Source organism: Mycobacterium sp. NGS17, from assembly GCF_059813205.1.
In genome coordinates this window covers 1-53,895 of the sequence record NZ_JCALED010000001.1, presented here as the reverse complement: position 1 = coordinate 53,895, position 53,895 = coordinate 1, and the positions used below count along the sequence as shown (strand labels likewise).

Annotated in this window: 59 protein-coding genes and 1 pseudogene (1 of these 60 only partly in view); 44 read left to right on the top strand and 16 right to left on the bottom strand. The window is 67.6% G+C overall.

The window, feature by feature from the left end:
* The 3 genes in view from AC5Y7E_RS00300 to AC5Y7E_RS00290 are tightly spaced (at most 45 nt apart) and all read left to right on the top strand, a layout consistent with a single transcriptional unit that may run on beyond the window.
* Positions 1-1,111: the 3' portion of a fatty acid desaturase family protein gene (locus AC5Y7E_RS00300; protein ID WP_499947097.1), read on the top strand. Its footprint begins 5 nt before the window's first position; only the last 1,111 of its 1,116 coding nucleotides appear in the window; the start codon falls outside the window, past its left edge; the stop codon is at positions 1,109-1,111.
* A 45-nt stretch (positions 1,112-1,156) separates the two neighbouring features.
* Complete coding sequence (locus tag AC5Y7E_RS00295; RefSeq protein ID WP_499917573.1) at positions 1,157-1,681, top strand: SRPBCC family protein; 525 nt, start codon at positions 1,157-1,159, stop codon at positions 1,679-1,681.
* Complete coding sequence (locus AC5Y7E_RS00290; RefSeq protein WP_499947096.1) at positions 1,681-2,730, top strand: LLM class flavin-dependent oxidoreductase; 1,050 nt, start codon at positions 1,681-1,683, stop codon at positions 2,728-2,730. The genes AC5Y7E_RS00295 and AC5Y7E_RS00290 overlap by 1 nt, the downstream gene beginning before the upstream one ends.
* On the opposite strand, the gene AC5Y7E_RS00285 is transcribed toward AC5Y7E_RS00290, so the two are convergent.
* Both AC5Y7E_RS00285 and AC5Y7E_RS00280 read right to left on the bottom strand, forming a co-directional pair.
* Complete coding sequence (locus tag AC5Y7E_RS00285) at positions 2,727-3,830, bottom strand: DUF1214 domain-containing protein (protein ID WP_499947095.1); 1,104 nt, start codon at positions 3,828-3,830, stop codon at positions 2,727-2,729. The genes AC5Y7E_RS00290 and AC5Y7E_RS00285 overlap by 4 nt on opposite strands.
* Positions 3,827-4,402 (bottom strand): TetR/AcrR family transcriptional regulator, encoded by a 576-nt coding sequence (locus AC5Y7E_RS00280; protein ID WP_499947094.1) that lies wholly within the window; start codon positions 4,400-4,402, stop codon positions 3,827-3,829. Before AC5Y7E_RS00280 ends, AC5Y7E_RS00285 begins: the two co-directional genes overlap by 4 nt.
* A gap of 28 nt (positions 4,403-4,430) precedes the next feature.
* Here AC5Y7E_RS00280 and AC5Y7E_RS00275 point away from each other — a divergent pair, with 28 nt between their 5' ends.
* Together AC5Y7E_RS00275 and AC5Y7E_RS00270 are read left to right on the top strand one after the other, a co-directional pair.
* Positions 4,431-5,660, top strand: a complete 1,230-nt coding sequence (locus AC5Y7E_RS00275; RefSeq protein ID WP_499947093.1) for a sulfotransferase family protein — start codon at positions 4,431-4,433, stop codon at positions 5,658-5,660.
* 29 nt (positions 5,661-5,689) lie between these two features.
* Entirely contained in the window at positions 5,690-6,580 is an 891-nt protein-coding gene (locus AC5Y7E_RS00270) for an alpha/beta fold hydrolase (RefSeq protein WP_499947092.1), read from the top strand.
* 74 nt (positions 6,581-6,654) lie between these two features.
* Here AC5Y7E_RS00270 and AC5Y7E_RS00265 read toward each other — a convergent pair whose 3' ends face one another.
* The gene (locus AC5Y7E_RS00265; RefSeq protein ID WP_067834587.1) at positions 6,655-6,867 is read right to left on the bottom strand and encodes a TOBE domain-containing protein; all 213 of its coding nucleotides are present in this window, start codon (positions 6,865-6,867) and stop codon (positions 6,655-6,657) included.
* A 106-nt stretch (positions 6,868-6,973) separates the two neighbouring features.
* Entirely contained in the window at positions 6,974-7,591 is a 618-nt protein-coding gene (locus AC5Y7E_RS00260; protein WP_499947506.1) for a TetR/AcrR family transcriptional regulator, read from the bottom strand.
* Between the two features lie 144 nt (positions 7,592-7,735).
* On the opposite strand from AC5Y7E_RS00260, the gene AC5Y7E_RS00255 reads away from it, so the two are divergent.
* Complete coding sequence (locus AC5Y7E_RS00255) at positions 7,736-9,055, top strand: cytochrome P450 (RefSeq protein ID WP_499917579.1); 1,320 nt, start codon at positions 7,736-7,738, stop codon at positions 9,053-9,055.
* Positions 9,056-9,092: 37 nt separating this feature from the next.
* Here the strand turns inward: AC5Y7E_RS00255 and msrA are convergent, their stop codons facing one another.
* Positions 9,093-9,605 carry a peptide-methionine (S)-S-oxide reductase MsrA gene (gene msrA / locus AC5Y7E_RS00250; protein WP_499917580.1) on the bottom strand — a complete coding sequence of 171 codons (513 nt, stop codon included), beginning with the start codon at positions 9,603-9,605 and terminating at the stop codon, positions 9,093-9,095.
* Positions 9,606-9,693: 88 nt separating this feature from the next.
* Between msrA and AC5Y7E_RS00245 the strand changes: the two genes are divergently transcribed.
* The 4 genes from AC5Y7E_RS00245 to AC5Y7E_RS00230 all read left to right on the top strand — a co-directional run bounded on the left by AC5Y7E_RS00245 (position 9,694) and on the right by AC5Y7E_RS00230 (position 12,552).
* Positions 9,694-10,200 carry a nuclear transport factor 2 family protein gene (locus AC5Y7E_RS00245; RefSeq protein WP_499917581.1) on the top strand — a complete coding sequence of 169 codons (507 nt, stop codon included), beginning with the start codon at positions 9,694-9,696 and terminating at the stop codon, positions 10,198-10,200.
* Complete coding sequence (locus AC5Y7E_RS00240; RefSeq protein WP_499947091.1) at positions 10,197-11,216, top strand: NAD-dependent epimerase/dehydratase family protein; 1,020 nt, start codon at positions 10,197-10,199, stop codon at positions 11,214-11,216. The genes AC5Y7E_RS00245 and AC5Y7E_RS00240 overlap by 4 nt, the downstream gene beginning before the upstream one ends.
* A 112-nt stretch (positions 11,217-11,328) precedes the next feature.
* Entirely contained in the window at positions 11,329-12,141 is an 813-nt protein-coding gene (locus tag AC5Y7E_RS00235; RefSeq protein WP_499947505.1) for a class I SAM-dependent methyltransferase, read from the top strand.
* Positions 12,142-12,171: 30 nt separating this feature from the next.
* On the top strand, positions 12,172-12,552 hold the full coding sequence (locus tag AC5Y7E_RS00230; RefSeq protein ID WP_499947090.1) for a DUF427 domain-containing protein: 381 nt from the start codon (positions 12,172-12,174) through the stop codon (positions 12,550-12,552).
* Here AC5Y7E_RS00230 and AC5Y7E_RS00225 read toward each other — a convergent pair.
* Positions 12,546-12,947, bottom strand: coding sequence for a nuclear transport factor 2 family protein (locus AC5Y7E_RS00225; RefSeq protein ID WP_499917584.1), 402 nt, complete (start codon positions 12,945-12,947; stop codon positions 12,546-12,548). The two genes, AC5Y7E_RS00230 and AC5Y7E_RS00225, sit on opposite strands and share 7 nt — an antisense overlap.
* A 60-nt stretch (positions 12,948-13,007) precedes the next feature.
* On the opposite strand from AC5Y7E_RS00225, the gene AC5Y7E_RS00220 reads away from it, so the two are divergent.
* The 9 genes from AC5Y7E_RS00220 to AC5Y7E_RS00180 all read left to right on the top strand — a co-directional run bounded on the left by AC5Y7E_RS00220 (position 13,008) and on the right by AC5Y7E_RS00180 (position 22,477).
* Positions 13,008-13,919 carry a DNA-3-methyladenine glycosylase family protein gene (locus AC5Y7E_RS00220; RefSeq protein ID WP_499947089.1) on the top strand — a complete coding sequence of 304 codons (912 nt, stop codon included), beginning with the start codon at positions 13,008-13,010 and terminating at the stop codon, positions 13,917-13,919.
* Between the two features lie 87 nt (positions 13,920-14,006).
* Positions 14,007-14,555 (top strand): Dps family protein, encoded by a 549-nt coding sequence (locus AC5Y7E_RS00215; protein ID WP_499947088.1) that lies wholly within the window; start codon positions 14,007-14,009, stop codon positions 14,553-14,555.
* Between the two features lie 135 nt (positions 14,556-14,690).
* Positions 14,691-15,671 carry a pirin family protein gene (locus tag AC5Y7E_RS00210; protein WP_499947087.1) on the top strand — a complete coding sequence of 327 codons (981 nt, stop codon included), beginning with the start codon at positions 14,691-14,693 and terminating at the stop codon, positions 15,669-15,671.
* A gap of 2 nt (positions 15,672-15,673) precedes the next feature.
* A complete protein-coding gene (locus AC5Y7E_RS00205; RefSeq protein ID WP_499917588.1) occupies positions 15,674-16,309 on the top strand; it encodes a TetR/AcrR family transcriptional regulator in 636 nt (211 codons plus the stop codon).
* A 75-nt stretch (positions 16,310-16,384) separates the two neighbouring features.
* On the top strand, positions 16,385-17,326 hold the full coding sequence (locus tag AC5Y7E_RS00200) for a class I SAM-dependent methyltransferase (RefSeq protein WP_499947086.1): 942 nt from the start codon (positions 16,385-16,387) through the stop codon (positions 17,324-17,326).
* Positions 17,327-17,352: 26 nt separating this feature from the next.
* Complete coding sequence (locus AC5Y7E_RS00195) at positions 17,353-18,294, top strand: class I SAM-dependent methyltransferase (RefSeq protein ID WP_499917590.1); 942 nt, start codon at positions 17,353-17,355, stop codon at positions 18,292-18,294.
* Between the two features lie 112 nt (positions 18,295-18,406).
* Complete coding sequence (locus AC5Y7E_RS00190) at positions 18,407-19,966, top strand: LCP family protein (RefSeq protein ID WP_499947085.1); 1,560 nt, start codon at positions 18,407-18,409, stop codon at positions 19,964-19,966.
* 161 nt (positions 19,967-20,127) lie between these two features.
* Positions 20,128-21,552 carry an aldehyde dehydrogenase family protein gene (locus AC5Y7E_RS00185; RefSeq protein ID WP_499947084.1) on the top strand — a complete coding sequence of 475 codons (1,425 nt, stop codon included), beginning with the start codon at positions 20,128-20,130 and terminating at the stop codon, positions 21,550-21,552.
* Between the two features lie 61 nt (positions 21,553-21,613).
* Positions 21,614-22,477 carry an SDR family oxidoreductase gene (locus tag AC5Y7E_RS00180; protein ID WP_499917593.1) on the top strand — a complete coding sequence of 288 codons (864 nt, stop codon included), beginning with the start codon at positions 21,614-21,616 and terminating at the stop codon, positions 22,475-22,477.
* A 15-nt stretch (positions 22,478-22,492) separates the two neighbouring features.
* Here AC5Y7E_RS00180 and AC5Y7E_RS00175 read toward each other — a convergent pair whose 3' ends face one another.
* The gene (locus AC5Y7E_RS00175) at positions 22,493-23,317 is read right to left on the bottom strand and encodes a tyrosine-protein phosphatase (protein ID WP_499917594.1); all 825 of its coding nucleotides are present in this window, start codon (positions 23,315-23,317) and stop codon (positions 22,493-22,495) included.
* Entirely contained in the window at positions 23,314-24,531 is a 1,218-nt protein-coding gene (locus AC5Y7E_RS00170; RefSeq protein ID WP_499917692.1) for an acyl-CoA dehydrogenase family protein, read from the bottom strand. Before AC5Y7E_RS00170 ends, AC5Y7E_RS00175 begins: the two co-directional genes overlap by 4 nt.
* A gap of 89 nt (positions 24,532-24,620) precedes the next feature.
* Between AC5Y7E_RS00170 and AC5Y7E_RS00165 the strand changes: the two genes are divergently transcribed.
* From AC5Y7E_RS00165 to AC5Y7E_RS00150, 4 genes are all read left to right on the top strand, one after another.
* Complete coding sequence (locus AC5Y7E_RS00165) at positions 24,621-25,082, top strand: nuclear transport factor 2 family protein (RefSeq protein WP_499917595.1); 462 nt, start codon at positions 24,621-24,623, stop codon at positions 25,080-25,082.
* A gap of 272 nt (positions 25,083-25,354) precedes the next feature.
* Positions 25,355-26,455: a Re/Si-specific NAD(P)(+) transhydrogenase subunit alpha gene (locus AC5Y7E_RS00160; protein ID WP_499917596.1), complete on the top strand. Its 1,101-nt coding sequence runs from the start codon at positions 25,355-25,357 to the stop codon at positions 26,453-26,455.
* Positions 26,456-26,785 (top strand): NAD(P) transhydrogenase subunit alpha part 2, encoded by a 330-nt coding sequence (locus AC5Y7E_RS00155; protein WP_007769289.1) that lies wholly within the window; start codon positions 26,456-26,458, stop codon positions 26,783-26,785.
* Positions 26,782-28,206, top strand: a complete 1,425-nt coding sequence (locus tag AC5Y7E_RS00150; protein ID WP_499917597.1) for an NAD(P)(+) transhydrogenase (Re/Si-specific) subunit beta — start codon at positions 26,782-26,784, stop codon at positions 28,204-28,206. Before AC5Y7E_RS00155 ends, AC5Y7E_RS00150 begins: the two co-directional genes overlap by 4 nt.
* Before the next feature lie 27 nt (positions 28,207-28,233).
* On the opposite strand, the gene AC5Y7E_RS00145 is transcribed toward AC5Y7E_RS00150, so the two are convergent.
* Positions 28,234-28,359 (bottom strand): hypothetical protein, encoded by a 126-nt coding sequence (locus tag AC5Y7E_RS00145; protein WP_499917598.1) that lies wholly within the window; start codon positions 28,357-28,359, stop codon positions 28,234-28,236.
* Positions 28,360-28,517: 158 nt separating this feature from the next.
* Here AC5Y7E_RS00145 and AC5Y7E_RS00140 point away from each other — a divergent pair, with 158 nt between their 5' ends.
* Entirely contained in the window at positions 28,518-29,153 is a 636-nt protein-coding gene (locus AC5Y7E_RS00140; RefSeq protein WP_064950964.1) for a TetR/AcrR family transcriptional regulator, read from the top strand.
* Here AC5Y7E_RS00140 and AC5Y7E_RS00135 read toward each other — a convergent pair.
* Entirely contained in the window at positions 29,150-30,040 is an 891-nt protein-coding gene (locus AC5Y7E_RS00135) for an alpha/beta hydrolase (RefSeq protein WP_499917599.1), read from the bottom strand. The two genes, AC5Y7E_RS00140 and AC5Y7E_RS00135, sit on opposite strands and share 4 nt — an antisense overlap.
* A 110-nt stretch (positions 30,041-30,150) precedes the next feature.
* Here AC5Y7E_RS00135 and AC5Y7E_RS00130 point away from each other — a divergent pair, with 110 nt between their 5' ends.
* From AC5Y7E_RS00130 to AC5Y7E_RS00120, 3 genes are all read left to right on the top strand, one after another.
* The gene (locus tag AC5Y7E_RS00130; protein ID WP_499917600.1) at positions 30,151-31,251 is read left to right on the top strand and encodes an NAD(P)H-dependent amine dehydrogenase family protein; all 1,101 of its coding nucleotides are present in this window, start codon (positions 30,151-30,153) and stop codon (positions 31,249-31,251) included.
* Between the two features lie 17 nt (positions 31,252-31,268).
* Entirely contained in the window at positions 31,269-32,009 is a 741-nt protein-coding gene (locus AC5Y7E_RS00125) for a glucose 1-dehydrogenase (RefSeq protein WP_499917601.1), read from the top strand.
* A gap of 96 nt (positions 32,010-32,105) precedes the next feature.
* Complete coding sequence (locus AC5Y7E_RS00120; RefSeq protein WP_499947083.1) at positions 32,106-33,446, top strand: FAD-binding oxidoreductase; 1,341 nt, start codon at positions 32,106-32,108, stop codon at positions 33,444-33,446.
* Here the strand turns inward: AC5Y7E_RS00120 and AC5Y7E_RS00115 are convergent.
* From AC5Y7E_RS00115 to AC5Y7E_RS00105, 3 genes are read right to left on the bottom strand one after another with little or no spacing between them, the layout of a single operon-like run.
* Entirely contained in the window at positions 33,443-33,988 is a 546-nt protein-coding gene (locus tag AC5Y7E_RS00115) for a TetR/AcrR family transcriptional regulator (RefSeq protein ID WP_499917603.1), read from the bottom strand. The two genes, AC5Y7E_RS00120 and AC5Y7E_RS00115, sit on opposite strands and share 4 nt — an antisense overlap.
* Positions 33,989-34,040: 52 nt before the next feature.
* Complete coding sequence (locus AC5Y7E_RS00110; RefSeq protein WP_499917604.1) at positions 34,041-34,874, bottom strand: thioesterase family protein; 834 nt, start codon at positions 34,872-34,874, stop codon at positions 34,041-34,043.
* Between the two features lie 14 nt (positions 34,875-34,888).
* The gene (locus AC5Y7E_RS00105) at positions 34,889-35,707 is read right to left on the bottom strand and encodes an SMP-30/gluconolactonase/LRE family protein (protein WP_499917605.1); all 819 of its coding nucleotides are present in this window, start codon (positions 35,705-35,707) and stop codon (positions 34,889-34,891) included.
* A gap of 287 nt (positions 35,708-35,994) precedes the next feature.
* Here AC5Y7E_RS00105 and AC5Y7E_RS00100 point away from each other — a divergent pair, with 287 nt between their 5' ends.
* From AC5Y7E_RS00100 to AC5Y7E_RS00090, 3 genes are read left to right on the top strand one after another with little or no spacing between them, the layout of a single operon-like run.
* The gene (locus AC5Y7E_RS00100) at positions 35,995-36,885 is read left to right on the top strand and encodes an acyl-CoA thioesterase (protein WP_499917606.1); all 891 of its coding nucleotides are present in this window, start codon (positions 35,995-35,997) and stop codon (positions 36,883-36,885) included.
* A gap of 4 nt (positions 36,886-36,889) precedes the next feature.
* On the top strand, positions 36,890-37,810 hold the full coding sequence (locus tag AC5Y7E_RS00095; RefSeq protein WP_499917607.1) for an LLM class F420-dependent oxidoreductase: 921 nt from the start codon (positions 36,890-36,892) through the stop codon (positions 37,808-37,810).
* 13 nt (positions 37,811-37,823) lie between these two features.
* Positions 37,824-39,005 carry an acyl-CoA dehydrogenase family protein gene (locus AC5Y7E_RS00090; protein ID WP_499917608.1) on the top strand — a complete coding sequence of 394 codons (1,182 nt, stop codon included), beginning with the start codon at positions 37,824-37,826 and terminating at the stop codon, positions 39,003-39,005.
* Here the strand turns inward: AC5Y7E_RS00090 and AC5Y7E_RS00085 are convergent.
* Positions 38,989-39,675: a DUF427 domain-containing protein gene (locus tag AC5Y7E_RS00085; protein WP_499917609.1), complete on the bottom strand. Its 687-nt coding sequence runs from the start codon at positions 39,673-39,675 to the stop codon at positions 38,989-38,991. The genes AC5Y7E_RS00090 and AC5Y7E_RS00085 overlap by 17 nt on opposite strands.
* A 126-nt stretch (positions 39,676-39,801) precedes the next feature.
* Here AC5Y7E_RS00085 and AC5Y7E_RS00080 point away from each other — a divergent pair, with 126 nt between their 5' ends.
* The 8 genes from AC5Y7E_RS00080 (at position 39,802) to AC5Y7E_RS00045 (ending at position 47,111) form a co-directional block, all read left to right on the top strand.
* Positions 39,802-40,971: a CaiB/BaiF CoA transferase family protein gene (locus AC5Y7E_RS00080; RefSeq protein WP_499917610.1), complete on the top strand. Its 1,170-nt coding sequence runs from the start codon at positions 39,802-39,804 to the stop codon at positions 40,969-40,971.
* A 138-nt stretch (positions 40,972-41,109) separates the two neighbouring features.
* Positions 41,110-41,673: a hypothetical protein gene (locus AC5Y7E_RS00075; protein ID WP_499917611.1), complete on the top strand. Its 564-nt coding sequence runs from the start codon at positions 41,110-41,112 to the stop codon at positions 41,671-41,673.
* A gap of 4 nt (positions 41,674-41,677) precedes the next feature.
* Positions 41,678-42,382, top strand: coding sequence for an NIPSNAP family protein (locus tag AC5Y7E_RS00070; RefSeq protein WP_499917612.1), 705 nt, complete (start codon positions 41,678-41,680; stop codon positions 42,380-42,382).
* A 23-nt stretch (positions 42,383-42,405) separates the two neighbouring features.
* Positions 42,406-43,620, top strand: coding sequence for a cytochrome P450 (locus tag AC5Y7E_RS00065; RefSeq protein ID WP_499917693.1), 1,215 nt, complete (start codon positions 42,406-42,408; stop codon positions 43,618-43,620).
* Between the two features lies 1 nt (position 43,621).
* Positions 43,622-44,596, top strand: coding sequence for a zinc-binding dehydrogenase (locus tag AC5Y7E_RS00060; protein WP_499917613.1), 975 nt, complete (start codon positions 43,622-43,624; stop codon positions 44,594-44,596).
* Complete coding sequence (locus tag AC5Y7E_RS00055; protein WP_499917614.1) at positions 44,593-45,345, top strand: HpcH/HpaI aldolase family protein; 753 nt, start codon at positions 44,593-44,595, stop codon at positions 45,343-45,345. Before AC5Y7E_RS00060 ends, AC5Y7E_RS00055 begins: the two co-directional genes overlap by 4 nt.
* A gap of 70 nt (positions 45,346-45,415) precedes the next feature.
* Positions 45,416-46,144: an SDR family NAD(P)-dependent oxidoreductase gene (locus tag AC5Y7E_RS00050; RefSeq protein WP_499917615.1), complete on the top strand. Its 729-nt coding sequence runs from the start codon at positions 45,416-45,418 to the stop codon at positions 46,142-46,144.
* A gap of 28 nt (positions 46,145-46,172) precedes the next feature.
* Positions 46,173-47,111, top strand: coding sequence for an alpha/beta hydrolase (locus AC5Y7E_RS00045; RefSeq protein WP_499917616.1), 939 nt, complete (start codon positions 46,173-46,175; stop codon positions 47,109-47,111).
* On the opposite strand, the gene AC5Y7E_RS00040 is transcribed toward AC5Y7E_RS00045, so the two are convergent.
* A complete protein-coding gene (locus tag AC5Y7E_RS00040; protein ID WP_499917617.1) occupies positions 47,108-48,232 on the bottom strand; it encodes an alcohol dehydrogenase catalytic domain-containing protein in 1,125 nt (374 codons plus the stop codon). The two genes, AC5Y7E_RS00045 and AC5Y7E_RS00040, sit on opposite strands and share 4 nt — an antisense overlap.
* 14 nt (positions 48,233-48,246) lie before the next feature.
* Here AC5Y7E_RS00040 and AC5Y7E_RS00035 point away from each other — a divergent pair, with 14 nt between their 5' ends.
* Both AC5Y7E_RS00035 and AC5Y7E_RS00030 read left to right on the top strand, forming a co-directional pair.
* Positions 48,247-48,732 carry an acyl-CoA thioesterase gene (locus AC5Y7E_RS00035; protein ID WP_499917618.1) on the top strand — a complete coding sequence of 162 codons (486 nt, stop codon included), beginning with the start codon at positions 48,247-48,249 and terminating at the stop codon, positions 48,730-48,732.
* 83 nt (positions 48,733-48,815) lie between these two features.
* The gene (locus tag AC5Y7E_RS00030) at positions 48,816-49,256 is read left to right on the top strand and encodes an SRPBCC family protein (RefSeq protein ID WP_499917619.1); all 441 of its coding nucleotides are present in this window, start codon (positions 48,816-48,818) and stop codon (positions 49,254-49,256) included.
* On the opposite strand, the gene AC5Y7E_RS00025 is transcribed toward AC5Y7E_RS00030, so the two are convergent.
* The gene (locus tag AC5Y7E_RS00025; protein WP_499917620.1) at positions 49,253-49,933 is read right to left on the bottom strand and encodes a GntR family transcriptional regulator; all 681 of its coding nucleotides are present in this window, start codon (positions 49,931-49,933) and stop codon (positions 49,253-49,255) included. The genes AC5Y7E_RS00030 and AC5Y7E_RS00025 overlap by 4 nt on opposite strands.
* Positions 49,934-50,116: 183 nt before the next feature.
* On the opposite strand from AC5Y7E_RS00025, the gene fadD5 reads away from it, so the two are divergent.
* The 4 genes and pseudogenes from fadD5 to AC5Y7E_RS00005 form a co-directional block, all read left to right on the top strand.
* Positions 50,117-51,712 (top strand): fatty-acid--CoA ligase FadD5, encoded by a 1,596-nt coding sequence (gene fadD5 / locus AC5Y7E_RS00020; RefSeq protein ID WP_499917621.1) that lies wholly within the window; start codon positions 50,117-50,119, stop codon positions 51,710-51,712.
* A 293-nt stretch (positions 51,713-52,005) separates the two neighbouring features.
* Complete coding sequence (locus AC5Y7E_RS00015) at positions 52,006-52,821, top strand: MlaE family ABC transporter permease (protein ID WP_499917622.1); 816 nt, start codon at positions 52,006-52,008, stop codon at positions 52,819-52,821.
* A gap of 1 nt (position 52,822) precedes the next feature.
* On the top strand, positions 52,823-53,692 hold the full coding sequence (locus AC5Y7E_RS00010; protein ID WP_499917623.1) for an MlaE family ABC transporter permease: 870 nt from the start codon (positions 52,823-52,825) through the stop codon (positions 53,690-53,692).
* Between the two features lie 5 nt (positions 53,693-53,697).
* A pseudogene (locus tag AC5Y7E_RS00005) lies at positions 53,698-53,895 on the top strand (MCE-family protein MCE1A); the annotation flags it as partial.

Genomic DNA, 53,895 nt, shown 5'->3' with positions numbered 1-53,895 from the left:
GAACGAAAAGATCACCCTGACCCGCGAACAGGCCGACGCGTTCGGCCGTGAACTCGACGCCATCAAGGAACGCGTGATGGCCGAACTCGGCGAAGAGGACGCCGACTACATCCGTCGCGTCATCAAGGCGCAGCGCGCGCTGGAAGTCGGCGGCCGAGCGCTGCTGTTCGCCGGGTTCCTGCCGCCGGCATGGCTGGCGGGCACCGCGATGCTGGGCCTGTCGAAGATCCTGGACAACATGGAGATCGGCCACAACATCATGCATGGCCAGTACGACTGGATGCGCGACCCGGCGATCTCCGGCCGCACCTTCGAATGGGACACGGCATGCCCGGCCGATCAATGGCGGCACTCGCACAACTACATGCACCACACCCACACCAACATCGTGGGGATGGACCGCGACATCGGCTACGGAATTCTGCGGATGAGCGAAGACCAGCCGTGGCAGCCCTACTTCCTCGGCAACCCCGTCTATGCGTTCCTGCTGATGGTGCTGTTCCAGTACGGCGTCGCGCTGCACGAGCTGGAAACCGAGCGCATTCGCTCCGGCGAGATCCGGCTCGAGGACAAGAGGGAAGTCCTGCGGGCCATCTGGAAGAAGACCCGACGGCAGACCCTCAAGGACTACGTCGCCTTCCCGCTGCTGGCCGGACCCGTCGCTCCGTTCGTCTTCACCGGTAACCTCACCGCCAACCTGATGCGCAACGTGTGGTCGTACATGATCATCTTCTGCGGCCACTTCCCGGACGGGACGCAGGAGTTCACCGTCGAAGAAACCAAGGACGAGTCGCGCGGCATGTGGTACTTCCGCCAGGTCCTCGGCTCGGCAAACCTTACCGGCGGCAGGCTCTTTCACCTGCTGTCCGGCAACCTGTCACACCAGATCGAGCACCACCTGTTCCCCGACATGCCGGCCCGCCGGTACTCCGAGATCGCGCGAGAGGTGCAGGAGATCTGCGAACGCTACGGCATCCCGTACAACCGCGGCCCGCTGCTGCGCCAATTCGGCACCGTCGTCCGCAAGATCGTCCGGCTGACCTTCCCCGACTCGTGGACGCAGCAGTCCGGCGCCGAGAAGTCCCCCGAGCGCGAGCCCGTCGCCGCGTAAATCCGCGCGGTCCGGCCCATTGCCTCGCGACGGGACAGGGGGACAATGAGGTCCGTGGAATGGACCGGCGCGCGCTATGCGGATACCCCGACAGTGGAAGCCTCGACGTGGATCGACGCCGACCCGGCGCGGGTCTGGAGCCTGATCTCCGATATCGCGCTGATGCCGACCTTCAGTGACGAGCTGAAGGCCGTGGAATGGGCCGAGGGATCGGATGGCCCGCGGGTCGGCGCTCGCTTCGTCGGCCATAACGAGCATGACGCCTTTGGGCAGTGGAGCAGCACCTCGCAGATCGTCGCCTGCGACCAGCCGCACGAGTTCGCCTGGGCCGTGGGCCAACCCGACGACCCTGCGGCGATGTGGCGATTCCGGCTCGCCCCCCGCGACGGCGGCACCCTGCTGAACTACTGGATGCAGATGGGGCCGGGCCGCTCGGGCCTGTCGGTGGCCCTCGAGGCGATGCCCGACAAGGAACAGAAGATCGTGTTCGTGCGGCTGCGCGAATTCGAGGGCGCGATCGGAAAAACGCTGGCGGCCATCAAACGGCTCGCCGAGCGCGGAGTGCATTGATGCGGACGGCCACCACGGTCGAGCTGTCCGGCTCAGGCAGCGAGGTCGCCGAGGTCACTGCGCTGGTCGTCGAGGCGGAGAAGCTGGGGCTGGATGTCTGCTGGGTGGCCGAGGCGTGGGGCGCGGATGCGCCGTCGGCGCTGGGCTACCTGGCGGCGCGCACCGAGCGGATCGTGCTGGGTTCCGGCGTGCTTCAAGTCGGCACGCGATCGCCGGTCATGGTCGCCCAGACCGCGATCACGCTGTCCAACCTGTCGAACGGGCGGTTTCTGCTCGGTCTGGGCGCCTCGGGCCCGCAGGTCATCGAGGGCTTGCACGGCGTCTCGTTCAGCCGACCGCTGGCACGCATGTCCGACACGATCGACATCGTGCGGCAGGCGTTCGCCGGCGGGAAGATCTCCTACGCCGGAGAGGCGCTGGAGATTCCGCGGCCCGGCGGTGAGGCGGTGCCGATGCGCTTGTCGACCCGCGCCGAGCACGCCATTCCGGTGTACCTGGCCGCGCTGTCACCGGCGATGCTGCGGTTGACCGGACGCGTCGCCGACGGCTGGCTGGGCACCAGCTTCGTTCCCGAAGGGGCCGGCGACGCCTACTTCGCCCACCTCGACGAGGGGCTGGCGTCCGCGAACCGCACCCGCGCCGATATCGACATCTGCCAGGGCGCCGAAGTCGCTTTCGCCGCAGACGAAGACGAGTTGCGGGGCATGGTCGCGGGCCGAAAAAGCGAGCTGGCCTTCAGCCTCGGCGGCATGGGGTCGTCGAGCACCAACTTCTACAACCGGGCCTACAGCCGGCAGGGTTGGGCAGACGTCGCCGCCGAGGTGCGCGAGCGCTGGCAGAGCGGCGACCGGGACGGGGCGGCCACCCTGGTGACCGACGAGATGGTGCTGGCCACCACGCTCATCGGGACCGAGGAGATGGTCTCCGCACGCCTTAAGGTGTGGCGCGATGCCGGGGTCGACACCGTGCGGCTGTATCCCGCGGGCGAGACGCTGGACGCCAAGCTGGAGACGTTGGGCCGGGCGATCGAACTGGTCCGCGAAACCTAGCTCACGTCGGTGGGGGCGTCGATCGCCTTGACGAGTTTCACCTCGGGCCGCTGCGGCACGCCGTCGGCAAGGAACCACCGAAATGCCAGGTTCCCGCGCGGATACCCCAGCGTGGTAAGCGAATTCGGATGTGACGTCGTGTCGTGAGACAACACGACCGTCACGGAGCCGTCGCTGTTGGCGACGGCGCTGTGGCCGTTGAGGGAGCAGCGGGCATCCTTCGCGCCGAAGGTTGCCATGAACTGATTCCACACCACCAGGTTCCAGAACCTGCATGACGGCGGCCGGTGCGTGATGACCAGCGCCTCGTCTGCGTCGAGCACGAAACTGCCGTAGGCGTAGCAGGCGTCGCGCGCCGACCAGCCGAAGTTGGCATCGGGCACCTGGTAGGGATCGGCGAATGCGTTGGCGGCATGGGCGGTTTCGTGCCCCAATGCGTGCTCCTGATCGACGCGGTTCCCGACGGCCAGCGGCACGATGGCGAACATCGTCCGCAGCCAGGCCGTGGCGGCGCGCAGACTCGCCGCGGTCTCGGCGTCACCGTGCCTGATCGGGTCGGGATCGTCGAGCGCCTCGATGTGCCAGGTCACCGGGCGGCCGGTCAGGGGATCGGCCTGATAGTCGCGCGTCATCAACACGGCCGCATCGGGGGTGGCGGGAAAATCAAAGGTGAAGTTGCCGTCGGCGTCGATATCGAGATCGGTGTCGCGGACGATCGCGACCACCCGATCGGACCAGGCGCCGGGTGATGGCTCGTTGTAAGCCGTCACCGAGAAGTACACGCTGTCACCCTTGTTCCCGCTGATCCGGTACCTGCGGGCGGGATCGACCGGGCAGATGAAGTAGTAGGCGTCGGTGTTGTCCCCGCCCCAGCGGCGGTCGCGGCGGAAGGGAGTGTTCACCGCGACGAACTGCGGCCGACCCGGTTCGGGGAACAAGTAGGTGTCCAGCGCGACGCCAAGGGTGGCGGCGAGCATGCGATAGCCGTCGGCCACGTGCCGGTCGTCGGTGACGGCACGGTCACCCTCGAGGAACGAGTGGTCCAGTTCGCCAAGCGTTTTCAGCAGTTCCTGCCACGCGTGCGTCGACTGTTGCGTCATGCGCCGATTCCTTTCAGGAGCAACTTGGTGGTGCGATCGACCCACGCATCGTCGAGTTCGCCGGCGTGGGTGAGGAGGGAGACCAGCGCGATGCCGGCGATGGTCTCGGCCAGTTCGGCGGCGGTCACGTCGGGCCGCACCTCACCGCGCGCCGCGGCGGCCGCGAGCCAGTCGGCGAGGCCACCGCCGATGACGTCGGCGAACCGCTCCAGCAGCGCCGAATGCAGCGTCGGATCCGCGGCCATCTCGCCGATCAGGCCGGGCAGCGCCGCCCGGGCGGCCGGGGTGCTCAGGAAAGCCATTGTGCGGCGGACCATTTCGCGCAGACCATCGCGAACCCGCCCGCTGTCGGGTATGGCGGTGCCGGCGCCGATCGGGAACACCGCCTCGTGCACCAGGTGTGCCTTGCTGGGCCAGCGGCGATAGATGGCCGGCTTGCTGGTGCCCGCGCGCTCGGCGATGGCGGAGACCAATAGGCCGGGATAGCCGGTTTCGGCCAGCAGCTCGACCGTCGCGCGGAGCACCGCGGCGTCGATCCGGGGATCACGGGGTCTGCCAAAATCCACAACCATTACGAAACTCAGAGTAACATAAGTCGCCGTGAACGTTCGGCTTGACGATCTCGCCTCGCCCCGGTTCAGCCCCGAGGGCCAACAGATTCTGGACATGATGGCCTCGATGGCGCCGGAGTGCCCCTTGGACGCCGGCGCGCTGCACGCCAAGGCCAGCGCCGACACCGGTCTGCATGATTTCGGCCCGACCGATTACCGCGAGCGCCTCGAGGTCTACCTCGCCGCGCTGCGCGAGATCGACGGCCTGCACGACGCCGGGGTGGTGAACTTCTACGGGCAACTGTTGCAGGTGCTCAAGAACCGGCTGCTGTTGGCCGAACTGCTGCGGCGCCATCCCGAGATCAACGGGATCGACCTGCGCTCGCCGGTGGTGATTGCCGGGCTGCCCCGTACCGGCACCACGCACCTGCACAACATGCTCGCCGCGCCGCCGACCTTTCGCACCATGCCGTACTGGGAGAGCAACGAGCCGTTCCCGATGCCGAATGAGGTTGGCATCGAACCGGATCCGCGGCGGACCCGGATGGATGTCGCGGTCGGGGTGATCAACATGGTGATGCCGCATTTCGCGCTCATGCACGAGATGACCACCGACCACGTCCACGAAGAGATCCAGTTGTTGGCCAACGACGTGTCGACGATGCTGCTGGAGACGCTCGCCGAGGTGCCCCGCTGGCGCGACTACTACCAGGCGCACGACCAGACGCCGCACTACCGATACCTGGCGACCCAACTCCGGGCGATGCAGTATCTGCGCGGCGGGCGGCGCTGGCTGCTCAAGTCGCCCCAGCATCTCGAGCAGGTGCCCGTGCTGGATCGGGTGTTTCCCGACAGCATCGTGGTGTTCACCCACCGCGATCCCGTGCCGGTGGCGCTGTCGATGATCGCGATGATCACCTACTCCGCCCGCATGCATCGCTCGCCGGTGCCGGTGGAGCAGATCGCCAACTACTGGATCGATCGCCTCGATCAGATGCTCACCGCGCTCATCCGCGACCGCGACGCCGTCGGGCCGGACCGCTCGATCGACGTCCGGTTCGACGACTTCATGGCCGACGAACTCGGCGTGGCTCAACGGGTATACGCCCTGGCGGGCGAACCGTTCACCGACGAGGCACGCGCGGCCATCGACGACTACCTGACGGGCCACCGGCGCGGACGACTGGGCAATGTCGAGACGTCGTACGAGATGTTCGGGCTGGACGAGGGAACCCTGCGCGAGCGCTTCGCGCCGTATGTCGAGCGATTTCTGGCCTAAGCCTTTCCGAGCCACTACGTTCTCAACTCATGGTCGCTATGCCGGCGCTGGACGGTGTCGAACACAGATACGTCGATCTGGGAGATGGCGTGACGATTCACGTCGCGGACGCCGGTCCGGCGAGCGGGCCGGCGGTGATGCTGGTACACGGCTTCCCGCAGAACTGGTGGGAATGGCACGAGCTGATCGGGCCGCTGGCCGCCGACGGCTACCGGGTGTTGTGTCCGGACCTGCGCGGCTCGGGCTGGAGTTCGGCGCCGCGCTCCAGCTACACCAAGGACGAGATGGCCGACGATCTGGCCGGGGTGCTGGATCGGTTGGGCGTCGCGACGGTCAAGCTGGTGGCCCACGACTGGGGTGGGCCGGTCGCGTTCATCATGATGCTGCGTCATCCGGAAAGGGTGACCGGGTTTTTCGGGGTGAATACCGTTGCGCCGTGGGTGAAGCCGGGTCTGGCGACGCTGCGTAACATCTGGCGGTTCTGGTATCAGATCCCGATCATGCTGCCGGTCGTCGGGCCGCGGGTGATCAGCGATCCCAACTCCCGGTTCGTCCGGATGCTCGGGTCATGGGTCGGCGGTGGTTTCACCCTGCCCGACGATGACATCCGCCTGTACCTCGAATGCATGCAACAGCCCGGCCACGCCGAGGCCGGCTCACGCTGGTATCGCAGCTTCCAGACCAAAGAGATGCGGAAATGGATGCGCGGCGAATACAACCACGCCCGCGTCGACGTCCCGGTTTGCTGGCTGACGGGCACCAATGATCCGGTGATCACGCCCGACCTCACCGACGGATATGCCGATCGGATCAACGATTTCGAGGTCGAACTGGTCGACGGCGTGGGCCACTGGATCGTCGACCAAAGGCCCGACCTCGTCCTGGACCGGGTTCGCACATTTCTGCGCCACGAAACTTAAACTGCAGCGCCGGTTTTCGGCGTGTCGTGTGCGTGACGTAAGTGTCGTGGCGCGCCGAGTGTACGCGCGGGATGCTAGTCGACGCCGATGGTGACTTCAGTCGACTTGATGAACACGGTGGCCGGCTGTCCGACCTTGAGTCCGAGGTCGGTGGCGGCGTCCTTGGTGACCGACGACGTGACAACCTGATCGCCGCCGTCCAGCGTGACCTTCACAACGGCCATCACGGTGCCGAGTTCGACCTCGGTGATGGTTCCCCTGAGCTGGTTTCGGGTCGAGAGCCGCATCGCAGGATCCTCCATGTCGGGACGGGTGGGGTCTGCGCTGAGCTTAGCCCCGCCGGGCCGGCGCCAGAATGGCTTGCCACGCATTCCTTTACGGGAACGTACGGACCTAATGCCGCGGGCCGAGCAGGGCTACGGACGCATCGACGGCGGGTTCCACGATTCCTCGGACCGGCTTTCCGTCCTCGACCGCAAGTGCGGTCAGCTCCCGCAGGCCGCCCAGCAGTATCACGGCCAATGGCGCGGTCAGCGGAGGCAGCTTTGCACGCCGGAACCCCGGACTGGCGCTGAGGTCGATCAACAGGCTGGTCAGCAACTGCAGCCCGCGCCGCTGGACCGGTCGCGCGGCGGCCCCCAGCGAGGGCAATTCACGGATCCAGCTCAACGTGATGGCGGGGCGCGCCTCGATGTATCCGACATACGCCTCGACCGCATCGCGGATCTGCACATGCCAATCGGCCTCGGGATCGACCGACGCCGTGATTTTCGCGCCGAGTTTCTCGATGTCGACGGCCAGTAACTCGAGGAAGCACTCTTCCTTCCCGGCGAAGTGGTCGTAGAACGTGCGCTTGGACGTGCGAGCGTGGCGGACCACATCTGCGACCGTGCTCGCGCGGTAGCCGCGCTCGGTGATCGACGTGGCCAGACCGTCGAGCAGTCGTTGCCGAAACGGATCCGGCCCGGCGGGTGCGTCGCCTGCGACCGCGTCGGCGGCAGTCGCTGTCACCGTTGGTGTCACGCGGGTGCCCCCTTTCGGTGGATGCGGCACCTTGTCAGGCCTGGTACATCAGAGTACCGTACAAGGAACGCGCTGCGGTACATCGCCGTACCAGCCCCGTCGCCGGGGCAGATGTTGGGAGACGCCATCGTCATGAGCCACCAAGTCGCCGCCCCGCCGGCCGCCGTCAACCTGCCTCCGGCGGTCCGGATCCCCAAGGTGCTTCAGGGCCTTGGGTTTTCGATGTCGCGGCGCTGGATGATCCAACGGCTGGCGCGCCGCCACGGCGATGTATTCACGCTCAACCTGCCGATGTACGGGCGGGTCATCGCCGTCGGCGACCCGCAGTTGGCCAAGCAGATCTTCACGACGAGCCCCGACGAGCTCGGCAACATCCAGCCCAATCTGGGCAGGCTGTTCGGCACCGGTTCGGTCTTCGCGCTCGAGGGCGACGAACATCGCCGACGGCGCCGGCTGCTGGCGCCGCCGTTCCACGGCAAGAGCATGAAGAAGTACGAAAGCATCATCGAAGAAGAGACGCTGCGCGAAATCGCCGACTGGCCACAAGGCAGCCCATTTCCCACGCTGCCGCCGATGATGCGGATCACGCTGAACGCCATTCTGCGCGCGGTTTTCGGAGCGGAAGGCGCCGAGCTCGACGAGCTGCGCCGGCTCATTCCGCCGTGGGTCACCCTGGGATCGCGACTCGCGTCGGTGCCGATGCCCAAACGCCAATTCGGCAGGTACAGCCCGTGGGGACGGCTGGCCGAATGGCGCCGCCGGTACGACAAGGTCATCGACAAGCTGATCGACGACGAGCGGGCCGACTCGCACTTCGCCGAGCGGACCGACGTCCTGGCGATGCTGCTGCGCACCACCTACGAAGACGGTTCGGCCATGTCACGCAAGGACATTGGCGACGAGCTGCTCACCTTGCTGGCGGCCGGACACGAAACCACCGCATCCACGCTGGGCTGGGCGTTCGAACGGATAAGCCGGCACCCCGACCTGCTGAAGGCGCTCGTCGAAGAGGCCGACAACGGCGGCAGCGAGCTGCGTCAGGCCACGATTTTGGAGGTGCAGCGAGCCAGGACGGTGATCGACCTCGCCGGTCGCCACGTCTATCCCGAGACCTTCCAGCTTGGCGAATGGGTGATTCCGCGTGGCGATTCGATCATCGTCGGAATCGGGCAGATTCACAGCAACCCCGACGTGTTCCCCGATCCGGACCGTTTCGACCCGCACCGCTTCCTCGGGACCAAGCCGTCGGCCTTGTCGTGGATCCCATTCGGTGGCGGGACGCGCCGCTGTGTGGGGGCGGCGTTTGCGAACATGGAGATGGACGTGGTGCTTCGAACGGTGTTGCGCCGCTTGACTGTTGAGACGACAGATGCGCCCGACGAAGGCTGGCACTGCCGCGGGGTCGCGTTCACCCCGAAGGCCGGCGGCCGAATTGTGGTGCGCCGGCGCTGATCTCGGCGCGGGCAGTGCGGCCGGGAGCCCAGCGTCGCTACTTCTCCGCGGTCGCCCGGCGCGGCAGCTTCCAGCCCGGGCGGATGAAGTGGCAGGTGTATCCGTTGGGATAGTGCTGCAGGTAGTCCTGGTGCTCGGGCTCGGCTTCCCAGAAGTCGCCGGCGGGGCTGACCTCGGTCACCACCTTGCCGGGCCACAGCCCCGACGCCTCGACGTCGGCGATGGTGTCCAGCGCGATCCGCTTCTGGTCCTCGTCGAGATAGAAGATGGCCGAGCGGTAACTGGTGCCCCGGTCGTTGCCCTGCCGGTCTTTCGTTGTCGGATCGTGGATCTGGAAGAAGAACTCCAGCATCGTGCGGTAGTCGGTGACCGCCGGGTCGTACACGATCTCGATGGCTTCGGCGTGCGTGCCGTGGTTGCGGTAGGTCGCATTCGGGACGTCGCCGCCGGTGTAACCGACCCGGGTCGAAACCACGCCCGGCTGCTTGCGGATCAGTTCCTGCATCCCCCAGAAGCAGCCGCCGGCGAGAATCGCTTTCTGGTTGGTCATCCTTCGTCCTCCATAACCGGCCAGCCCTCGGATAGGAACAAAAGCCAGGCTACACTCCGCCGATGAGCTGCAACGGTGCCGCGAAATCATGAGCATGCCCGAGTTCTCCCGTAGCGAACTGGCCGCCGCCTTCGAGAAATTCGAAGCGACCGTCGATGCGGCGGCGCGATCACACGACTGGGATGCCTGGGTCCAGCACTACACACCCGACGTCGTGTACATCGAACACGCGGCGGGCACCATGCACGGCCGCGACGAGGTTCGTGAGTGGATCAGCCGAACGATGGGCAGCTTTCCAGGCAGCCACATGGTCGCGTTCCCGTCGCTGTGGTCGGTGATCGACGAACCCACGGGGCGCATCATCATGGAACTCGACAACCCGATGCGCGATCCCGGGGACGGGACGGTCATCGGCGCGACGAACATCTCGATCATCACCTACGCCGGCGATGGCCTGTGGCGCCAGCAGGAAGACATCTACAACCCGCTGCGCTTCGTGCAGGCCACGTTGAAGTGGTGCCGCAAGGCACACGAGCTCGGCACCCTCGACGAGGCCGGCGCGCAATTCATGGAGCAATACGGAGGCGCCCGATGAGCACCAAGCCCAAACTCGTCATCGGCGCCAACGGTTTTCTGGGTTCACACGTCACGCGCCAGCTGGTCGCCGACGGCCACGAGGTGCGGGCCATGGTGCGCGAGGGCGCCAACACCCGGTCCATCGACGACCTCGAGCTCACCCGGCTCCACGGCGACGTCTTCGACACCGCCGTGCTGCGGGAGGCGATGCAGGGTGTCGACGACGTCTATTACTGCGTCGTGGACACCCGCGCCTGGCTGCGCGACACCTCGCCGCTGTTTCGCACCAACGTCGAAGGGCTGCGCAGCGTCCTCGAGGTGGCCGTCACGCAACCCGAACTGCGCCGGTTCGTCTTCACCAGCACCTACGCGACCGTCGGGCGGCGGCGCGGGCACGTCGCGACCGAAGAGGACATCATCGACACCCGGGGGGTATCGGACTACGTCCGGTCCCGGGTCCAGGCCGAGAACCTGTTGCTGCGCTACGTGGCCGATTTCGGGCTGCCCGCGGTGGCGATGTGCGTGTCGACGACATACGGCAGCGGTGACTGGGGCCGCACCCCGCACGGCGCGTTCATCGCCGGCGCGGTCTTCGGCAAGCTGCCCTTCACGATGGCGGGCATCCAGCTGGAAGCCGTCGGCGTCACCGACGCCGCCCGGGCCATGATCCTGGCCTCCGAACACGGGCGCATCGGCGAGCGGTACCTGATCTCGGAGCGGATGATCGCGCTGACAGAGGTGGTCCGCATCGCGGCCGACGAGGCCGGCATGCGCGCGCCGCGTCGCTCCATCTCCGTCCCGATGCTGTACGCGCTCGGCGCGCTGGGCGACCTGCGGGCCCGCTTCACCGGAAAGGACGCCGAGCTGAGCCTCGCGTCGGTGCGCATGATGCGTGCCGAGGCGCCCGTCGACCACAGCAAGGCCGTCCGCGAATTGGGCTGGCAGCCGCGCCCGGTCGAGGAATCCATCCGCGAGGCGGCCCGGTTCTGGGCGGCGATGCGAAATGCCAAGAGCCGGAGCACGACTCCCGGCTGAACACCACGCCGGCCGCTGTTCAGGACGCGGCGCGGCTCCGAAAGTGGGACTAGCCTCGGGCGCTGTGACTACCGCGCGAGTGCCTGTCGATCTCACCGGCGCGCCCCAGACCATGTTGGCGACGTTCTACGCGAAGGCGCTCGATGCCGACTTCGAAAAACCGATCCTGGGCGATCGCTACGCGAAGGAGATCGTCGAGCGCATCGACTACGACTGGAAGAAAACCACCATCACACCGCGGCGGGCACCGTCGGTCACCACCCGGTCGGCGCACTTCGATGAGTGGACACGCAAATTCCTTGCCGCGCACCCGCGTTCGATCGTGCTGCACGTAGGCTGCGGGCTCGACAGCCGGTTTTTCCGCCTGGGGCCGGGCCCGGACGTCGAATGGTACGACGTGGATTACCCCGAGGTCGTGGCCCTGCGCACCCAGCTCTATCCCGGCCGCGATCACTATCGCGTCATTGCCGCCTCGGTCACCGACCCGGGATGGCTGGCTGAAATTCCCGCCGACCGTCCCGCCCTGCTGATCGGGGAGGGGCTGACGATGTACCTCACCCGGCAGGACGGCACCGCGCTGCTGCACCGGGTGGTCGACCGGTTCGGTTCGGGCGAGCTGCAATTCGACGCGTTCAATTGGCTCGGGATCAAGTCGCAGTGGCTCAACACCGTGGTGCGACGGTCGGGGTCGACGCTGCGCTGGGCGATCAACGGGCCCGACGACATCGTCGATAGCGTGCCAGGGGTGCGGCTGCTGGCCTGGGAACGGTGGTTCGAGTCGTACACCTTCGCGCAGTTGCCCCGCTCATCGCGAGCCTTGGGCAAGACCATGTCGCTGTTTCCCGCGCTGGCGAACATGGCGCAATACCACCGCTACGCATTTGGTCCGGCCGGACGGGAAGAGCTGCCCACGGACGCGCGTTGAACCCCGATAGCCGTCTAAGGAGGAACCACCATGGCCCACCCGGAAATCAAAGAACCCAACGCGGGGCACCCGATCACCATCGAGCCGACCAACGGACGGGTTCAGGTGCGCGTCAACGGTGAGCTGGTCGCCGACACCACCGCGGCACTGGAATTACGCGAAGCCACTTTGCCTGCCGTGCAATACATTCCGATCGCCGACGTGGTGCAGGATCGGCTCACCCGGACCGACACCACCACTTATTGCCCCTTCAAGGGCGACGCGAGCTACTACAGCGTGACCACCTCGGCCGGTGAGACGGTCGACGACGTGATTTGGACGTACGAGCAGCCGTATCCGGCGGTCGCGGCGATCGCCGGACATGTGGCGTTCTACCCCACCAAGGCCGACATCACCGTCTTGGCTCAGTAGGGGATCCACCCGGGAAGGGCGGTCGCGACCGCGCGCGTGTCGCTGTACAGACGCATGGAGACGATCAGCCCGTCGCGGGTGTCGAAGATGCATACGAACGGGCTGTCGAACTCGAGGCCGTCGGAGGTGGTGCCGGTGGCCTGCGCCTCCACCACCACCGTCTCTCCCTCGTTGACGCAGCGCACCAGGTCGATGATCAGCTCGAGGTCTTTCTTGCGTTCCTCGATCGCCCGCCGAAACGTGGCCTTGTCACAGGAAGTGCGCGTGTAGAGGGTCCAGTACGTGAAGTCGTCGCTGAGCAGCGCGAAACCCTCGTCCAGATCGCCGTCATCGCTGACCGTCTGCAAGAACATCCAAGCCAGTTCGCCCTGCGGGTCATCGAACGGCGTCATCACAACGCAATATTGACTTGGACCGCAGCGAACGGTCAATCAGGGCAGTCGGAGAATCATCACGTGAACAGCACGCGCACGGTCGTGTTTCCGGGGCCCGTCAGCTTCGGACACACGTTGGCGCCCCTGCGCCGCGGTCGCGGTGATCCGTGCTTCCGATCTCCCGGCGACGGCTCGATCTGGCGCACCAGCTTGCTGCCCAGCGGATCCGTCACGGCCCGGATCACTCGCGTCGCGCCCAATGCCGCGCAGGGCGAGGCGTGGGGGAGTGGGGCGCGGGAATTCGTCGAAATGCTGCCCGCCCTGCTGGGTCTCGATGACGACGACTCGGACTTCGTGCCGAAACATCCGACGGTAGCGGCTGCGCACCAACGGGTTCCGCACTTGCGCCTGGGCCGCACCGGGCTGGTGCTGGAGGCCCTGATTCCTGCGATCATCGAGCAGCGGGTGCCGGGCGCCGATGCGTTTCGCTCGTGGCGGGTGCTGGTGACCAAGTACGGCACACCCGCGCCGGGACCGGCGCCGGCGGGGATGCGCGTCATGCCACCGGCGCAAGTATGGCGGCACATCCCGTCTTGGGAGTTTCATCGCGCCAACGTCGACCCGCGGCGGGCGCAGACCGTGGTGGCCTGCGCGCGCCGGGCTCCCTCGCTGGAACGGTTGGTGTCGCGGCCGGCGGTGCAGGCGCGTGAGGCGTTGATGTCGCTGCCGGGGGTGGGGGAGTGGACCGCCGCCGAGACCGCACAACGCGCCTTCGGCGACGCCGACGCCGTTTCGGTGGGCGACTACCACATTCCCAAAATGATCGGCTGGACCTTGCTGGGCCGGCCCGTCGACGACGCCGGCATGCTCGAGCTGCTCGCGCCGATGCGACCCCACCGCCAGCGGGTGGTCCGGCTGCTCGAAGCCAGTGGACTGGCGTACGAACCCCGCCGCGGCCCGCGGCTGCCGGTGCAGCAAATCCACTCGCTTTGATCCGTAGCGTTTTTCAGCGCGGCCATCGGGTACCCACCAGTGCAAGTAGCTGTGTGCGAACCATGGAAGGAAGCTAGGAAATAAGCGATGACTCAGTTCACAATTCCGGGATTGACCGATAAGCAGGCGGCGCGCCTCACCGAACTGCTGCAGAAGCAACTGAGCACCTACAACGATCTTCATCTGACGCTGAAGCACATTCACTGGAACGTGGTTGGCCCGAACTTCATCGGCGTGCACGAGATGATCGACCCGCAGGTGGATGCGGTGCGTGGGTTTGCCGACGATGTCGCCGAACGCATTGCGGCCCTTGGCGCTTCGCCGCGGGGGACGCCCGGTGCCATCATCAAGGATCGGTCGTGGGACGACTACTCGGTCGGTCGAGACACGGTACAGGCGCATCTGGCCGCGCTGGACCTCGTCTACACCGGTGTCATCGAGGACATTCGGCAATACATCGACGAGACGGACGAACTCGACCAGGTGACCCAGGATCTGCTGATCGGTCAGGCCGGGCAGTTGGAGAAGTTCCAATGGTTCGTCCGGGCGCACCTGGAAAGCGCCGGCGGGGAGCTGGCGCACCAGGGTAAGAGCACCGAGAAGGATGCCGCAAGCAGCGCCCGTGGCAAATCCTGAAAATAAGCCCAGACTTCACACATTCGCCCCGGCGCTTCGGCGCCGGGGCGAAGTGCATGCGCCCGAGCGCACCTCCTCCGGAATAAGTGGACCCTAGTCCGGTTATATAGGGCATCCACGATATGAGGAGGCCAGATGCCCGCAGTCACGGCTAACACGCTGACGTTGCCACGAGTCAGCGGTCCCGGCCCCGCCGACACCGGGCGGCCGGTTCGATCGATCACCACCGGCCCACGCGGCTACGAGGGCGAGGGCTTTCCGGTCGTGCGCGCGTTCGCGGGGGTCAGCAGCGCGGCGCTCGACCCGTTCGTGCACATGGACCAGATGGGCGAGGTCGAATACCAGCCGGGGGAGCCACGGGGTACCGACTGGCATCCGCACCGCGGCTTCGAAACCGTGACCTACATGCTCGACGGGAAGTTCGCGCACCAGGACTCCCACGGCGGTGGCGGCCTGATCGCCGACGGCGCGACGCAGTGGATGACGGCAGGCTCGGGCATCCTGCACATCGAGACGCCACCCGCCGAGCTGGTAGACAGCGGGGGCCTCTTCCACGGCGTCCAGCTCTGGGTGAACCTGCCGAAGAAAGACAAGTTCGCACCCCCGCGGTACCAGTCGATCGAAGGCGGCGACGCCGCGTTGCTGGCATCCGACGACGGCGGAGCGCTGATCCGCATCATCGCCGGCGAGATCGACGGCCACCGGGGCCCCGGCGTCACCCACACGCCGATCACCCTCGCGCACGCGACGATCGAGAACGGGGCACGGCTCGACATCCCGTGGCGGCGCGACTTCAACGCCCTGGTCTATGTGCTGTCCGGCAGCGGGTACGTCGGCCCGGTCGCACATCCGATCCACCAGGGGCAGTTAGCGGTCCTGGGACCGGGCGATCGGATCACGGTGGGGGCCCAGCGGGCCGCGGATTCGAGCCGGACGGCCATTGATTTGCTGCTTCTGGGCGGGCAGCCGATTCGCGAGCCGGTATTCCACTACGGGCCTTTCGTAATGAACACTCGCTCGGAATTGATCGAGGCGCTCGAGGACTACCAGGCCGGGAAGTTTGGCAGCATTCCGCCAAATGCGCTAATGCCGCACCACGGCGGTGGCACACTTTAGCAATGCTTCCACGGGGGACTCGCCGGCCGGGGCGTCCGCCCGCCGCGAAGGCCGACGAGACTCGGCAACGAATCATCCAAGCTGCTCGTTTGGTGTTCAGCGAGCGTGGCTACGACGGCGCGACGTTCCAGGCCATCGCCGCGCGCGCCGATCTCACCCGCCCTGCGATCAACCATTACTTCTCGAGCAAACGCGCGCTTTACCGCGAAGTGCTGGTAGACACCAACGAATCCGTCATCGGGGCCGGCATCAAACAGGCTGAACGCGAAACCACCCTGGCGGCTCAGTTGACGGCATTCATCGCCGAAGCGACGAGAGCCAATTCGAAGAACCCGGCCGGATCCGCTTTTTTAGTCACGGGCGTACTGGAATCGCAACGCCATCCGGATTTGGTCGGAAGCGACGATGATTCCGTTCGACTTGCCCGATCTTTTCTCCTGGGCGTCATAAACGACGCGATCGAGCGAGGCGAAATCATCGCCGGCATCGAAGCGTCGGCACTGACCGAGGCGCTGCTGGTGCTGGTCTGCGGGGTCGGTCTCTATGCCGGCTATATCGAGAGCCCCGAGCACCTGTTGGCGCTGGTCGGCGTGATGCGCCAGCTGCTGGAGGGCGCGCTGCAGCAGCCAGAGGCTTAGCGCTGCCCCGCGTTCAGTGAAGTTGCGCACAAAGCGTATAGGCTAACTAACTTATCCCGGTACCATGGCCGGGATATGACTGATCTGGATGCCTCGCCGCCGCCTTCCGTACGGTCTGCCGGCGACAGCTGGACCATTACCGAACTCGTCGGCGCCACCGCGTTGGGCGTCGCCGCGTCGCGCGCGGCGGAAACCGCCGGACCCGATCCGCTGATCCGCGACGACTTCGCGCGACTGTTGGTGGCGTCGGCCGGTCCGGCGTGGGCGCGGCTGGCCGACCCGGACCTCGCCTGGCTCGACGGTGACGAGCACGGACAGCGCTCACATCGGTGCGGCATCGACTACCAGGCCGTGCGCACTCACTTCTTCGACCGGTACTTCGCGGACGCCGCCGGAGCCGGGATCCGGCAGGTGGTGATCCTGGCCGCCGGGCTCGACTCCAGGGCCTACCGGTTGAATTGGCCGGCCGGCACCACGGTCTACGAGATCGACCAGCCCCAGGTGCTGCAATACAAGGCCGACATCCTGCAGCAGCACGGCGCCGTGCCATCCGCTATCCGGCATCCGGTCCCGGTGGACCTCCGTGACGATTGGCCCGCGGCCCTGACCTCGGCCGGGTTCGACCCCACCCGCCCCACCGCGTGGCTGGCCGAAGGGCTGCTCCCGTACCTGCCCAGCGACGCCCAGGACCGGCTCTTCGAGATGGTCACCGCCCTCAGCGCGCCGGACAGCCAGATCGCGATCGAGATGTTCGGCCTGAACTCCCGGAGCAACTCGCAGCGCTGGCTGCGGATGCGCGACCGGCTCGGTTTGGATGTCAATGTCCAGGCGCTGTCCTACCACGAGCCGGACCGATCCGACGCCGCCGTGTGGCTGGCCGACCACGGCTGGCACGTGCACAGCGTGAGCAACCGCGACGAGATGGCCCGGCTGGGCCGTCCGGTACCCGACGACCTGACTGATGAAGCGGTCCGCAGCACGTTGGTGCGGGCGCGTCTCGGCAAGCCCACCGCCTGACCACGGATCCAGCAAGGAGCACCGCCATGAGTTCACTGCGCACCCACGACGACACCTGGGACATCAAGAGCAGCGTCGGCACCACCGCGGTCATGGTGGCCGCCGCCCGGGCGATCGAAACCGAGCAGCCCGACGCGCTCATCCGCGACCCCTACGCCCGGCTGCTCGTCAACAACGCCGGCGCCGAGGTGTTGTGGGAGGCCATGCTCGACCCGGAGGTGGTGGCCAAGATCGAGGCCATCGACGAAGAATCCGCCGCGCGCATGCAGCACATGCGCGGCTACCAGGCGGTCCGGACGCACTTCTTCGACGCATACTTCGCCGACGCCGTCGCCGCCGGGATTCGGCAGGTGGTGATCCTCGCGTCCGGGCTGGACTCGCGGGCGTACCGTCTCGACTGGCCGGCCGGCACCACGGTTTACGAGATCGACCAGCCCGAGGTCCTGGGCTACAAGACCACCACGCTGGCCGAGAGCGGCGCCAAGCCGTCCGCCGATCGCCGCGAGGTGGCGATCGACCTGCGGGAGGACTGGCCGGCCGCGCTGCGCGCCGCCGGCTTCGACCCGGCCCAGCCGACCGCCTGGCTGGCCGAGGGATTGCTGATGTACCTGCCCGCCGAGGCGCAGGACAAGTTGTTCACCCAGATCGGCGAGCTGAGCCCGGCGGGCAGCCGCGTCTCGGCCGAAACCGCACCCATGCACGCCGAGGAGCGGCGCCAGCAGATGCGGGAACGGTTCAAGAAGGTGGCCGAGCAACTCGGCCTGGAGGAGACCGTCGACGTCGGCGAGCTGATGTACCGCGACGAGCACCGCGCGAACCTCGCCGACTGGCTCAACGAAAACGGCTGGCGCGCAACGGCGCAGAACTCGATCGACGAGATGCACCGCCTGGGCCGCGGGGTCCAGAGCTCCGAGGTGGACGAGGACCGGGACGCGTTCTCCGATTTCGTGATCGCCGAGCGGCTCTAAACGGCGCGGCGTCGTTGCGCCTGACAGCGTAGGTCCCTCGCACGTTCACCGTTGGCTCGCGGCTGCGGTTACCGGGAATTCGCCTGGTCATCGGGGACAATGGTCACTCATTATGGGCAGCGGCGGATCCGACCAATCGCAGCGCTGGGTGCTGCGAAAGGCTCGGTTGGTCGCCGCCACCGCTTCGGCGTTCGTGATGGCGATCACCGGCATGGGGTGGACGGGTTATCACACCGCCCTCGGCAAAATCATCATTTCGCACGCCCTGCCGAACGCGGCGAAGACGCTGGACGGCAACCAGAACATTCTGCTGATGGGTCTGGACAGCCGGCTGGACCAGAACGGCAAGCCCCTGCCCCAGGAGATCTACGAGGCTCTGCACGCGGGTGACGAAAGTTCGGGTGGCTACAATGCCAATGTCCTTATCGTCGTGCATATTTCGGACGGCGACGGGCCGGTCACCGCGATATCGATTCCGCGCGACGACTACGCGGAGCTACCGGGCTGCCCCGGGTCGGTCTGCGCCGGAAAGATCAAGCAGGCATACGGGCTGGCCTACCAGCAGTCGCTGAATTCGCAGGCCGCCGGGAGTTCGGGTGGGGCGGGCGCCAACAACTTGACGGCTCGCGAGCAGACCGCCCGCGAGGCCGGCCGCAAGGCTGAAATCGACGCCGTCAAAGACTTTCTGGGCGTCTCGGTCGATCATTTCGTCGAGGTCACACTCGGCGCCTTCTTCCAGATCGCCAAGGCCGTCGAGCCGATCACCGTCTGCCTCAACGCCGATACGCGGGACAGCTATTCGGGCGCCGACTTCCACCAGGGGGTGCAGCGCATCGATGCCGCGGACGCGATGGCCTTCGTGCGGCAGCGGCGCGACGAAAACGACGGATCCTTCACCGATTTCGACCGCACGCGGCGACAGCAGGCGTTCCTGGTGTCGTTGGTCGAGGCGGCCCGTAGGGGCGGTGCGCTGTCCAGCGTGAGCGGGCTGCGCAAACTGCTGCAGGTGGCCCGCGACAACGTCGCCGTCGACGACGGGCTGGACATCATGGAATTCGCCTCCCGCGCATCGCAATTGAGCGAGCGTCCGCTGTCGCTCTACACCCTGCCGATCGCCGGCTTCGGCAAGGACGCCAACGGATCCGACATCAATCAGGTCGATCTTCCGACCATCCGGCGCATCGTCAACGAGCGCTTCATGTCGGATACGCCGGCCGCGCTCGAGGCCGCAGCACCGGACACCCAGCCACCGCCGGCCGAACCCGCGATTCTCGACGTCGTCAACGCCACCTCACGCGACGGGCTCGCGGGCGCCATCGAGGAGGCCTTCACCGGCCGCGGCTTCACCCGCGGTAGCGCCACGACCGCGGCGGTCCCGGCCGACGACAGCATCATCGAATACGGCGCCGGGGCCGATCGGGCCGCGCAGGCCCTGGCCGATCAACTGCACGTGCCGGTGACGGCCAACGACACCGTGGCCGCGGGCACGGTGCGCCTGACCGTGGGAACGCAGTTTCCCGCCGGCGACTACCTCGCCCACCCCGGCGCAACGGCCGACCCGTCGGGGTCCGGGCGGGTGAGTGCCGTCGCCGCCACCGGCACCGGCGACCGGGCCCCGGCGCCGACCGACCTCAGCCAGATGACCGCGGCGAACGTCCCCTGCGTGAAGTGACCGCAGCCGCGATCGCGCCCGCGGGCCTGGGTTCTCAGACGTCCTGACCCGGCGAGACCGGGTTGGCCGGATCCTTCCTACTGCTCTCCCAACCAGATGGTTAGTATCGCGGTTATCACCGATGAGCGGCCGCCGCAGCGGGACTCTGCTCGGGAAGGACAATGATGACCACCGAATCGGTTGCATCGAAGACCTCCGCATCCAATGGGACGGCTCAGCCCGCCGACGTCCCGGCGACGGTCGCCAAACTCCGCAGGACCTTCGCCACCGGGCGTACCCGCGACATCGAATGGCGCAAGCGCCAGCTGCTACAGCTGGCGAAGCTGATGGAAGAGAACGAGGGCGCCATCGCTTCGGCCCTCGCCGAAGACCTGGACCGCAGCCCCTTCGAGGCCTTCATCGCCGACATCGCGACGACCGCCGGCGAGGCGAAGTACGCGGCGAAGAAGGTTCGGCGCTGGACGAAGCGCAAATACCAGTTGCTCGAGGTGCCGCAGCTGCCGGGCCGCGGCTGGATCGAATACGAGCCCTACGGGACGGTGTTGATCATCGGAGCCTGGAACTACCCCTTCTACCTGACGCTGGGTCCGGCGGTCGGCGCGATCGCCGCCGGGAACGCCGTCATCCTCAAGCCCTCGGAGATCGCCGCGGCGTCGGCACACGTGATGGCCGACTTGGTGCCGAAGTATCTCGACAACGACGCCATCGCCGTGGTCGAGGGCGACGGCGCGACGAGCCAGGAGCTCATCGCGCAAGGCCTGGATCGCGTCCTGTTCACCGGCGGCACCGAGATCGGTCGCAAGGTCTACGAGGGCGCGGCCCCGCACCTGACCCCCTGCACCCTGGAACTCGGCGGCAAGAGCCCGGTGATCGTCGCGGCGGACGCCGACGTGGAGGTGGCGGCCAAGCGGATCGCCTGGATGAAACTGCTCAACGCCGGACAGACCTGTGTCGCACCGGATTACGTGTTGGCGGACGCCACGATCCGCGACGAGCTGGTCAACAAGATCGGCGCCGCCATCACCAAGTTCACCGCCGACAAGCCCGACGGCATGCGGATCGTCAACCAGCGGCAGTTCGACCGGATCAGCAGCTACCTGTCCGGTGACGACGGCAAGGTCGTCGTCGGCGGCAAGTGCGACGCGTCGAGCCTGCGCATCCAGCCGGCCGTCGTGGTGGACCCCGATCCGGACGGCCCGCTGATGCAGAACGAGATCTTCGGGCCGGTGCTGCCGGTGGTCACCGTCCAAAACCTGGACGACGCAATCCGTTTCATCAACTCGCGGCCCAAGCCCCTCTCGGCGTACCTGTTCACCAAGACGCGCGAGACTCGCGAGCGGGTGATCAAGGAGGTGCCCGCCGGCGGAATGTTGGTCAACCACCTCGCCTTCCAGGTGTCGACGGCCAAGCTGCCGTTCGGTGGCGTCGGCGCATCGGGAATGGGTGCCTACCACGGCAAGTTCGGTTTCGAGGAATTCAGCCACCGCAAGTCGGTGCTGACCAAGCCGACCCGCCCCGACCTGTCGAGCTTCATCTACCCGCCCTACACCGACCGCGCCATGAAGATGGCCCGCCGGATGTTCTAGGGATCGTTTTCCCGCACGAAATCACTTGCTTGACACAACTTTTCATACGGAGAGGAAACCTATGCCTGGAGTGCAGGATCGCGTCATCATCGTCACCGGAGCCGGTGGAGGACTGGGCCGTGACTACGCCCTGACCCTCGCCAAGGAGGGCGCCAGCGTTGTCGTCAACGACCTCGGCGGCTCGCGCGACGGCACCGGCGCCGGCCACAACATGGCCGACGATGTGGTCAAGGAGATCAAGGACGCCGGCGGGCGGGCGGTCGCCAACTACGACAGCGTCGCCGAGTCCGAGGGCGCCGAGAACATCGTCAAGACCGCGCTCGACGAATTCGGCGCCGTGCACGGCGTGGTCAGCAACGCCGGCATCCTGCGCGACGGCACCTTCCACAAGATGTCCTTCGAGAACTGGGACGCCGTGCTCAAGGTGCACCTCTACGGCGGTTACAACGTCATCCGCGCCGCATGGCCGCACTTCCGTGAGCAGAGCTACGGCCGCGTGGTCGTCGCCACCTCCACCAGCGGGCTGTTCGGCAACTTCGGCCAAACCAACTACGGCGCCGCCAAACTCGGCCTGGTCGGCTTGATCAACAGCCTGGCTCTGGAGGGTGCGAAGTACAACATCCACGCCAACGCGGTCGCCCCGATCGCGGCGACCCGGATGACCGAAGACATCCTTCCCAAGGAGGTTCTCGAGAAGCTGACCCCCGAGTACGTCGCCCCGGTGGTGGCCTATCTGTGCACCGAGGAAAACCCCAACAGCGCATCGGTTTTCGTGGTCGGTGGCGGCAAGGTGCAGCGCGTCGCGCTGTTCCAGAACCAGGGCGTCAACTACGACAAGCCACCGTCGGTGGAGGACATCGCCTCACGGTGGGGCGAGATCACCGATCTGTCCGCGGCGAAGCAGGCCGACTTCAAGCTGGGGTAAGCACCGGCCTGCGACTCAGGCCAGCAGCTCTGCGCGGAGCCGGTCCACCTCGTTTTCGGTGACGCCGGCTTCGCGTAGATACGCCTGCAGCGACCCGAACTCCCGATCGATGGCGTGGCGCGCGGCGTCCAGATACTCCGGACGTACGCCGAGGACCCCGTCGGCCAGCCTCGCCTTGGTGAACGTGACCACCTCTGGGGTCAATTCGACGTCGGACCGTTTCTGGATCATCTCGTAGATGTGGTCGCGCAGCTGGGGCACCGCGGCGTTGCTGCGCAGATAGTCGGCGACGATGGTGTCGCGATCGATGTCGAGCACCTCCAGCACCGTGGCGATCACGAAGCCGGTGCGGTCCTTGCCCGCGAAGCAGTGCGTGAGCACCGAACGCCCGGCGGCCAGCATCGAGAAGACTTGCCGCACAGCGCGTTGCGCCCCGCTGCGGGTCGGAAAGTGCCGGTACTCGTCGACCATGTGCCGGATCGCGGCCTCGTTGACCTCTTCGTCGGACTGGCTCGGGTCGCCCTCGAACAGGCGCCGAAACGCGGTCTCGTGCGGCGCGTCGTCGTCGCTGGGCTGATCGTCGCCGAGATCGGGCAGGGGGAGCCGGTGGATTTCGACGCCGTCGGGAACCAACCCCGGGCCGCGCCGCGCGACTTCCTGATTCGCGCGCAGATCCGCGACGTCGGTGATGCCCAACTCGCTCAGGGTGGCGCGGCCCCGGTCGTCGAGGCGGCTCAGCTCACCGGACCGGAACAGCCGCCCGGGCCGCAGCGCGGGTGTGCCGTCGGCGACATCGCGAAAATTCCACGCGCCCGACAGTTCCCGCAACGCCTCAGTCATTCGCGGGTCACCGCCGCGGCGAACGCGGACTGCTCGCGGCCGATCTCGCTGCGCGCGATGGTGCGCATGTGCACCTCGTCGGGCCCGTCGAAGATCCGCATGGCGCGGTGCCAGCCGTACAGGCGGGCCAGCACCGTGTCGTCGCTGACGCCCGCGGCGCCGTGCACCTGGATCGCGCGGTCGATGACGTCGCACGCCACCTGCGGCGCCACCGCCTTGATCTGCGAAACCAGTAGATGGGCGGCCTTGTTGCCGTGCTGGTCGATGGTCCACGCCGCCTTCTCGCAGAGCAGCCTGGACTGGTCGATCTCGTTGCGCGACTTGGCGATTGCCTGCTGCACCAGACCCTGGTCGGCCAGGGGGCGGCCGAAGGCGACGCGGCTGTTCGCGCGGTGCACCATCAGCGCCAGCGCACGTTCGGCAGCGCCGAGAGCGCGCATGCAGTGGTGGATGCGGCCGGGCCCCAGCCGGGCCTGGGCGATGGCGAAGCCGCCGCCCTCCTCGCCGAGCAGGTTGGTGGCCGGCACCCGGACGTTGTCGTAGATGATTTCGCAGTGCCCGTGCTGGTCCTGCCAGCCGAACACCGACGTGGAGCGCACCACCGTCACGCCGGGGGTGTCCATCGGCACCAGCACCATCGACTGCTGCTGGTGGCTCGCGGCCTCCGGGTTGGTGCGGCCCATCACGATCAGGATCTTGCAGCGCGGGTCGGCCGCGCCCGAGGTCCACCACTTGCGCCCGTTGATGACGTAGTCGGCGCCGTCGCGCACGATGGCCGTCTGGATGTTGCGGGCATCGCTGCTGGCGACCGCAGGCTCGGTCATCGAGAAGGCGCTGCGGATCTCGCCGGCCAGCAGCGGCTCCAGCCACTGCTTGCGCTGCTCCTCGGTGGCGAACAGGTGCAAGGTCTCCATGTTCCCGGTGTCCGGCGCCGCGCAATTGACCGCCTCGGGGGCAAGCTCCATGCTCCAGCCGGTCAGCTCGGCCAGCGGGGCGTATTCAAGGTTGGTCAACCCCGATTCGGCCGGCAGGAACAGGTTCCACAGGCCGCGCTCCTTGGCCTTGACTTTGAGGTCCTCGATGACGGGCGGGACCGTGTGATCGCGCGGGCCGGCTTCTTCGCGGTATTTGTCGTACTCGGCCTCGGCCGGAAAGACGTACTCGGTCATGAAGTCGGACAGTCGCTTGTGGTAGTCGCTGGCTTTGGCCGACATCGCGAAGTCCATGCCCGTCACGATAGGACACGTGTCGAGTCGCCGCGTTTCCGGTCGTCAGCCCGCCCGCGGGGCGGCACGATGGAGGCATGAGTGAAGCCCGCCCGCCGTTCCCGCCGTTCACCCGGGAGACCGCGATTCACAAGGTGCAGGCGGCCGAGGACGCGTGGAACACCCGCGATCCGCAACGCGTCAGCATGGCCTACACGGTCGATTCGCAATGGCGCAATCGCGGCGAACGCGTCGTGGGCCGCGACGAGATCGTTGCGTTTCTGACCCGCAAGTGGCAGCGCGAGCTCGACTACTCGCTACGCAAGAGCCTCTGGGACTTTCACGACAACCGCATCGCGGTGCGGTTCCAATACGAGTGCCACGACCAGTCCGGCCAGTGGTACCGCAGCTACGGCAACGAGCTGTGGGAGTTCACCGAGTCCGGACTGATGGCGCGCCGCGAAGCCAGCATCAACGACGTGCCGATCGACGAATCGCAGCGGCGCTACTTCGGGCCCCGGCCGGAATCAGAGCACGGTCACGACATCCCGCTGTGGTAGCGGCCGGGCGGAGGAGCGCGCAACCGCATTCGGCGCAACAACCGCGTCTTGTGACCTCACAACGGCGCGGGCGCTACTGCATCGCCTCCCGGCGGCGAAGCATCGACCGGAGGGTCGATCGCCGGCGGCCGGGGTATCCGGCCTCGGGTGGCCCGGAGCCGATCACACGTCCACGGTGAAACCTGGTTAAGGTAGCGAAGCGCGCGGCCGAGCCAGCGCCACGCCCATCGGCAGGACAGTACGGAAAAGTACGGAAAGTAGATGTACGCGCCATGACAAATGCGCAGACGACGGTAGGGGTGGTCGCCGAGTCCGGCGCCGACGAGCGGCGGGTGGCGCTGGTGCCGAAGGCGGTCGCGTCGTTGGTGGGCACTGGCGTCGCGGTGGTGGTCGAATCCGGTGCCGGCGAACGGGCCCTGTTGCCCGACGCCCTCTACACCGAGGCGGGGGCCAGCATCGGGGATGCCTGGGCCGCCGACGTGGTGGTCAAGGTCGCACCGCCGACCCAGGCCGAGGTCGCCAAGCTGCGCAGCGGCCAGACGCTGATCGGCTTCCTCGCGCCGCGCAACGCCGAGAACTCCATCGGGGCCCTGAAGCGGGCCGGCGTTCAGGCATTCGCACTCGAGGCCATTCCCCGGATCTCCCGGGCCCAGGCGATGGACGCGCTGTCCTCGCAGGGCAACGTGGCCGGCTACAAGGCCGTCCTGCTGGCGGCGTCGGAGTCGACCCGGTTCTTCCCGATGCTGACGACGGCGGCCGGCACCGTGAAGCCCGCCACCGTGCTGGTGCTCGGCGTGGGCGTGGCCGGGCTGCAGGCGCTGGCGACGGCCAAGCGGCTGGGCGCGCGCACCACCGGGTACGACGTGCGGCCCGAGGTGGCCGACCAGGTGCGCTCGGTGGGTGCGCAGTGGCTCGACATCGGCATCGACGCGGCGGGTGAGGGCGGCTACGCCCGTGAGCTCACCGACGAGGAGCGCGCCCAGCAGCAGAAAGCCCTGGAAAAGGCGATCAGCGGATTCGACGTCGTGATCACCACGGCGCTGGTCCCGGGGCGCCCGGCGCCGCGCCTGGTCACCGCCGCGGCGGTGGAAGCGATGAAACCCGGCAGCGTCGTGGTGGACCTGGCCGGAGAGACCGGAGGCAACTGCGAGCTCACCGAGCCAGGGCAGACGGTCGTCAAGCACGACGTCACCATCGCCTCGCCCCTGAACCTGCCGGCGACCATGCCCGAGCACGCCAGCGAGCTCTACAGCAAGAACATCACCGCCCTGCTGGACCTGCTGCTCACCGACGGCAAGCTGGCGCCGGACTTCGACGACGAAGTGGTCGCGGACTCGTGTGTGACCCGCGACCAAGGACAGAAGGATTCCTAGATGTACGACGAACTGTTGGCCAACCTGGCGATCCTGGTGCTGTCCGGGTTCGTCGGGTTCGCGGTCATTTCCAAGGTGCCCAACACGCTGCACACCCCGCTGATGTCGGGCACCAACGCGATCCACGGCATCGTGGTGCTGGGCGCGCTGGTGGTGTTCGGCTCGGTCGAGCACCCCTCGCTGGCGGTGCAGATCATCCTGTTCGTCGCCGTCGTGTTCGGCACGCTGAACGTCATCGGCGGGTTCATCGTCACCGACCGGATGCTGGGCATGTTCAAGGGCAAGAAGAAACCCCTGCCCGCAGCCAGTGAGGAGCCGGCCGCCAAATGAACTACTTGGTCATCGGCCTGTACATCATTTCGTTCGCCCTTTTCATCTACGGCCTGATGGGCCTGACCGGACCCAAGACGGCGGTGCGGGGCAACCTGATCGCCGCGGTGGGTATGGCGCTGGCGGTGGCGGCGACGCTGATCAAGATCCGCCACACCGACCAGTGGGTGCTGATCATCGCCGGCCTCGTGGTGGGCGTCGTGCTCGGCGTCCCGCCGGCCCGCTACACCAAGATGACGGCCATGCCGCAGCTGGTGGCGTTCTTCAACGGCGTCGGCGGTGGCACGGTCGCTTTGATCGCGCTCTCGGAATTCATTGAGACCAGCGGCTTTTCGGCCTTCCAGCACGGCGAGTCGCCGACCGTGCACATCGTGGTGGCGTCGTTGTTCGCCGCGATCATCGGCTCGATCTCGTTTTGGGGATCGATCATCGCGTTCGGCAAGCTGCAGGAGATCATCTCCGGATCGCCGATCGGCTTCGGCAGGGCGCAACAGCCGATCAACCTGCTGCTGCTGGCCGCCGCCGTGGCCGCCGCGGTGGTGATCGGACTGCACGCCCATCCCGGCAGCGGCGGGGCGGCGCTGTGGTGGATGATCGGGCTGCTGGCCGCCGCCGGCGTGCTCGGCCTGATGGTGGTGCTGCCCATCGGCGGCGCCGACATGCCCGTGGTCATCTCGCTGCTGAACGCGATGACCGGGCTCTCGGCCGCGGCCGCGGGACTGGCGCTGAACAACACCGCGATGATCGTGGCCGGCATGATCGTCGGCGCGTCGGGTTCGATCCTGACCAACCTGATGGCCAAGGCCATGAACCGATCCATCCCGGCGATCGTCGCGGGTGGCTTCGGCGGTGGCGGCGTCGCCCCCAGCGGCGGCGACGGCGGCGACAAGACCGTCAAGGCCACCTCGGCCGCCGACGCTGCGATCCAGATGGCCTATGCCAACCAGGTGATCGTGGTGCCCGGCTACGGGCTGGCCGTCGCGCAGGCCCAGCACGCCGTCAAGGACATGGCGGCGCTGCTGGAAGACAAGGGCGTCGAGGTGAAGTACGCGATCCACCCGGTGGCGGGCCGAATGCCCGGGCACATGAACGTGTTGCTGGCCGAGGCCGAGGTCGACTACGACGCCATGAAGGACATGGACGACATCAACGACGAATTCTCTCGCACCGACGTCGCGATCGTCATCGGCGCCAACGACGTCACCAACCCGGCGGCCCGCAACGACGCGTCCAGCCCGATCTACGGCATGCCGATTCTCAACGTGGACAAGGCCAAATCGGTGATTGTGCTCAAACGGTCGATGAACTCCGGCTTCGCCGGCATCGACAACCCGCTGTTCTACGGCGAGGGCACCAGCATGCTGTTCGGCGACGCGAAGAAATCGGTGACCGAGGTCGCCGAGGAACTCAAGGCGCTGTAACGACTCAGGCGCGTCTGCGCTGGGCGTTTAGACGGGCGGGTAGGCCGGCGGCGGGTATCCGTTTCCGTCGACCACCCCGCGCAGACCCCAGGGGACGTAGCGGAGGAAAAACTCGATCTCGTCGCTTGCGTCGTAATCCGGATTCGGATCCATCGTCCCCACCTCTCGAATCATCGCGTTCGATGGGCAGTCTAGTCGCATACGCGTGCGCGTGACACCCGGCGTTTTGCATAAACTGTCCAACCAGTTGATTGATAGATATTCTGGCCGCACCCGCCCTGGCCTGGCCATACCGACGATAGTGAGAACAGATGCCCACCGACAGCATCACCCCGAATGGGCTAACCCGGCGCGAAGAGCTGCTTGCGGTCGCCACCAAGCTGTTTGCTGCGCGCGGCTATCACGGCACCCGGATGGACGACGTGGCCGACGTGATCGGCTTGAACAAGGCGACCGTCTACCACTACTACGCCAGCAAGTCGCTGATTCTGTTCGACATCTACCGCCAGGCCGCCGAGGGCACGCTGGCCGCCGTGCACGACGACCCGTCCTGGACGGCGCGCGAGGCTCTCTACCAGTACACGGTTCGGCTGCTCACCGGCATCGCCAGCGATCCGGAACGGGCCGCGGTGTACTTCCAGGAGCAGCCGTACATCACCGAGTGGTTCACCAGCGAGCAGGTCGCCGAGGTGCGGGAGAAGGAAGCCCAGGTCTACCACCACGTGCACGGCCTGATCGACCGCGGGATCGCCAACGGCGAGTTCTATCCGTGCGACTCACACGTGCTGGCGCTGGGCTACATCGGCATGACGCTGGGCAGCTACCGCTGGCTGCGGCCCAGCGGCCGGCGCTCGGCCAAGGAGATCGCCGCCGAGTTCAGCACCGCGCTGCTGCGGGGGCTGATCCGCGACGAAGCCATCCGCACGACGTCTCCGCTCGGGCCTTAAGCGCGCAGGTGCTTGTCGAGGAACGCGAGCTGGTCGGCGACGACGCGTTCGAAGGCCTCGTCGACGTAGATCGCGAAATGCCCCTCGGGGTACAGCCTGACCTCGCCGCGGGGCGCCTTGGCGGCGTGGCGCAGCGTCGCCGCCGCGGGCGCCACTGAGTCGGCCTCGCACACGCAGAACAAGATCGGGCAGCTGATCTTGGGCGTGGCGCGGCCGGGGCGATAGGTGAAGACCTGCAACGCGATTCGCGCGGCGACCTGGTTGCGCATTTCGATCCCGTCGGGCACCAACCGCAGGTAGCCGGCATACGCGTCGGGCGTGTTCATCAGCGCGACCTCGCCGGGCCTGCCGGCCGTCGCGACCAGCACCGGCGGCCTGCCCAGCCGGCTTGCGAGCACGTCGCGCACCGCCCGCGCGGTGATGCGCGCGGTGATCAGCGGGTTGCCGATGGTGCGTGCCGACGCGAGGCCGTCGGTGAAGGGGCATTGGGCGACGGCCGCGGCGATACCCGGCTGTCGCGCCGCGGTGGCGATGACGTGACCGCCCGCAAAAGAGGTGCCCCACAACCCGATTCGATCGTGGTCGATTCCCTGGATGGTGCGGGCAAAGGCGACGGCCGCGGCCCAGTCGGCGAGCTGCATGCCGACGTCGAGGACCTGACGGGGCAAGCCCTCGCTATCGCCGAAGTTGCGATAGTCGAACACCAGGCACGCATAGCCGGCCGCGCTGAAGCGTTCGGCGTACGCGTCCAGTCGCATGCTTCGCACGGCGCCCAGACCGTGCGCCATCACCAGCAGCGGCACGGGCCCGCTGGCCGCGGGCCGGTAGAGCCAGGCGCTGATCAGGTCGTCGCCGGACGGGAACCGAATGTCTTCACGCTGTGTCATCAGCGATTGATTCTGCCTGGACGATCGCGATCAGTCAGCCAGGTATGCGCTCCCGAATTAATGGACTAGTGTCTAGAAAAGTCTGAGCGCTCAACGGACGGAGACTCACAATGGCGATCCGCGTCGCGCACGTCGGTACCGGCAATGTCGGAGGGCTGGCCCTCGCCGAACTCATCACCAACCCCCAGTTCGAATTGGCCGGGGTGTGCGTCTCCACGCCCGAGAAGGTAGGGAGGGACGCCGGCGAATTGTGCGGCGTCGGTTTGGACGCCGGCGTCGTCACGGGCGTCGCGGCCGTCGATGACCTGGACGCGATCATCGCCGCCAAGCCCGACTGCGTCGTGTACTGCGCGATGGGTGACACCCGGCTGCCCGAGGCGATGGCCGATGTCATGCGCATCCTGGCCGCCGGCATCAACGTCGTCGGGTCGTCACCCGGGCTGCTGCAGTTCCCGTGGGGTGTCATGCCGGACAAGTACATCGCCCGCGTGGAAGACGCTGCCAGGCAAGGTAATTCGAGCATCTTCGTCAGCGGCGTCGACCCCGGATTTGCCAACGACCTGATCCCGTTCGCGCTCGCCGGCACCTGTCAGCGCATCGAGCAAGTGCGCTGCATGGAGATTCACGACTACGCGTCGTACAACGGCACCGAGGTCATGGACTACATGGGGTTCGCCAAGCCTATGGACGAGATCCCGATGCTGCTGCAGCCGGGCATCCTCAGCATCGCCTGGGGTACCGCGATCCGGCAGCTGGCTGCCGGCCTCGGCATCGAGGTCGACGAGATCACCGAGTCCTACCAGCGCGAGCCCGCACCCGAGGATTTCGACATCGCGGTGGGGCACGTGGCCAAGGGCACCGTGGCCGTGCTGCAGTTCGAGATTCGCGGCATGGTCAAGGGCCACCCGGCCATCGTCATCGAGCACGTCACCCGGTTGCGCCCGGACCTGCGTCCAGACCTGCCCCAGCCCGCCTCCGGCGACGGCTCGTACCGCGTCGAGATCACCGGCGAGCCGTCATACGCCGTCGACATCGTTCCCAGCAGCCGCAAGGGCGATCACAACCATGCGGCGATCGCGGGCGCCGCGGGCCGCGTCGTCAACGCCATTCCCGCGGTGATCGCGGCGCCGCCGGGCATCCGGACCACGCTTGATCTGCCGCTGGTAACGGGCAAAAGCCTTTACGCACCAAGCACTTTGGTGACCACCTGAATCGAAAGGAGACCCGCGTGGGTCGGGTAGACGGCAAGGTAGCGCTGATCAGTGGTGCCGCTGGCGGTATGGGCGCCGAAGACGCACGGCTGCTAGTCGAGGAGGGCGCCAAGGTCGTGATCGGCGACATCCTGGACGACCAGGGCAAGGCACTGGCCGACGAGATCGGCGAATCCGCGCGCTACGTGCACCTCGATGTCACCCAGCCCGACCAGTGGGACGCCGCTGTCGCCACCGCGGTCGGCGAATTCGGCAAGCTCAACGTGCTGGTCAACAATGCCGGCACCGTGGCGCTCGGCCCGCTGAAGAGCTTCGATCTGGCCAAGTGGCAGAAGGTGATTGACGTCAACCTGACGGGGACGTTCCTGGGCATGCGGGCATCGGTTGAGCCGATGATCGCGGCCGGCGGCGGCTCGATCATCAACGTGTCGTCCATCGAGGGCCTGCGCGGGGCGCCCATGGTGCATCCCTACGTCGCGTCGAAGTGGGGCGTGCGCGGGTTGGCGAAGTCGGCGGCGTTGGAGCTGGCGCCGCACAACATTCGGGTGAACTCGGTGCACCCGGGGTTCATCCGCACCCCGATGACCGCCCACCTGCCCGAGGACATGGTGACGATCCCGCTCGGACGTCCGGGTGAGGTCCGGGAAGTCGCGACGTTCGTGCTTTTCCTGGCCAGCGACGAGTCGTCGTACTCCACGGGCAGCGAGTACGTGATGGACGGCGGCCTGGTCACCGACGTGAATCACAAGGAGTTCTAACGCAGGGCGGGCTGTTTGACGCCGAGCGTGCACTCACTGCGACAATCGGGTTTGTTTTCCGCCGTCAGTGCACGTTCGGCGTAGGGGATGGTGTAGATGCTGCGCAGCCTGGCGGGCCTGGTCGGATCGAATCACGTCGTCACCGATCCCGACGTGCTGACGGCGCGCAGCGTCGACCACACCGGCCGCTACCGCGGTAAGGCGAGCGCGCTGGTGCGGCCCGGCACGGCCGAGCAGGTGGCCGAGGTGTTGCGGGTGTGCCGCGACGCCGGCGCGCACGTGACGGTGCAGGGCGGCCGGACCTCGTTGGTGGCCGGCACCGTCCCCGAGCACGACGACGTGTTGTTGTCCACCGAGCGGCTGCACGCCGTCGGCGACGTCGACACCGTCGAACGCCGCATCGAGGCCGGCGCCGGGGCCACGCTGGCCGCGGTGCAACGGGCCGCCGCCGCAGCGGGTTTGGTGTTCGGCGTGGATCTGGCGGCCCGGGACACCGCGACGGTCGGCGGCATGGCGTCGACGAACGCCGGCGGCCTGCGCACGGTCCGCTACGGCAACATGGGCGAGCAGGTGGTCGGCGTCCAGGTGGCGCTGCCCGACGGCACGCTGCTGCGCCGCCACAGCCGGGTGCGCCGCGACAACACCGGCTACGACCTGCCGGCGCTGTTCGTGGGCGCCGAGGGCACGCTGGGCGTCATCACCGAGCTGGACCTGCGGCTACACGCCACCCCGTCGCACCGGGTGACGGCGATCTGCGGGTTCGCCGACCTCGACGCGCTGGTGGCCGCCGGGCGCACCTTCCGCGATGCGGACGGCATAGCGGCACTGGAATTGATCGACGGCCGCGCCGCCGCGCTGACCGCCGAGCACCGCGGTGTCGGCGCCCCGGTCGCCGGCGACTGGCTGCTGCTGGTCGAGCTGGCCGCCGATCACGACCAGACCGAACGGCTCGCCGGCCTGCTCGACGACGTGCCGATGTGCGCCGATCCCGCGGTCGGCGTGGATCTTGCTGCGCAGCAACGGTTGTGGCAGGTGCGCGAATCGCTGGCCGAGGTGCTCGGTGTGTACGGGCCACCGCTGAAATTCGATGTGTCGCTGCCACTGTCGGCGGTCAGCGAATTCGAAAGACACGCAATCGATTTGGTTCACACACATGCCCCCGACGCACTGCCGGTGCTGTTCGGCCACGTCGGCGAGGGCAACCTGCACCTGAACGTGTTGCGCTGCCCGGCCGATCGCGAGCGGGCGCTGTACGAGCCGATGATGGAACTCATCGCGCGATCCGGCGGCAACGTCAGCTCCGAACACGGCGTCGGCAGCCGCAAGCGGCCCTACCTCGCCATGTCCCGCGGACCCGCCGACATCGCCGCGATGCGCACGGTCAAGGCCGCGCTGGACCCGACCGGCTACCTCAACGCCGCGGTGTTGTTCGACTAACTCCCCTTGATCCCCACCGCGTGCCGCAGCTGCGCCAGAAACTGGTCGGCGTCATCGCTGCGCACGATGTAGTGCGATATCGCAATCCGGATGACCGTCGCCGCTTTGACCGCCGCGTTGGGTCCGGGCAAATGGCGTTGCAGGCCCTCGCGCATCTGCGGGATGACCCAGGAGAACTGGGCGATGGTGTGCTCGGGCTCGACGTCGACCATGCGCACCCCGGAGTACGAATGCTGGTATTCGACGATGAACCGCAGCACGGCGTCGAGCTTGTCCACGCCCTTCAACCCCGCGGTGGCCTTCACCAATCCGCTTTCGAAGATCTGGCGCTCGTAGGCCGAAAACGCCGACAGCAACTCCTCTTTGGATGCGAACCAGCGATACAGCGTGGGGCGGGAGACCCCGGCCTGGGTGGCGACGTCGGACAGGCTGAGCTTGGTCTTGCCGTTACGGCCGAGCACCTCGGCGGTGGCCGCCAGGATGCGCTGACGCGTCGAGGTGTCGTTATCGGCGATCGTCGTCGCCCGGACCGGCTGGCTCATGATTCAGACTTTTCGCAGTGTCGCCGAGGTGTCATGGTCATCCGCTCCCACGTTAGGCCCGAGGCGGGCGCCGGCGCACCAGCACCGACTGCTGGATGGCGCCGACCGCGCCCTGCTCGTCGAACAACGTGCCGATGGTCGTCCCGATGCCGTCCGGCCCGTAGCTGGTCTGCGCCCGAATGCCGATCCAGTCCCCATCCGGCACGCGAAACACGTGCACCGCCAGATCGGTGTTGAGGAACGTCCACTTGGTGATGTCCAACTTGCTGCCGATGCCGTTCGCGCAGTCGGCCACCGCGAACAGCCGTTCCAGCTGCGTCATGGATTCGCCGTTGACCAGGTCCACGGTCGGGTTAATCCACGATTCGCCCGGGCCCTCGCTGAGCGGCTCGGTCAGCCACAGCCACTCCAGGCTGTGCACGTAGTTACGGTCCCAGTCCCGGGCCTTGAGGTTGCGGTTGAAGGCCTCGGCCCGGGGCCGCGGCAGCGGCGCCGCCGCGTGCGCCAGGGACTGCGTGTCCTGGTGCTGCAGCCGCCATCCGGTGGCGCGCGCTACCGGCCGTGGGGTGCCGTCGGGCCCCGGGGCCAGCATCTCGGCGCTGAGCAATTCGATCTGCTTGCCGGGGCGTTGCACCTCAGCGCGCACCCACAAATCGCCCTCGGCCGGGACCCCGCCCAGCAGGTCGATGACGACGCGGGACAGGCGGGTGTCGTCGCGCTGATCGCACCGCTCCAGCGCCCGGACCAGCAGCGCCGACACCGGGCCGCCATGCTGAATGGCCGCCGACCAGGTACCGCGGGCCAGGTCGGTCGCCCGGAACTTCTCGCCCAGCGCGGCGTCGGCGTCGCCGACAGGGTCCATCAGCTCGTAATAGGCGTCGGTCATCGTCAACCTCTCGGTCAGGGCAGGCCGGCGCCGGGAGTGGTCACCGTGACGGCATCCAGCCGGGAAAGCCGGGTGCCGATCAGGCGCTGAGGATATGCCTCCGTACTCGACAACAGAAACAGGGTGCGGCGTTGCGGACCGCCGAGGGCGCAGGCGATGGCCACCCGGTCGCCCATGTCGATGCGGTCGGTCACGGTGCCGTCCGCCACGATCCGCTCGAACTGGTGCGCCAACGTCATGGATGTCCACACCCCGCCATCGGCGTCCAGCGCGATGCCGTCGGGCGGCCCGTCCAGTCCGTCGGCGAAGACGCGGCGCTCGGACAGTGCGCCGGCGTCGCCGATGGAAAACGCCGTCAGCCGCCGGGCCGTCGACTCGGCGACGATCAGCGTCCCGCGGTCCGGGGTGATCGCCATGCCGTTGGGGAAGTCGAGGTCGTCGGCCACGACGGTGGCGCCGTCGTCGGGATCCAGCGCAATGATGACCCCACCGCGCAGCGCCTGGCAGCCGATGTAAGCGCGGCCGGCGTCGTCGATGACCATGTCGCCCAGGGCGGCCGGCGCGACGTCGGCGAGATCGGCGATGGTGACGACGGTTTCGCCGTCATAGCGCAGCACCTGGCGGTCTTCGGTCGAGGCGATCAGCAGCGACCCGTCGGGCCGGAAGCCCAGGCCCGACGGTGAGTGCCCGGGCAGCGGCAGTGTGGTCAGCGATCCGCCCATGGTCGCGGTGTGGACGGCTTCGCCCAGCATGTCGGAGAACCACAACAGGCCCTCGAACCAGCGCGGGCCCTCGCCGAAGCAGAATCCGTTGGCCAACGGCTCGGGAATCATTCGTCCCGGCCTTCGGCAAATCGGACGGCTTTACAAAACACCGAAAAAGTGTCACGCACCGCAGGTACCGGTGTCAATCTGCCGATAGCGCGAGCTGGCGCGCCACCCCCGCCTGGCGCGTGAACGCGGTTCCCGGAGTAGTGGCGGCAATGCCCAATTGCGTTGCCGCCCCACGCATCCGGTCGTTTGACCACTCGGCTGGGCCGCCGTCTGTTAGCCAACCTTTACAAATCCTACGCAAAGTGTCACGCTGAGCGCTGAGCCGCGAGCGCGAGAGGGTGAAGTGGGTGACGAAGGCGTCTGAGGAAACCGAGCAGACCGAGTGGACCGTGCAGGGCCTGCTGGATCTGTTCGACGTGCAGGGCGACGGGCAAGACCGATTCACCGGCCAGACCGGCATCGCCGTGGGCGACGAACGCCAGGTGGTGGAGGGCACCCAGGTGCTCGCGCAGGCGATCGTCGCTGTGGCGAAGCGATTTCCGGACAAGTCGGTGCGCTCGGCTCATGCGGTCTTCTCGCGGGCGATCACCGTCGGCCCGCCCATCGAGCTGGTTCTCGACGTGGTGTCCGAAGGCCGCTCCACGGCCACCGCGGTGGTCGCCGTGCACCAGAACGGCCGGCGCTGCCTGAGCATCACCGTGCTGGCCGACGTCCCGACCGACGACGTCATCCGGCACCACCTGCCGCGCCCCGAGGTCGCCGCCCCGGCGGACGCGCACCCCTCACCGATGCCGATGGTCGGTCGCGAGCTGCGCCTGGTCGACGTGGTCGACGTCAACAGCCCCGACGAGGTCGGCCCGCCGGAGCTCTACGCCTGGTTGCACTACGACCCGATCCCGACCCGTGACGAGTTGGCCAAGGCGCTGCTCGCGTACTTCACCGGCCATCTGGGCATCTCGACCACCATGCGCGCGCACGAGGGCATCGGCACCGCCCAGGCGCACCTGACCGTGTCGACCGCACCGATGAGCATCTCGGTCGCCTTCCACGAACCGGTGGACTGGACCGGGTGGCTGCTCTACACACACGAGAGCACCCAGGTCGGCGCGGGCATGTCGTACGTGCGCGGCACCGTGCACGCGCAAGAGGGTGAGCTGCTGGCCTCGTTCGCCCAGGAGGCGCTGATCCGCCCGCTGCGCACCAGCGACACGGCGATCGACTCGCGCGCGCGGTTCTAAGGCCATGCGGTTCACCATCACCCACCCGATGCACAGCCATCCGTACAACCCGGAGCTGGTCAGTGGGGACGGTATCGGCAAGGTGGCCGCGGCGACCGAGGCGGCCGGGATCCACGGCTTCGGCTTCACCGATCACCCGGCGCCCTCGCAGCGATGGCTGGAGGCCGGCGGGCACGACGCGTTGGACCCCTTTGTCGCCCTGGGTTTCGCGGCGGCCACCACGTCCACGCTGCGGCTGATTCCCAACATCGTGGTGCTGCCGTACCGAAACCCGTTCGTGGTGGCCAAGGCCGGCGCCACCCTGGACCTGCTCTCCGGCGGGCGGTTCACGCTCGCGGTGGGCGTGGGCTACCTCAAGCGCGAGTTCGCGGCGCTGGGGGTCAGCTTCGACGAGCGCGCCGAGCTGTTCGAGGAATCCCTACAGGTGATCCGGGCCATCTGGACCGGCGACGATATCTCGTTCGAGGGCAAGCATTTCAGCGCGCGGGGCATCACCGCGCACCCCCGCCCGATCAGCGATCCGCACCCGCCGCTCTGGATCGGCGGCAACACGTCCTCTTCGCGGCAACGGGTGGCCCAGTACGGCGACGGCTGGTGCCCGTTCCCCGCGCCGCCGCAGCTGGCCCAGACGGCCGGCACCGCCGTCATCGACTCACCGCAGAAGCTCGCCGACGGCATCGACGATCTGCGGCGCAGATGCGATGCGGCCCAGCGGGATTGGTCTGCCATCGACATCACCTTCACCAACTTCGAGGGCGGCAGCCCCGCGAGTGACGACTTCAACGCCGACGCCTACCTCGAGGGCCTGGACAAGCTGGCGAAGCTGGGCGTGACGTGGGTCAGCATTCACCTGCCCGGCGACAGCATGACGCACGCGCTCGAGACCCTCGACCGGTTCCGCAGCCTGGTCGTCGACGCGGCGTGATCAGAGGCGTCACATGGACTTCTCCCGTGTAGTGCTCTCGCCCGAGGATCAGGACTTCTTCGACCGGACTCGGGCGTTCATCGCCGAACACGTCACCGACGAAGTGCGGCGGCGCGATCGAGAGACCGGCGAAAACTTCAGTGAGCCAGTGCATTTGGCTTTGGGCAAAGAGGGCTACCTGACGTCGGACTATCAGCTGGAGTCCGAGGGGGGATTCGATCCGGTGCGGCGGCGGATCTTCCACCTAGAGATCGGTCGCGCGCACACGCCGTGGTTTCACTGGGGCACCACGGCGACAGTCGCGCGGTTGGTCGAACAATTCGGGGCGCCCGAACTCGCCGACGCGATCCTGCCGGGGGTGTTGTCCGGCGAAATCCGACTGTGCCTGGGCTACACCGAGCCCGAGGGTGGCTCCGACGTCGCCACCTGCAAGACCCGAGCCGTGCGCGAGGCGGACGAATCGAGCTGGATCATCAACGGCTCCAAGATGTTCACCTCGAACGCGCAGAACGCCCAGTACGTCTTCCTGCTCACCAACACCGATCCGCAGGGCCGCAAACACAAGAACCTCACCATGTTCCTGGTGCCGCTGGATTCGCCGGGCATCGAGATCCAGGGCATTCGCACGCTCGACGGCGACCGCACCAACATCGTGTATTACAGCGACGTACGGGTCGCCGATCTCTATCGGATCGGCGAGGTCAACGGCGGCTGGACGGTGATGCGGTTCGCCCTCGACGCGGAACACGGCATCACCGAAACCGAAGACCATGGCCTGCAGAACATTTCGATGTTGTCAGAGCATGGCCACCTGATGGCCGAGGCGGCCGATGGAGTGGCAGCCGTCCTGTCGAAGCCCGATGCGGCCGGGCGGCGCCCGATCGATGACGATGCGACGAAATACCGGCTCGGGCGCAACATGGCCCGGATCGAGGCGGCCATGTCGACCCCCGGGATGTACGGGCGGGTAGCGCTCATCCAGACGATGCGGGAGGCCTCCCAGGAGTTGATGGACCTGCTGGGTACGGCATCGACATTGCCTACGGATACAACGGGTTCCGCGGATAATGGTGCCATCGAGTTCATCTTCCGGCACGGCGTGCCCGCCGGCATCTACGGCGGCACGATGGAGGTGTTCCGCAACATGATCGCCCAGCACGAGCTGGGTCTCGGTCGCCCTAGCTACGGTCGCTGACCGGCAGCTCGGCCATCACCTCGGCGCGCGTGTCGTCAAAACTGAGGAATCCCTTGATGGGCAGGCTTTCCGGCGGCGGGCCGGGATAGCTCCAGGCGACGTCCTCGACAACCCGGTCGCGGGAGACGAACGACCAGTACGTCGCAACCCCTTTGTAATTGCAATAACTCGACGTCTCGGAGCGCCGCAGCAGATCGGTGCGCACGTGTGCCGGATCGACGTAGAGCCGCGGGGCGAGCGCGGTCTCGAAGAGGATGACGGTGTCGTCGGTGTCCACCAGCGTCGTCCCGTCGGCGCGGACGCGCAGGCGGCGTTGCGTCGGACGGCAGTCGACGCGGTGATAGGGATTGGGCGGATAGTGCACGAGTTTGCGCCCCTCTTCCAGCCAGGTGTCGACCGCGTCCCAGGGCACCTGGACGAAACCGGGCGCCGCGGGTTCCGGCTCGCCGGGTAGGTCGCCTACCTCGTCGGCCGCGAAGGCGTAGCTCAGCGGCCGGCCGCGCCGGTGCACCATCAGCGCCCGCTCGGTGTCGATCACCACGCGGCCGTCCCTGACTGCCTGCACGCGCCGGGGATGCGGTTCGACGTAGACGACGTCGTCGGGTATCGCGGGCGAGAAGCGTCCCGCGGGATCGCCGCTGAGCGGACCACGCCCGGCCACCAGACTCATGTGCGCAAGCCTAAGGCCGCTGAACGTCACGCTAGCGTGGCACTCGGTATGCGGCGTTGCGCTGGCGTGTCCCCCCAGAAGTGGGTGGTACCCCCAGCTCGGATAGCAGAGAGCGGGAACTTACCCATGGCGGGACCGGTAGCAGGCGTCAAAGTCGTCGAACTCGGGGTCTGGGTGGCCGGCCCGGCCGCCGGCGGCATCCTCGCGGACTGGGGCGCCGACGTGATCAAGATCGAGCCGCCGGCCGGTGATCCGGCGCGCATGTTCGGCCGGATGCTGGGCTGCGATTTGGGCTTGAACCCGCCGTTCGAGATGGACAACCGGTCCAAGCGCAGCGTCGTGCTGGATCTCGGGACCGACGACGGCCGCGCCACCGCATTCGAATTGCTTGCTGAGGCAGACGTTTTCCTGACCAATGTGCGGCCCGGCGCGCTACGGCGCCTCGGCCTGGACTTCGAGGCGGTGTCGGCGACCAATCCGCGTCTGGTCTACGGGCTCATCACCGGGTACGGCGAGGACGGGCCCGACGCCGACCGCGCCGCCTTCGACGTCGCCGCCTTCTGGTCCCGGGCCGGGGTGGCCCACCTGCTCACCCGCCCCGGCGACACGCCCCCGTTTCAGCGTGGCGGCATGGGCGACCACTCCGCCGGGATGACGATGGCCGCGGCCGTATGCGCGGCCCTGCTCGCGCGCGAACGGACCGGGACGGGTCAGCTGGTGACCACCTCGCTCTACCGGCAGGGTGCCTACACCGTCAGCTTCGACCTCAACACCTATCTGATGAGCGGACAGCCGATCGCGATCGGGCAGCGCGAAACCATGGGCAATCCGTGCATGAACAACTATGCCGCGGCCGACGGCCGGCGGTTCTGGATCGTCGGTCTGGAGGCCGAGCGGCATTGGCCGGCGCTGTGCCGGGCGGTGGGCCGGCCCGAGTGGCGCGGCGATCCCCGATTCGCCGATGCCCGTTCCCGCGCCGTCAACTCGACCGAGCTGATCGCCGCTTTGGATGACATCTTCGCGACGCGCCCCCTCGACGAATGGGCGGAGGTGTTCGCCGGCGAACCGGACTTCTTCTGGTCACCGATCAACTCCCTCGAGGACGTCGTCGCCGACGAGCAGTTCCACGCCGCGGGCGGCATCGTCGACGTCCCCGACGGCGAAGCCGCCGTGCCGATGGTTGCCACACCGGCGGATTTTCACGGGACTCCGTGGGCACCGCGTTCTGCGGCACCGGAACTCGGGCAACACACCGCGGAAGTGCTGGCCGACCTCAAGGCCCGCCGCGGGTCCTGACGGGCCGGCGGTAGCTTTACAAATTCCGCAAGAAGTGTCACCCTGTCCGGTGAGTCGCATCGGCCCGCGCGTGACGCGGCTCCAGCCCAAGACAAGCGCTTGTGACCCGCCAGCGAACTGGTGGTGAGGAATGGATCGATGGTCGCTCCCACGTTCGACATCAGCAAGAGCGGCGCTGCGGAAGCAGCCCGCGCAACCGGCGAGGGTCTGCGTTACCGGCTCGACGTGGTCGCGGCCAGCGCCGCGGATGTCGTGCAGTCGGCCGGCGGTTGGCTCTACGACCGGGCCATGGCCGGTTGGGAGGTGACCGTGCTGCTCCCGCGGGGCTGCGATACCCGGTCGCTGCGCATCCTGGGGGTGCGGGCGGCGGACCTCGAGCCCGAGCTTGCCGGCGTGTGCGCGGGCTCGACGAGCCTGGCCGTTAGCGCTCAGGCGTTCACCGCCGACGCCCGGGTGCGTGAGGCCGTGCTCGAGTCACTGGACAACCCGCTGATCGAGGTCGCCCTCTGGGGTGAGGGATGGCCCCTGGGGGTGAACCGTGCGACGACGCGTGCGCAGCATCTACTCAGCGGCGCGGCCCGCATGTTCAAGAGCTATGCGCTTGCGGCGGCGGGCATTCCGGGCGCGACGGTCGATGCCACCGAGATGTTGCTGTGCGACGTGGGCTTGGGGGCCGCCTCAGAGCTGATCCGGCTCGACTAGCCCGATGAAGAAATACTTCGGACACACCCTGCTCTACTTGCACGAGACGATTTCGCTGGGCTCCGGGCGCAGCGACCTGTTCACCGAGATCTTCGCCGACACCTATCAACCGATGATGGAGCAACTCGGCGCTCGGCTGTTCGCGATTTGGGAGTCCACGCCGTACAACGGTCACTGGCCCCAGGTGACGGTCATCTGGGAGATCGACGGCTTCGCCGACTACGCCAGGATCGGGGCCGCGCAGGCCCGCGGCGGCAGCCACGAGGCCGCATCCGGCAAATGGGCGGCGTTCCTGGCTGACGTCGGCGCTTCGGGGGAGGGCCGCATCATGTACCCCGGGCCCAGCAACAAGACGCTCGCCCAGCTGCGCGAAGCCAATTTCACCGCGCCGCTGGTGATCCAAGAGATCATGCAGACCAAACCGGGACGCCAGGACGACTACATCCGCGAACTGGAGCGGCTCTACGTTCCGTGGTCGGAACGGACCGGCAAGCGCTGGCTCGGATCGTTCACCACGACCTTCCGCTACAACGAAGTGATCCACTACTGGGCGCTGGACGGCGGCTGGGACTGCTTCGCCGAGCACTATCCGTCCTGGAAGGAGAGCCCACCGGCCGAGATCGTCACGTGGATGAGCGTGGCGCCCGCGTTGCGTGACGGCTGGGAGGATTCCATTCTGCAGGCCCTCCCGCCATCGCCGCTGCAGTGACGGAGCGGCTGAACGCCTTGACCATGAACGACTTTCGGTATGACCCGTTCGACGCGGCGGTGATGGCGAACCCATTGCCGTACTACAAGACCCTGCGCGACCACCACCCCGTGTACTACATGCCGCAGTGGGACACGTTCGCGCTGTCACGCTTCGAGGACATCTGGACGGTGCTGGAAGTCAACAACGGCACGTTCGTCGCCTCGGAAGGCACGCTGCCGCCGGCATCGGTTCTGGCCCAGCACAACAGCGGGCCGGTCGCCGACCCGCCCCTGCACCCACTGCCGTTTCACGCCATGTTCGACGCGGACCTCTACGGCGAGATCCGGCGCACCCACTCGCGGCCGTTTCGGCCGCGATCGGTCACCGACCTGGAGGGCCGGATCCGCGCGTTGGCGAACCAACGCCTCGACGCGCTGCTCCCGGGCGGTGCGTTCGACCTGACCCAGGACTATGGCGGAATCGTGGTGGCCGCGATCGTCTGCGAATTATGCGGTATTCCAACCGATCTCGCGCCGCAAGTCCTCGCCACCGTCAACGCCGGCAGCCTCGCTCAGCCGGGCGTCGGTGTGGACACCGGCCAGGCGCGGCCCAACTATTTCGAATACCTGCTGCCCGCGGTCGCGCGCCGCCGCGCCGATTCGTCCGGGACACCACTGGACGTGGTCGACGGCCTGCTGGGCTATCACCTGCCCGACGGCAGCGCGCTCGACGACATGGAAGTCGCGACCCAGATGCTGTGCATCTTCATCGGGGGAACCGAGACGGTGCCCAAAATCGTCGCCCACGGCCTCTGGGAGCTCAGCCGGCGGCCCGAGCAGCTGGCCGCCGTACGCGCCGACCTGGAAAACAACGTGCTCGTCGCGCGCGACGAGATGATCCGATTCTGTGCGCCCGCACAGTGGTTCGCGCGCACGGTGCGCAAGCCCTTCGAGATTCACGGCGAAACCCTGAGTCCGGGCCAGCGCGTCATCACCCTGCTCGCCTCGGCCAACCGCGACGAGCGGGAGTACCCCGAGCCCGACGAATTCATCTGGGACCGGCCCATCCACCGCTCGCTGGCATTCGGCCGCGGCCAGCACTTCTGCATCGGATATCACCTGGCGCGGCTGGAAGTGGCTGTGCTGCTGGCCGAATGGCTTCGCCGGGTGCCCGACTACGCGATCCAGGCCGACTCGGCCACCCGGCTGCCGTCCAGCTTCCAATGGGGCTGGAACAACATTCCGGTGGAGGTCTGACGTGTGGTCCTATCGGATCATCGCCCCGTATCTGTTCGAGCGCACCACGATCGACGACAAGACCCCCGAGTGCCTGGCCGACGGGCAGGTGCTGTTGCGGTTTTCGGCCGCGGGCGTTTGCGGCAGCGATCTGCCGGCCTTCCGCGGCGCCCGCGGACGGATCCCGGGTGACGACGGCCGAAGCGGTCCCGAGAAAGATGGCTTCCCCATCCACGAGGTCGCCGGCGAGGTGATCGCCAGCCGGCACCCCGCCCACCGCCCCGGCGATCAGGTGGTCGGCTGGGCCTCCGGATTCGACGGCATGATGGAACGCATCGTCAGCGACGGCGACGGACTGGCGTCCTACGATCCGGCGCTGACCCCCGCCCAGGCGGTCGGGCTGCAACCGCTGGCCTGCGTCCTCTACGCCTGCGAACAGCTCGGCGACCTGGCCGGCCGGCACGTCGCGATCATCGGCCAAGGGTCCATCGGGCTGTTGTTCTCCTATGTCGCCAAGGCGGCGGGGGCGCGACGCGTCACCGGCGTCGACCCGATCGAACGCCACGGCCTGGCAGAGGCTTTCGGGGTCGACGACCCGGTGCGCGCCACCAGCGACCGCTGGGTGAGCCAGCTCGAGGGCGCGGACCGCGCGGACGTCGTCATCGAGGCCGTCGGCCATCAGGTCGCCACCCTGAACCACGCCATCGACGCCGCCGCCCCCGGCGGCACCGTGTTTTATTTCGGCGTCGCCGATGACGAAATGTATCCGATCAGCATGCGGGCGATGCTACGCAACAACCTGACTCTGAAATCCGGTGTGACACTGGACCGCCGGCGGATGCTGGAGCTTGCCGGCAAGTTCGCCGCCGAGCACCCCCGGCTGCTGGGCGCCTACCTCACCCACACCTACGGCGTCGACCAGGTGCAGGACGCCTTCGAACTGGCCTGCCGGCCGGTCGCCGAACGCATCAAGATCGCCATCGCCGGTGCGCCATGACTTCGCCGAGCAATTTACAGCAGGCGCTGAGCCGCAAAGCCCCGATATTCGGCGGCTGGATCACCGGCCCAACGGAACTGGGGCCGGAGGAATTCGCCCGCGCCGGTTACGATTACGTCGGCTTCGACGCGCAACACGGCTACCTCGACGACGCCGACATCGCGCGCATCCTGCGCCGCATCGAGCACGTGCCCGTCGCCACGGTGGTCCGCCTGCCCAACGCCGACGCGGCGCCGATCGGGCGGGTGCTCGACGCGGGTGCGGACGCCGTCGTCATCGCGATGATCGAGTCGGCGGACCAGGCCGCCGCGGCGGTGGCCGCCACCCGCTACCCGCCGCGGGGCGTGCGCAGCTTCGGTCCGCTGCGCGCCAGCCTGGGGCTCGACCCCGCCGCCCACGAGTCGCGGGCCGGCGTGTTCGCGATGATCGAGACCGCGGCCGCGCTCTCCGGCATCCACGACATCTGCGCCGTCGACGACCTGACCGGAATCTACGTCGGCCCAGCCGATCTGGCCATTTCGCTGGGCGCCGGTGTCGTCGGCGCCACCCGGCATCCGGAGGTGCTCGACGCGATCGTGCGCATCCATCGGGCGGCGTCGGACGCGGGTCTGGTCACCGGCATTCACGCCGGGGATGGCAAGACGGGTCACGCCATGGCACAGTTGGGATTCGGCATGATCACCCTGGCGGCCGAGTCACAGGCGCTGCGGCGCGGCGCCGCGGAGCACCTGCGCGAGGCCACGCGATGACGGACGACGAGGCGCGGCGCCGCTGCGCCACCTGCGCCGGATCGGCCGACAGTCGCGAGGTGAGCCCAGCATGAATCAACGCGTCGCACTGGTGACCGGCGCCGCCGGCGGACAAGGCTGGGCCATCGCCAAACGCCTGCGCGACAAAGGCTTTTCGGTGGCCGCGTGCGACCTGCGGGCAGCCGAACTGCTCACCGCCGTCGGCGAAGCGCACGACGAAGACCTGATCGCCCTCGAGCTCGACGTGACCGCATCCGAGCAGTGGGACTCGGTGGTCGCCGAGGTCGCCGGTCGCTTCGGCTCGCTGAGCACGCTGGTCAACTGCGCGGGTGTGCTACACCGGGCCTCGCTGAGCGCGGAGACACCCGCCGGCTTCGAAACCGCCTGGCGGGTCAACTGTCTGGGCCCGTTCCTCGGGATGCGCGCAGCGCTGGAGCAGCTACGCACGGCGCCGAATGCCTCGATCGTCAACATCTGCAGCACCGGCGCCATCCGCCCCTTCCCGCAGCACAGCGCCTACGGGTCATCGAAGTGGGCGTTGCGCGGGCTCACCCAGACCGCCGCGGCCGAGCTCGCCCCCTCCGGCATCCGGGTCAACGCCGTCTTCCCCGGGCCGATCGCCACCACGATGCTCGACGACGCCACCCAGGCGCGGCTGGCCGGGGCGTCCATGTTCGGGCGGATCGGCGAGGCCGGTGAGGTTGCCGACGCGGTGGCCTTCCTGGTGTCCGACGAAGCATCGTTCATCACCGGCTCCGAACTCGTCATCGACGGTGGGCAATGCCTGCAGATCCGCTGAAGGTCGGCAGCGGCGCCGGCGGCGCGCGGTGACACAGCTGGACGGGGCCGATCGGCTCGATCCCGCGTTGCGTGACGTCGTTACGACGCGGACCGAGTTTACGCTGGCCGCAATACAACTCGCGCGTGAGCCGTTCAACGAACGCCGCCGGGTGACCGCCGGGCAGACCAATGCGTCCGGGGTGGGGATCGTCGAGGATCGCGTGCCGACGGAATTCGGCGGTGTCAGGGTGCGCATCTATCGCGGTGGGCCCGACGACGGGGCGCCGGGCGTGGTGTACTGCCACGCCGGCGGATTCGCGCTGGGCAACCTGGACACCGATCACCGCCAATGCGTGGAGCTTTCGCGACGCGGCCGCTGCACGGTGCTGTCGGTGGACTACCGGCTCGCCCCCGAGCACCCGTTCCCGGCGGCCCTCGAGGATGCGGGCGCCGTGCTGCGGTGGGTGGCCGCGAACGCGGGGGACCTGGGAGTGGACCCGGGGCGCCTGGCCGTCGCGGGCAGCAGCGCCGGCGCCGCCGTGGCCGCGGGCCTGGCGCAGCGGGCCGCCGACGAGAAACTGCCGCCGGTGGCGTTTCAGTTGCTGCACCAGCCGGTGCTCGACGATCGGGTTACCGGATCGAAGGCGCAGTTCCGCACCAGCCCGGCGTTCGACGGCGAGGCCGCCGAATTGATGTGGCGCCACTACCTGGGGCCGGCCGGCGCGTCGGAGCTCTCGGTGCCCGCACGGCGGGGCGAATTGGCCGGACTGCCAACGGCTTTGATCACGTGCGCCGAGATCGACCCGTTCCGCGACGAGGCGATCGACTACGCGCTGCGGCTCCTGCGGGCCGGGGTCTCGACCGAACTGCACGTCTTCGCGCGCGCCTGTCACGGGTTCGATTCGCTGCTGCCAGAGTGGGCTGGCTCGCAACGACTGTTCGCGCTGCAGGGCCACGCACTATGCGGCGCGTTGCACGTTGACTAGCCGTCGAACCTGATCAGTTGACGCACGGCGGTCCCGTCGGCCAGGTTGTCCATCGCCTCGTTGATGTTCTCCAACGAAATCGTGGACGACACCAGCGATTCCACCGGCAACCTGCCCGACCGCCACAGCTCGACGAACCGGGGGATGTCCCGGCTGGGCACCGCCGAACCCAGGTAACTGCCGATCAACGACCGGCCCTCGGCCACAAAACCCAACGGCGACACGCTGATTCGTGCCGCCGGGGGCGGCAGACCCACAGTGACCGTGCGCCCGCCTGGCGCCGTCATGGCGATCGAGGTCTCCAGCGCGGCCGGATGACCGACGGCCTCGACCACCACCGCGGCCTTCACCCCGGCGTCGGTGGCCTGCTGCGGCGTGTAGGCGTCGTGGGCGCCCAGGCGCCGGGCGGCCGCCAACTTCTCCGGCAGCTGGTCGACGGCGACGACGCGGACGTCGTCATAGGTCAGCGCGGTGAGCAGCGCTGCCATGCCCACGCCCCCCAACCCGACCACCGCGACCGTCTGGCCCGGCCGCGGATGACCCACGTTGAGCACCGCGCCGCCACCGGTGAGTACCGCGCAACCCAGGAGCGCGGCGACGTCGGCCGGCACGTCGCCGGGCACCGGGACGGCGCTGGCCCGATTGACGACCGCGTGCGTCGCGAAACCGGAGACACCGAGGTGGTGATACACCGCGTGGCCGGCTCGGCTGAGCCGAATGTCGCCGCCGAGCAACGTGCCCGCGCCGTTCGCCGCGCTGCCCGATTCACACGGCGTCAGCCCCTCGGTTGCGCACGCCACGCAATGACCGCAGCGCGGCAAGAACACCAGCACCACCCGCTGGCCGACGGTCAGGTCGACCCCGCTTGATAGCGCGCCGTCACCGATCTCTTCGACGATCCCGGCGGCCTCGTGGCCCAGCAACATCGGCACCGGCCGCACCCGGTTGCCGTCGACCACGGATAGGTCCGAGTGGCAGATGCCAGCCGCCTCGACGCGGACCAGGACTTCGTCGCGGCCCGGGGGCGCGAGGTCGAGTTCGGCGACGGTGATCGGTCGCGACCGGGCGTAGGGCCGGGGCGACCCGATGTGCTCCAGTACGGCGCCTCGAATTGCAGGCATGCTGGAATACAACCATGGCGTCGGCTTCCGTGGTTCCGCCCGCACCGGACGGGCTGACCAGCAACGACTTTCCGGTGTTGTGGCCGGTCGGCACCCGGTGGGCCGACAACGACATGTTCGGCCACCTCAACAACGCCGTGTACTACCAACTATTCGACACCGCGATCAACGCCTGGATCAACACCAGCACCGGGCTGGACCCGATCACCACGCCCGCGCTGGGCATCGTCGCCGAATCGGGCTGCCGCTACTTCTCCGAGCTGCAGTTCCCGCAGCACCTCGTGGTCGGACTCGCCGTCACGCGGCTGGGCCGCAGCAGCGTCACCTACCGGCTGGGAGTGTTCCGGGCCGCCGGGAATGAGCTCGCCGAAGACAACGCCCGACCGATCACCGCGCTGGGGCACTGGGTGCACGTCTACGTCGACCGGGTCACCCGCAAGTCCGTCCCCATCCCCGACGCCGTCCGCGCCCTGCTGGCGACCGCCGCCGTCGACCAATAACCGCCTGGCAGCAGGGCTTTCGTCATCGAATCGGCCGCGACGGCACCGCACGGAGGCGCCGCCGGCCCGGCTATGCTTCGCGCATGCCAGTGATGAGCAAGACCGTCGAGGTGGACGCCGACGCCGCGTTGATCATGCGGATCGTCGGCGACTTCGAGGCCTACCCACAATGGAACGAGGAGATAAAAGGTCTCTGGGTGCTTGCCCGCTATGACGACGGGCGCCCCAGCCAGCTGCGGCTCGACACCGATTACCAGGGCATGCAGAGCATGTTCATCCAGGCCGTGTACTACCCCGGGGAAAACCAGATTCAGACCGTCCTGCAGCAGGGCGACCTCTTCACCAAGCAGGAGCAGCTGTTCAGCGTGGTTTCGATGGGGGCGTCGAGCCTGTTGACGGTGGATCTGGACGTCGAAACGTCGATGCCGGTGCCGGCGCCGATGGTGAAGCAACTCCTCAACAACGTGCTCGACCATCTGGCCGAAAGCCTGAAGCAGCGCGCCGAGCAGCTGGCCTCGAGCTAGTCGAAGATTCCGGTGCGGTCGCGCATCTCGGCCAGGCGGGTCGCCGCATCGGTGAACTGCCACACGGTGTGTTCGATCACCGCGCTGGTGTCGCGCCGGCGCAGCGCACCGATCAGCTGGCGGTGGTTGTCGACGGCGGCCTCTCCCCAATGGGGGTCGGCGGCGTAGACCAGCACCGGCATGTAGCGCGCGGCGTTGAGCAGGAACCAGGCCAGCTTGATCCGCCCGCTCGCCTGGTTGAAGACGCGATGGAACGCGAACTCGATGCCCGCGATGGTCTCGGCGTCGCCGGACCCGACGGCCGCGGCGAGCGAGTCGTTGATGCGGTCCAACTCGTCGATCTCGGCCTCGGTGATGTGGTCGGTGGCCGCCGCCGCCAGCTCGCGCGCGATCGATGCCTGCAGCCAGAAGATGTCCTCGATGTCCTGCCGGGTCAAGGGCAGTACGACGTGGCCGCGGTGCGGTTCGAGCTGCACCATGCCCTCGCCGCGCAGCTTGAGCAGGGCTTCACGCACCGGGGTGACGCTGACCCCGAGCTGGGCCGCGGTCTCGTCCAGCCGGATGAACGTCCCCGGCCGCAACGAGCCGGACATGATCGCGGCCCGCAGACGCCCGGCCACCTCGTCGGACAACTGCGCCCGACGCAGCGGCCGCCGACTCCTCGGCTGCATTGACATCGGTGCGTTCACGGGGGCTGCCAGGGCTTTCGTGGGCTTGGCGGGACGGGGTTTAAGTTTTGACGGGCGTTAACGGGGACTTGTCAGTGGACCGTCAACGCCATAGTGTGACCCACACAACACCAAGTTTTATCAAATATCAACCTGGCGCAAGCGGTGCGCGAGTGAAGGGGAGTGCTTAGTTTGACCGCGCAATTGGCGAACCATCCGACACAGGCGGACGAGCAGCCGTACCTGGCCCGTCGACAGAACTGGGTGAACCAGTTGGAACGCCACGCGCTGATGCAGCCGCACGCGGCGGCGCTGCGGTTCCTGGGCAAAACCCTGACGTGGGGCGAGCTGCGCGGCCGGGTGGCGGCGCTGGCCGACGCGTTGAGCCGCCGGGGTGTCGGCTTCGGTGACCGGGTCATGATCCTCATGCTCAACCGCACCGAGTTCGTCGAGTCGGTGCTGGCCGTCAACATGCTCGGCGCCATCGCGGTCCCGCTGAACTTCCGGCTCACCCCGGCCGAAATCGCCTTCCTCGTCCAGGACTGCGAAGCGCGCGTGATCATCACGGAACCCGTGCTGGCCCCGGTGGCCACCGGAGTCCGCGACATCGAGTCACAGCTCGGCACCGTCGTGGTGGCCGGCGGTCCGACCGACGACAGCGTGCTGGGCTACGAAGACCTGATCAACGAGTCCGGGCAAGAGCACCGGCCGGTCGACATCCCCAACGACTCGCCGGCGCTGATCATGTACACCTCGGGCACGACAGGGCGGCCGAAGGGCGCCGTGCTGACCCACACCAATTTGACCGGCCAGACGATGACCGGCCTGTACACCAACGGCGCCGACATCAACAACGACGTCGGATTCATCGGGGTGCCGTTCTTCCACATCGCCGGGATCGGCAACATGCTGACCGGGGTGCTGCTCGGCATCCCGACGGTGATCTACCCGCTCGGCGCGTTCGAGCCCGGACAGCTGCTCGACGTGCTCGCCGCGGAGAAGGTCACCGGCATCTTTCTGGTGCCCGCCCAATGGCAGGCGGTCTGCGCCGAACAGCAGGCGCGCCCGCGTGACCTGAAATTGCGGGTGATCTCCTGGGGCGCCGCGCCGGCACCCGACGCGTTGCTGCGCGAGATGTCGGCGAGATTCCCCGGCACCCAGATACTGGCCGCGTTCGGCCAGACGGAGATGTCGCCGGTCACGTGCATGTTGCTGGGCGAGGACGCCATTCGTAAACGCGGCTCGGTCGGCAAGGTGATACCCACCGTGGCCGCCCGCGTCGTGGACGAAAACATGAACGACGTGCCGATCGGTGAAGTCGGCGAAATCGTTTATCGCGCACCAACTTTGATGAGCGGATACTGGAACAACCCCGAGGCCACGGCGGAAGCCTTCGCCGGTGGCTGGTTCCACTCGGGCGATCTCGTCCGCATGGACTCCGAGGGCTATGTGTGGGTGGTCGACCGCAAGAAGGACATGATCATCTCCGGTGGCGAGAACATCTACTGCGCCGAGGTGGAAAACGTCCTCGCCAGCCACCCGGCGATCGTCGAAGTCGCCGTGATCGGCCGGGCCCACGACAAGTGGGGTGAGGTGCCCATCGCGGTGGCCGCTGTCGCCGACGACAATTTGCGGCTCGATCAACTCGATGAGTTTTTGACCGAGCGGCTGGCGAGATACAAGCATCCCAAGGCGCTCGAGATCGTCGACGCCCTGCCGCGCAACCCGGCCGGCAAGGTGCTCAAGACTGAACTGCGGGTGCGGTACGGAGTTGGACAAATCGGCTAAATCCATTCTCGGGCAAGAGGTTTTAGGAGTAGAGAAGAAAGGCGACAGGAGCTGTAACGTTTGCCAGCGGTTGGCGAAGGGTTAATTGTGCGGATGCGGTTCACACGTGCTTGGCCATCGGGTACATTCCTGTGGTCTCCGTTACTACTTGCCAGTAGGGAGCCGATGGTCACAGGCATCAAGCCGGGGCGAGTTGGGGACGACCCCAGCTACATAGCGGTGAGGGGGCGAGGCGTGCTACACGATCCGCCGCGGCGCCATACAGCGCGCGGTGACTGCCGGAGGGGGGAGCGGTGACTTCAACGTCGACTGATCGGCAAGGCCCCTACCTCGTCAGCTATGTGCGCGACCAAGCGCGGACGCCGTTGACGCTCGTCGGGGGATTCTTCCGGATGTGCGTCCTGACCGGGAAAGCGCTGTTCCGTCGGCCGTTCCAGGCGCGCGAATTCATCCTGCAGTGCTGGTTCATCATGCGGGTCGCGTTCCTGCCGACGGTCTTCGTCTCGATTCCTCTGACCGTGTTGCTGATCTTCACGCTCAACGTGCTGCTCGCTCAGTTCGGGGCCGCCGACCTGTCCGGCGCCGGCGCGGCGATCGGCGCGGTCACCCAGCTCGGCCCGCTGACCACGGTGCTGGTGGTCGCCGGCGCCGGTTCGACGGCGATCTGCGCGGACCTTGGCGCTCGCACCATCCGCGAGGAGATCGACGCGATGGAGGTGCTCGGCATCGACCCCATCCACCGCCTGGTGGTGCCCCGGGTGCTGGCCGCGACCCTGGTCGCTACGTTGCTCAACGGCCTGGTGATCACGGTCGGCCTGGTCGGTGGCTACCTGTTCGGCGTCTACTTGCAGAACGTGTCGGGCGGTGCGTACCTGGCGACCCTGACCACCATCACCGGCCTGCCCGAGGTTGTCATCGCAACGGTCAAAGCCGCTGTGTTCGGGCTGATCGCCGGCCTGGTCGGCTGCTACCGCGGCCTGACCGTGAGCGGCGGGTCCAAAGGCCTGGGCACCGCCGTCAACGAGACCGTCGTGCTCTGCGTCGTCGCGCTTTACGCCGTGAACGTGGTGCTGACGACGATCGGCGTGCGGTTCGGGACGGGACACTGACATGTCGACATCCGCGGTCTTTCGCTCCCGCTTCCCGCGGGCGGCAGAGAACCTCAACCGCTACGGCCTGGCCGCGGCCCGCGGTCTGGACGACATCGGTCAGATGGCGTGGTTCGGCACCATCGCCATCGGGCACATCCCGCACGCCCTGCGCAACTACCGCAAGGAGACCCTGCGCCTGATCGCTCAGATCGGCATGGGCACCGGCGCCATGGCGGTCATCGGTGGCACCGTCGCCATCGTCGGTTTCGTGACGTTGTCCGGTAGCTCGCTGGTCGCGATCCAGGGCTTCGCCTCGCTGGGCAACATCGGCGTCGAGGCGTTCACCGGCTTCTTCGCCGCGCTGATCAATGTGCGCATCGCCGCGCCCGTCGTCACCGGAATCGCCATGGCCGCCACGGTGGGTGCGGGTGCCACGGCGGAGCTGGGTGCGATGCGCATCAGCGAGGAGGTCGACGCCCTGGAAGTGATGGGCATCAAGTCGATCTCGTTCCTGGCGTCCACCCGCATCATGGCCGGGCTGGTGGTGATCATCCCCATCTACTCGATGGCGATCATCATGACTTTCCTGTCCCCACAGATCACGACGACGGTGATCTACGGGCAGTCCAACGGCACCTACGAGCACTACTTCCGGACGTTCCTGCGTCCCGAGGACGTGTTCTGGTCGTTCGTGGAAGCCATCCTCATCACCGCGGTGGTGATGATCACCCACTGCTTCTACGGCTACGAGGCCGGCGGCGGTCCGGTCGGCGTGGGTGAGGCCGTCGGCCGATCGATGCGCTTCTCCCTGGTGTCGGTACAGGTTGTCGTGTTGTCCGCTGCGCTGGCGCTGTATGGCGTCAACCCCAACTTCGCACTCACGGTGTAATCACCATGTCCCGACCCATTCAGACCAACGCCCCGCGGACCCCGCCGTACAAGCTGGCCGGCGTGGCGCTCCTGGTCGTCTTCGCCATCGCGCTGGCTCTGGTCTACGGGCAGTTCCGGGGCAGCTTCACCCCGAAGACATCACTGACCATGCTGGCGGCGCGGGCTGGGTTGGTGATGGATCCGGGTTCGAAGGTCACCTAC

Bases quoted from the DNA above. Each gene is read 5' to 3' on its own strand.
- AC5Y7E_RS00085 (WP_499917609.1), bottom strand. From the start codon at position 39,675: ATGAGTCTGGTGGCCGGGCGTGGTCCGCTCAGCGGCGATCCCGCGGGA.
- AC5Y7E_RS00140 (WP_064950964.1), top strand. From the start codon at position 28,518: ATGCCCACCGACAGCATCACCCCGAATGGGCTAACCCGGCGCGAAGAG.
- AC5Y7E_RS00040 (WP_499917617.1), bottom strand. From the start codon at position 48,232: ATGCCTGCAATTCGAGGCGCCGTACTGGAGCACATCGGGTCGCCCCGG.
- AC5Y7E_RS00010 (WP_499917623.1), top strand. From the start codon at position 52,823: ATGTCGACATCCGCGGTCTTTCGCTCCCGCTTCCCGCGGGCGGCAGAG.
- AC5Y7E_RS00170 (WP_499917692.1), bottom strand. From the start codon at position 24,531: ATGTCGGCCAAAGCCAGCGACTACCACAAGCGACTGTCCGACTTCATG.
- AC5Y7E_RS00215 (WP_499947088.1), top strand. From the start codon at position 14,007: ATGACTCAGTTCACAATTCCGGGATTGACCGATAAGCAGGCGGCGCGC.
- AC5Y7E_RS00200 (WP_499947086.1), top strand. From the start codon at position 16,385: ATGACTGATCTGGATGCCTCGCCGCCGCCTTCCGTACGGTCTGCCGGC.
- AC5Y7E_RS00165 (WP_499917595.1), top strand. From the start codon at position 24,621: ATGAGTGAAGCCCGCCCGCCGTTCCCGCCGTTCACCCGGGAGACCGCG.
- AC5Y7E_RS00105 (WP_499917605.1), bottom strand. From the start codon at position 35,707: ATGATTCCCGAGCCGTTGGCCAACGGATTCTGCTTCGGCGAGGGCCCG.
- AC5Y7E_RS00050 (WP_499917615.1), top strand. From the start codon at position 45,416: ATGAATCAACGCGTCGCACTGGTGACCGGCGCCGCCGGCGGACAAGGC.
- AC5Y7E_RS00095 (WP_499917607.1), top strand. From the start codon at position 36,890: ATGCGGTTCACCATCACCCACCCGATGCACAGCCATCCGTACAACCCG.
- AC5Y7E_RS00270 (WP_499947092.1), top strand. From the start codon at position 5,690: ATGGTCGCTATGCCGGCGCTGGACGGTGTCGAACACAGATACGTCGAT.
- AC5Y7E_RS00160 (WP_499917596.1), top strand. From the start codon at position 25,355: ATGACAAATGCGCAGACGACGGTAGGGGTGGTCGCCGAGTCCGGCGCC.
- AC5Y7E_RS00035 (WP_499917618.1), top strand. From the start codon at position 48,247: ATGGCGTCGGCTTCCGTGGTTCCGCCCGCACCGGACGGGCTGACCAGC.
- msrA (WP_499917580.1), bottom strand. From the start codon at position 9,605: ATGACCAACCAGAAAGCGATTCTCGCCGGCGGCTGCTTCTGGGGGATG.
- AC5Y7E_RS00185 (WP_499947084.1), top strand. From the start codon at position 20,128: ATGATGACCACCGAATCGGTTGCATCGAAGACCTCCGCATCCAATGGG.
- AC5Y7E_RS00090 (WP_499917608.1), top strand. From the start codon at position 37,824: ATGGACTTCTCCCGTGTAGTGCTCTCGCCCGAGGATCAGGACTTCTTC.
- AC5Y7E_RS00285 (WP_499947095.1), bottom strand. From the start codon at position 3,830: ATGACGCAACAGTCGACGCACGCGTGGCAGGAACTGCTGAAAACGCTT.
- AC5Y7E_RS00280 (WP_499947094.1), bottom strand. From the start codon at position 4,402: ATGGTTGTGGATTTTGGCAGACCCCGTGATCCCCGGATCGACGCCGCG.
- AC5Y7E_RS00135 (WP_499917599.1), bottom strand. From the start codon at position 30,040: ATGACACAGCGTGAAGACATTCGGTTCCCGTCCGGCGACGACCTGATC.
- AC5Y7E_RS00245 (WP_499917581.1), top strand. From the start codon at position 9,694: ATGAGCATGCCCGAGTTCTCCCGTAGCGAACTGGCCGCCGCCTTCGAG.
- AC5Y7E_RS00155 (WP_007769289.1), top strand. From the start codon at position 26,456: ATGTACGACGAACTGTTGGCCAACCTGGCGATCCTGGTGCTGTCCGGG.
- AC5Y7E_RS00070 (WP_499917612.1), top strand. From the start codon at position 41,678: ATGAAGAAATACTTCGGACACACCCTGCTCTACTTGCACGAGACGATT.
- AC5Y7E_RS00230 (WP_499947090.1), top strand. From the start codon at position 12,172: ATGGCCCACCCGGAAATCAAAGAACCCAACGCGGGGCACCCGATCACC.
- AC5Y7E_RS00145 (WP_499917598.1), bottom strand. From the start codon at position 28,359: ATGGATCCGAATCCGGATTACGACGCAAGCGACGAGATCGAGTTTTTC.
- AC5Y7E_RS00255 (WP_499917579.1), top strand. From the start codon at position 7,736: ATGAGCCACCAAGTCGCCGCCCCGCCGGCCGCCGTCAACCTGCCTCCG.
- AC5Y7E_RS00130 (WP_499917600.1), top strand. From the start codon at position 30,151: ATGGCGATCCGCGTCGCGCACGTCGGTACCGGCAATGTCGGAGGGCTG.
- AC5Y7E_RS00110 (WP_499917604.1), bottom strand. From the start codon at position 34,874: ATGACCGACGCCTATTACGAGCTGATGGACCCTGTCGGCGACGCCGAC.
- AC5Y7E_RS00030 (WP_499917619.1), top strand. From the start codon at position 48,816: ATGCCAGTGATGAGCAAGACCGTCGAGGTGGACGCCGACGCCGCGTTG.
- AC5Y7E_RS00065 (WP_499917693.1), top strand. From the start codon at position 42,406: ATGAACGACTTTCGGTATGACCCGTTCGACGCGGCGGTGATGGCGAAC.
- AC5Y7E_RS00055 (WP_499917614.1), top strand. From the start codon at position 44,593: ATGACTTCGCCGAGCAATTTACAGCAGGCGCTGAGCCGCAAAGCCCCG.
- AC5Y7E_RS00025 (WP_499917620.1), bottom strand. From the start codon at position 49,933: ATGTCAATGCAGCCGAGGAGTCGGCGGCCGCTGCGTCGGGCGCAGTTG.
- AC5Y7E_RS00190 (WP_499947085.1), top strand. From the start codon at position 18,407: ATGGGCAGCGGCGGATCCGACCAATCGCAGCGCTGGGTGCTGCGAAAG.
- AC5Y7E_RS00120 (WP_499947083.1), top strand. From the start codon at position 32,106: ATGCTGCGCAGCCTGGCGGGCCTGGTCGGATCGAATCACGTCGTCACC.
- AC5Y7E_RS00235 (WP_499947505.1), top strand. From the start codon at position 11,329: ATGTTGGCGACGTTCTACGCGAAGGCGCTCGATGCCGACTTCGAAAAA.
- AC5Y7E_RS00115 (WP_499917603.1), bottom strand. From the start codon at position 33,988: ATGAGCCAGCCGGTCCGGGCGACGACGATCGCCGATAACGACACCTCG.
- AC5Y7E_RS00205 (WP_499917588.1), top strand. From the start codon at position 15,674: ATGCTTCCACGGGGGACTCGCCGGCCGGGGCGTCCGCCCGCCGCGAAG.
- AC5Y7E_RS00180 (WP_499917593.1), top strand. From the start codon at position 21,614: ATGCCTGGAGTGCAGGATCGCGTCATCATCGTCACCGGAGCCGGTGGA.
- AC5Y7E_RS00080 (WP_499917610.1), top strand. From the start codon at position 39,802: ATGGCGGGACCGGTAGCAGGCGTCAAAGTCGTCGAACTCGGGGTCTGG.
- AC5Y7E_RS00150 (WP_499917597.1), top strand. From the start codon at position 26,782: ATGAACTACTTGGTCATCGGCCTGTACATCATTTCGTTCGCCCTTTTC.
- AC5Y7E_RS00210 (WP_499947087.1), top strand. From the start codon at position 14,691: ATGCCCGCAGTCACGGCTAACACGCTGACGTTGCCACGAGTCAGCGGT.
- AC5Y7E_RS00240 (WP_499947091.1), top strand. From the start codon at position 10,197: ATGAGCACCAAGCCCAAACTCGTCATCGGCGCCAACGGTTTTCTGGGT.
- AC5Y7E_RS00175 (WP_499917594.1), bottom strand. From the start codon at position 23,317: ATGACTGAGGCGTTGCGGGAACTGTCGGGCGCGTGGAATTTTCGCGAT.
- AC5Y7E_RS00290 (WP_499947096.1), top strand. From the start codon at position 1,681: ATGCGGACGGCCACCACGGTCGAGCTGTCCGGCTCAGGCAGCGAGGTC.
- AC5Y7E_RS00265 (WP_067834587.1), bottom strand. From the start codon at position 6,867: ATGCGGCTCTCGACCCGAAACCAGCTCAGGGGAACCATCACCGAGGTC.
- AC5Y7E_RS00295 (WP_499917573.1), top strand. From the start codon at position 1,157: ATGAGGTCCGTGGAATGGACCGGCGCGCGCTATGCGGATACCCCGACA.
- AC5Y7E_RS00195 (WP_499917590.1), top strand. From the start codon at position 17,353: ATGAGTTCACTGCGCACCCACGACGACACCTGGGACATCAAGAGCAGC.
- AC5Y7E_RS00075 (WP_499917611.1), top strand. From the start codon at position 41,110: ATGGTCGCTCCCACGTTCGACATCAGCAAGAGCGGCGCTGCGGAAGCA.